Source organism: Fuscovulum ytuae (assembly GCF_029953595.1).
Taxonomy (GTDB): Bacteria; Pseudomonadota; Alphaproteobacteria; order Rhodobacterales; family Rhodobacteraceae; genus Paragemmobacter; species Paragemmobacter ytuae.
The window spans coordinates 1,011,935-1,068,281 of the sequence record NZ_CP124535.1 but is presented as its reverse complement, the minus strand read 5'-3'; the positions used below and the strand labels follow the sequence as shown (position 1 = coordinate 1,068,281).

The 56,347-nt window shown below is 64.3% G+C and carries 50 protein-coding genes and 1 tRNA gene (2 of these 51 cut by a window edge); 29 read left to right on the top strand and 22 right to left on the bottom strand.

Annotation, left to right across the window (positions count from 1 at the left end; genetic code table 11):
• Positions 1-429 carry the final stretch of a flavin-containing monooxygenase gene (locus QF092_RS05235; protein WP_281468292.1) on the top strand. 810 nt of this gene lie to the left of the window's left edge, so 429 of the gene's 1,239 nt are visible here — the last part of the coding sequence; its start codon lies off the left edge, out of view; it ends in the stop codon at positions 427-429.
• A gap of 42 nt (positions 430-471) precedes the next feature.
• On the opposite strand, the gene QF092_RS05230 is transcribed toward QF092_RS05235, so the two are convergent.
• The 4 genes from QF092_RS05230 to QF092_RS05215 form a co-directional block, all read right to left on the bottom strand.
• A complete protein-coding gene (locus tag QF092_RS05230; protein ID WP_281468290.1) occupies positions 472-933 on the bottom strand; it encodes a hypothetical protein in 462 nt (153 codons plus the stop codon).
• Positions 934-1,199: 266 nt separating this feature from the next.
• Positions 1,200-2,033, bottom strand: a complete 834-nt coding sequence (locus QF092_RS05225) for a class II fructose-bisphosphate aldolase (protein WP_281468288.1) — start codon at positions 2,031-2,033, stop codon at positions 1,200-1,202.
• A complete protein-coding gene (locus tag QF092_RS05220) occupies positions 2,030-2,872 on the bottom strand; it encodes a 5-deoxy-glucuronate isomerase (RefSeq protein ID WP_281468286.1) in 843 nt (280 codons plus the stop codon). Before QF092_RS05220 ends, QF092_RS05225 begins: the two co-directional genes overlap by 4 nt.
• A 3-nt stretch (positions 2,873-2,875) precedes the next feature.
• A complete protein-coding gene (locus tag QF092_RS05215; protein ID WP_281468285.1) occupies positions 2,876-3,826 on the bottom strand; it encodes a PfkB family carbohydrate kinase in 951 nt (316 codons plus the stop codon).
• A gap of 138 nt (positions 3,827-3,964) precedes the next feature.
• On the opposite strand from QF092_RS05215, the gene QF092_RS05210 reads away from it, so the two are divergent.
• The 3 genes from QF092_RS05210 to QF092_RS05200 are packed head-to-tail and all read left to right on the top strand — an operon-like array spanning position 3,965 to position 7,129.
• Positions 3,965-5,065, top strand: a complete 1,101-nt coding sequence (locus QF092_RS05210) for a Gfo/Idh/MocA family protein (protein ID WP_281468283.1) — start codon at positions 3,965-3,967, stop codon at positions 5,063-5,065.
• Positions 5,066-5,074: 9 nt separating this feature from the next.
• Positions 5,075-5,959 (top strand): TIM barrel protein, encoded by an 885-nt coding sequence (locus QF092_RS05205; RefSeq protein ID WP_281468281.1) that lies wholly within the window; start codon positions 5,075-5,077, stop codon positions 5,957-5,959.
• 12 nt (positions 5,960-5,971) lie between these two features.
• On the top strand, positions 5,972-7,129 hold the full coding sequence (locus QF092_RS05200) for a Gfo/Idh/MocA family protein (protein ID WP_281468278.1): 1,158 nt from the start codon (positions 5,972-5,974) through the stop codon (positions 7,127-7,129).
• On the opposite strand, the gene QF092_RS05195 is transcribed toward QF092_RS05200, so the two are convergent.
• The gene (locus tag QF092_RS05195) at positions 7,126-8,121 is read right to left on the bottom strand and encodes a LacI family DNA-binding transcriptional regulator (RefSeq protein ID WP_281468276.1); all 996 of its coding nucleotides are present in this window, start codon (positions 8,119-8,121) and stop codon (positions 7,126-7,128) included. The genes QF092_RS05200 and QF092_RS05195 overlap by 4 nt on opposite strands.
• Before the next feature lie 176 nt (positions 8,122-8,297).
• Between QF092_RS05195 and QF092_RS05190 the strand changes: the two genes are divergently transcribed.
• Entirely contained in the window at positions 8,298-8,552 is a 255-nt protein-coding gene (locus tag QF092_RS05190) for a hypothetical protein (protein ID WP_281468274.1), read from the top strand.
• 6 nt (positions 8,553-8,558) lie between these two features.
• Here the strand turns inward: QF092_RS05190 and QF092_RS05185 are convergent, their stop codons facing one another.
• Both QF092_RS05185 and QF092_RS05180 read right to left on the bottom strand, forming a co-directional pair.
• Positions 8,559-9,224 (bottom strand): L,D-transpeptidase, encoded by a 666-nt coding sequence (locus QF092_RS05185; RefSeq protein ID WP_281468272.1) that lies wholly within the window; start codon positions 9,222-9,224, stop codon positions 8,559-8,561.
• 102 nt (positions 9,225-9,326) lie between these two features.
• On the bottom strand, positions 9,327-11,180 hold the full coding sequence (locus QF092_RS05180) for an ABC-F family ATP-binding cassette domain-containing protein (protein WP_281468271.1): 1,854 nt from the start codon (positions 11,178-11,180) through the stop codon (positions 9,327-9,329).
• Between the two features lie 253 nt (positions 11,181-11,433).
• Between QF092_RS05180 and ndk the strand changes: the two genes are divergently transcribed.
• Complete coding sequence (gene ndk / locus QF092_RS05175; RefSeq protein WP_281468269.1) at positions 11,434-11,856, top strand: nucleoside-diphosphate kinase; 423 nt, start codon at positions 11,434-11,436, stop codon at positions 11,854-11,856.
• A gap of 28 nt (positions 11,857-11,884) precedes the next feature.
• Here ndk and QF092_RS05170 read toward each other — a convergent pair whose 3' ends face one another.
• Together QF092_RS05170 and QF092_RS05165 are read right to left on the bottom strand one after the other, a co-directional pair.
• Entirely contained in the window at positions 11,885-12,214 is a 330-nt protein-coding gene (locus QF092_RS05170; RefSeq protein ID WP_281468268.1) for a TfoX/Sxy family protein, read from the bottom strand.
• A gap of 363 nt (positions 12,215-12,577) precedes the next feature.
• Positions 12,578-12,778 (bottom strand): heavy-metal-associated domain-containing protein, encoded by a 201-nt coding sequence (locus tag QF092_RS05165; protein ID WP_281468266.1) that lies wholly within the window; start codon positions 12,776-12,778, stop codon positions 12,578-12,580.
• Between the two features lie 179 nt (positions 12,779-12,957).
• Here QF092_RS05165 and QF092_RS05160 point away from each other — a divergent pair, with 179 nt between their 5' ends.
• The 3 genes from QF092_RS05160 (at position 12,958) to QF092_RS05150 (ending at position 16,955) form a co-directional block, all read left to right on the top strand.
• Positions 12,958-15,399, top strand: a complete 2,442-nt coding sequence (locus QF092_RS05160; protein WP_281468264.1) for a heavy metal translocating P-type ATPase — start codon at positions 12,958-12,960, stop codon at positions 15,397-15,399.
• Entirely contained in the window at positions 15,396-15,806 is a 411-nt protein-coding gene (gene cueR / locus QF092_RS05155) for a Cu(I)-responsive transcriptional regulator (RefSeq protein ID WP_281468262.1), read from the top strand. The genes QF092_RS05160 and cueR overlap by 4 nt, the downstream gene beginning before the upstream one ends.
• An 81-nt stretch (positions 15,807-15,887) precedes the next feature.
• Positions 15,888-16,955, top strand: a complete 1,068-nt coding sequence (locus QF092_RS05150) for a dipeptidase (protein WP_281468260.1) — start codon at positions 15,888-15,890, stop codon at positions 16,953-16,955.
• A gap of 151 nt (positions 16,956-17,106) precedes the next feature.
• On the opposite strand, the gene QF092_RS05145 is transcribed toward QF092_RS05150, so the two are convergent.
• Positions 17,107-17,541: an RrF2 family transcriptional regulator gene (locus QF092_RS05145; RefSeq protein ID WP_281468258.1), complete on the bottom strand. Its 435-nt coding sequence runs from the start codon at positions 17,539-17,541 to the stop codon at positions 17,107-17,109.
• A 335-nt stretch (positions 17,542-17,876) separates the two neighbouring features.
• On the opposite strand from QF092_RS05145, the gene QF092_RS05140 reads away from it, so the two are divergent.
• The 7 genes from QF092_RS05140 (at position 17,877) to QF092_RS05110 (ending at position 30,883) form a co-directional block, all read left to right on the top strand.
• Positions 17,877-20,297, top strand: a complete 2,421-nt coding sequence (locus tag QF092_RS05140; RefSeq protein WP_281468256.1) for a glycogen/starch/alpha-glucan phosphorylase — start codon at positions 17,877-17,879, stop codon at positions 20,295-20,297.
• 36 nt (positions 20,298-20,333) lie between these two features.
• Positions 20,334-22,517, top strand: coding sequence for a 1,4-alpha-glucan branching protein GlgB (gene glgB / locus QF092_RS05135; protein WP_281468254.1), 2,184 nt, complete (start codon positions 20,334-20,336; stop codon positions 22,515-22,517).
• 40 nt (positions 22,518-22,557) lie between these two features.
• A complete protein-coding gene (gene glgC, locus QF092_RS05130; RefSeq protein ID WP_420026500.1) occupies positions 22,558-23,832 on the top strand; it encodes a glucose-1-phosphate adenylyltransferase in 1,275 nt (424 codons plus the stop codon).
• A gap of 90 nt (positions 23,833-23,922) precedes the next feature.
• Positions 23,923-25,356 carry a glycogen synthase GlgA gene (gene glgA, locus QF092_RS05125; protein WP_281468250.1) on the top strand — a complete coding sequence of 478 codons (1,434 nt, stop codon included), beginning with the start codon at positions 23,923-23,925 and terminating at the stop codon, positions 25,354-25,356.
• A complete protein-coding gene (glgX, locus tag QF092_RS05120; protein ID WP_420026499.1) occupies positions 25,353-27,491 on the top strand; it encodes a glycogen debranching protein GlgX in 2,139 nt (712 codons plus the stop codon). The genes glgA and glgX overlap by 4 nt, the downstream gene beginning before the upstream one ends.
• Positions 27,488-29,116, top strand: a complete 1,629-nt coding sequence (locus tag QF092_RS05115) for an alpha-D-glucose phosphate-specific phosphoglucomutase (protein ID WP_281468248.1) — start codon at positions 27,488-27,490, stop codon at positions 29,114-29,116. Before glgX ends, QF092_RS05115 begins: the two co-directional genes overlap by 4 nt.
• Before the next feature lie 231 nt (positions 29,117-29,347).
• Positions 29,348-30,883 (top strand): trimethylamine methyltransferase family protein, encoded by a 1,536-nt coding sequence (locus QF092_RS05110; protein WP_281468246.1) that lies wholly within the window; start codon positions 29,348-29,350, stop codon positions 30,881-30,883.
• On the opposite strand, the gene QF092_RS05105 is transcribed toward QF092_RS05110, so the two are convergent.
• Positions 30,880-31,338: a lytic transglycosylase domain-containing protein gene (locus QF092_RS05105; RefSeq protein WP_281468244.1), complete on the bottom strand. Its 459-nt coding sequence runs from the start codon at positions 31,336-31,338 to the stop codon at positions 30,880-30,882. The two genes, QF092_RS05110 and QF092_RS05105, sit on opposite strands and share 4 nt — an antisense overlap.
• 181 nt (positions 31,339-31,519) lie before the next feature.
• Here QF092_RS05105 and QF092_RS05100 point away from each other — a divergent pair, with 181 nt between their 5' ends.
• From QF092_RS05100 to pgi, 11 genes are all read left to right on the top strand, one after another.
• Entirely contained in the window at positions 31,520-32,203 is a 684-nt protein-coding gene (locus QF092_RS05100; protein ID WP_281468242.1) for a response regulator, read from the top strand.
• Between the two features lie 152 nt (positions 32,204-32,355).
• The gene (locus QF092_RS05095) at positions 32,356-33,546 is read left to right on the top strand and encodes an FIST N-terminal domain-containing protein (RefSeq protein ID WP_281468240.1); all 1,191 of its coding nucleotides are present in this window, start codon (positions 32,356-32,358) and stop codon (positions 33,544-33,546) included.
• The gene (locus QF092_RS05090; protein WP_281468238.1) at positions 33,543-35,747 is read left to right on the top strand and encodes a hybrid sensor histidine kinase/response regulator; all 2,205 of its coding nucleotides are present in this window, start codon (positions 33,543-33,545) and stop codon (positions 35,745-35,747) included. The genes QF092_RS05095 and QF092_RS05090 overlap by 4 nt, the downstream gene beginning before the upstream one ends.
• Positions 35,748-35,830: 83 nt before the next feature.
• The gene (locus tag QF092_RS05085; RefSeq protein ID WP_281468236.1) at positions 35,831-36,352 is read left to right on the top strand and encodes an SRPBCC family protein; all 522 of its coding nucleotides are present in this window, start codon (positions 35,831-35,833) and stop codon (positions 36,350-36,352) included.
• 43 nt (positions 36,353-36,395) lie between these two features.
• Entirely contained in the window at positions 36,396-36,881 is a 486-nt protein-coding gene (locus tag QF092_RS05080) for a (2Fe-2S)-binding protein (RefSeq protein ID WP_281468234.1), read from the top strand.
• A gap of 24 nt (positions 36,882-36,905) precedes the next feature.
• Positions 36,906-39,284, top strand: a complete 2,379-nt coding sequence (locus QF092_RS05075; RefSeq protein WP_281468232.1) for a xanthine dehydrogenase family protein molybdopterin-binding subunit — start codon at positions 36,906-36,908, stop codon at positions 39,282-39,284.
• Between the two features lie 13 nt (positions 39,285-39,297).
• Positions 39,298-40,086, top strand: coding sequence for an FAD binding domain-containing protein (locus tag QF092_RS05070; RefSeq protein WP_281468230.1), 789 nt, complete (start codon positions 39,298-39,300; stop codon positions 40,084-40,086).
• A gap of 340 nt (positions 40,087-40,426) precedes the next feature.
• On the top strand, positions 40,427-41,011 hold the full coding sequence (locus tag QF092_RS05065; protein WP_281468228.1) for an HNH endonuclease: 585 nt from the start codon (positions 40,427-40,429) through the stop codon (positions 41,009-41,011).
• 184 nt (positions 41,012-41,195) lie between these two features.
• Complete coding sequence (gene zwf, locus QF092_RS05060; protein WP_281468226.1) at positions 41,196-42,650, top strand: glucose-6-phosphate dehydrogenase; 1,455 nt, start codon at positions 41,196-41,198, stop codon at positions 42,648-42,650.
• A complete protein-coding gene (pgl, locus tag QF092_RS05055) occupies positions 42,647-43,318 on the top strand; it encodes a 6-phosphogluconolactonase (protein ID WP_281468224.1) in 672 nt (223 codons plus the stop codon). Before zwf ends, pgl begins: the two co-directional genes overlap by 4 nt.
• A gap of 3 nt (positions 43,319-43,321) precedes the next feature.
• Positions 43,322-44,923, top strand: a complete 1,602-nt coding sequence (gene pgi / locus QF092_RS05050; RefSeq protein WP_281468222.1) for a glucose-6-phosphate isomerase — start codon at positions 43,322-43,324, stop codon at positions 44,921-44,923.
• 51 nt (positions 44,924-44,974) lie between these two features.
• Here pgi and QF092_RS05045 read toward each other — a convergent pair whose 3' ends face one another.
• Positions 44,975-45,325: a RidA family protein gene (locus QF092_RS05045; protein ID WP_281468220.1), complete on the bottom strand. Its 351-nt coding sequence runs from the start codon at positions 45,323-45,325 to the stop codon at positions 44,975-44,977.
• A gap of 186 nt (positions 45,326-45,511) precedes the next feature.
• Between QF092_RS05045 and QF092_RS05040 the strand changes: the two genes are divergently transcribed.
• Entirely contained in the window at positions 45,512-46,066 is a 555-nt protein-coding gene (locus QF092_RS05040; RefSeq protein ID WP_281468218.1) for a CHAP domain-containing protein, read from the top strand.
• A 13-nt stretch (positions 46,067-46,079) separates the two neighbouring features.
• Here QF092_RS05040 and QF092_RS05035 read toward each other — a convergent pair.
• The 10 genes from QF092_RS05035 to tyrS all read right to left on the bottom strand — a co-directional run bounded on the left by QF092_RS05035 (position 46,080) and on the right by tyrS (position 55,603).
• Positions 46,080-46,153 (bottom strand) — tRNA-Gly (locus QF092_RS05035).
• 58 nt (positions 46,154-46,211) lie between these two features.
• Positions 46,212-47,846 (bottom strand): vWA domain-containing protein, encoded by a 1,635-nt coding sequence (locus QF092_RS05030; RefSeq protein WP_281468217.1) that lies wholly within the window; start codon positions 47,844-47,846, stop codon positions 46,212-46,214.
• A 77-nt stretch (positions 47,847-47,923) separates the two neighbouring features.
• The gene (locus QF092_RS05025; RefSeq protein WP_281468214.1) at positions 47,924-48,469 is read right to left on the bottom strand and encodes an NAD(P)H-dependent oxidoreductase; all 546 of its coding nucleotides are present in this window, start codon (positions 48,467-48,469) and stop codon (positions 47,924-47,926) included.
• Positions 48,470-48,652: 183 nt separating this feature from the next.
• Positions 48,653-49,210, bottom strand: coding sequence for a fasciclin domain-containing protein (locus QF092_RS05020; RefSeq protein WP_420026498.1), 558 nt, complete (start codon positions 49,208-49,210; stop codon positions 48,653-48,655).
• A 94-nt stretch (positions 49,211-49,304) separates the two neighbouring features.
• Positions 49,305-49,979: an anti-sigma factor gene (locus QF092_RS05015; protein ID WP_281468213.1), complete on the bottom strand. Its 675-nt coding sequence runs from the start codon at positions 49,977-49,979 to the stop codon at positions 49,305-49,307.
• Positions 49,976-50,530: a sigma-70 family RNA polymerase sigma factor gene (locus QF092_RS05010; RefSeq protein ID WP_281468211.1), complete on the bottom strand. Its 555-nt coding sequence runs from the start codon at positions 50,528-50,530 to the stop codon at positions 49,976-49,978. The genes QF092_RS05015 and QF092_RS05010 overlap by 4 nt, the downstream gene beginning before the upstream one ends.
• A gap of 54 nt (positions 50,531-50,584) precedes the next feature.
• Positions 50,585-52,621 carry an ASKHA domain-containing protein gene (locus QF092_RS05005; RefSeq protein ID WP_281468209.1) on the bottom strand — a complete coding sequence of 679 codons (2,037 nt, stop codon included), beginning with the start codon at positions 52,619-52,621 and terminating at the stop codon, positions 50,585-50,587.
• Positions 52,618-53,016 (bottom strand): cupin domain-containing protein, encoded by a 399-nt coding sequence (locus QF092_RS05000; RefSeq protein ID WP_281468207.1) that lies wholly within the window; start codon positions 53,014-53,016, stop codon positions 52,618-52,620. The genes QF092_RS05005 and QF092_RS05000 overlap by 4 nt, the downstream gene beginning before the upstream one ends.
• A 70-nt stretch (positions 53,017-53,086) precedes the next feature.
• Entirely contained in the window at positions 53,087-54,247 is a 1,161-nt protein-coding gene (locus QF092_RS04995) for a CaiB/BaiF CoA transferase family protein (RefSeq protein ID WP_281468205.1), read from the bottom strand.
• A gap of 105 nt (positions 54,248-54,352) precedes the next feature.
• Positions 54,353-55,603, bottom strand: a complete 1,251-nt coding sequence (gene tyrS / locus QF092_RS04990; RefSeq protein ID WP_281468203.1) for a tyrosine--tRNA ligase — start codon at positions 55,601-55,603, stop codon at positions 54,353-54,355.
• Between the two features lie 62 nt (positions 55,604-55,665).
• Here tyrS and QF092_RS04985 point away from each other — a divergent pair, with 62 nt between their 5' ends.
• Positions 55,666-56,347, top strand: the 5' portion of a protein-coding gene (locus QF092_RS04985; protein WP_281468201.1) for an anhydro-N-acetylmuramic acid kinase. The gene runs 413 nt beyond the window's last position; only the first 682 of its 1,095 coding nucleotides appear in the window; its start codon is at positions 55,666-55,668; its stop codon lies off the right edge, out of view.

The window sequence follows — 56,347 nt, the reverse complement described above, 5'->3', positions numbered from 1 at the left end:
TTTGCGCCCGATCTTGCCGAAACCATCGCGCGGGGGGATGCCAATTACCTGTCGGTGCTGGACGAGGCCGATGCCCATGCGGCGCGCGAGGGACTTGACCTGCCAGAAGAGCCGGAGGCGCGGGTGATGGAGCCGATGCCCGCCTGCGTGACCGATCCGGTGTTGTTCTTGGACCTGAAGGCTGCGGGGATTTCGGCGGTGATCTGGGCGACGGGGTATCAGCTGGATTTCGGCTGGATCGGGTTCGACATCTTTGATGCGCAGGGGCGGCCCCGGCATGACAAGGGGATCACCGAAGTGCCGGGCCTGTGTTTCCTTGGTCTGCCTTGGCTGACGCGGCGGGCGTCACCCTTCATCTGGGGTGTTTGGCATGATGCGGCGCATCTGGCGGCGCATCTCGGGGCGCGGCGGGTGGCAGAAACGGTCTAAGGCCGGGGGCGCGCTGCGCCCTCCGGCCTTATTGGGCTGAGGTCAGGCTTCCGGGGCCGTTTCAAAATCGACGGTCGTCGGACCATCGCATACCGGGTCGGGGCAACGTTCTTCCGGGGGTTCCGGGTCGGGATCGGGGGGCAGGTCGGGTTCTTCTTCGACAGGGGGGGTAACAATGATCGTCGGCGGCACTGTCGGCGCATTGCTTGGACCACCGGTATCATTGTTCGGCGCGCTGCGGGTTGGGATTGACGCGGTGGCACCGACAAGCGTGCCTGCAAGTTCCGGGCAGTTGTTTTCCGCCAGAAGCAGGATATCGGCATAATCGCCCCGACGCTGCAGGATCGCGGCAACATTGGCGTCGAACGGGCCGTTCGACAGGACGAGGCAGATTTCATCGGGCAGGACGGCGGGGCGAAGTTCGGCCTGCGCGGCCATCGGCAGCATGGCCAGCACGGCCAGAGCGGCAAGGCGGCCGCCTGTGGTGCATTGGGCGAAAGACATCGAAGAACTCCATCAAATGAAAGCGCGGATGGCGCGGAGGGGATCACGTTCTTAAGAATGGTTAATACCCAATGGTCGGTCAAATTTCCGCCATCGGAATGCAGTTTTTTCGCCGCATTTTGGCCTTGATCACGGTTTTGCCCGTTAAGTGTTGCGCCAAGGCACAGGCGACGACGCAGGGGGTTCAATCTTGGGTTGTGGATTGTTCCCGCTTTGGCGGCGCGGCGTTTCCTATGCGCGACGATTCGCGGCGCGTAGGCCTGCCGTCAGGCGGGGCAAAGGCTGCTGATGGCATCCCGCGCGGCCTGTTCCAGCGGGCCGATGGTGGCGCGCAGGATGGCGTTGCGGTCAAAGACAGCCGGATCGGCGGCCAGCGCAGAGCGCAGGGATTGCCCGAAGGCCATGCGCAATTCGGTGCCGATATTCACCTTGGCCACAGTCGTGTCGCGGGCCAGAGCATGGCGCAGCGGCAGGGGCAGGCCGGAACCCCCATGCAGGACCAGGGGCAGGGTCGGCGCGGCGGCCATGATGGCGGTGAGGCGGGGCATATCGACCTCTGCCCGCGCCTCGGTCATCAGATGGGTGTTGCCGATGGAGATGGCGAGGGCATCGACCCCCGTTTCCTGCGCGAAGCGGGCAACCTGATCGGGATCGGTGCCGTGGGAGGCCGCACCTTGAGCATAGCCGACATAGCCCAATTCCGCCTCGATCGACACACCTGCCGCATGGGCCAGCGCCGCGACTTCGGCGGTGCGGGCGATGTTTTCAGCCAAAGGAAGGGCCGAGCCGTCATACATGACAGAGGTGAAGCCGCAGTCGATGGCGCGGGCGCAGGTGGCAAGGTCTTCGCCATGGTCGAGATGGGCGACGACGGGGACGGATGCCCCTTCGGCCAGCGTGCGGAACATGGCCCCCAGCACGGGCAGAGGCGTATGGGCGCGGCAACCGGGGCCGGCCTGAAGGATGACGGGGCGACCCAGTGCCTCGGCCGCGCGGGTGAAGGCGACCGCATCCTCCCACCCAAGCACGACAAGGCCCGCGACGGCGGTGCCATCGGTCAAGCAGGGGGTCAGGACGTCCTTCAGCGTGGCAAGGGTCATTTGAACTTGGCGATCATGTCCTTGATGCCGGGGATTTTCTCGATCTGGTCGGCATGGCTGGGCTGGAAATATTGTACAAGGGACCGCTGCGTTTCACCGGCGAGGATGGTGAAATAATACATCTCATATCCCGGCAGGACGCAGCAGGGGTGATAGCCCTTGTCGATGGCGATCGTGGAGCCGTCGACGATGTGATAGGCGTCGCCCGGTTCCCCATCCTGCCGTTGCAGCATCTGCAGGCCTGATCCGTGGGGCGGGTTGAAGCGGAAGTTATAGACCTCGTCATGACGGGTTTCGATCGGCAGGCGCGTCGTGTCATGCTTGTGGCTGGGAAAGCCGGACCAGCCGCCCGCGCCGACGGTGTAAAGTTCGGACACCAGCAGGCGGCCGACGCGGCCATGGTATTTGGTGCCAAGGATATGCTTGATCTTGCGGTGGGTCTTGGTGTCGTCCGATCCGTATTGCACCGGGTCGATATCGGCGGCACGGATGGCGAAGGGGGGAAAGACCTCGTCGCAGCGGGCGCCGGCCACGAAAACCTCGGCCCGGTCTGTGGTGCAAGTCATCGTGGCGGGGATGCCCGTCGGGACATAGACGCCTTCGGGTTCGCCGTCCCAGACGTTTTCGCGGCGCAGGCCGATGGCGGGGAAGGTTTCGCCGCCCACGACGATATCGACCGTGCCGGTGGCGGGAACGATGCAGGTCTCATAACCCGGCACATGCGAAGTCACGCTTTGCCCGCGCGTAAGGCGCAGGATGTTGAAATAGCACAGCGGCACAAGCGGGTGGTCGGCCCCGATGATCGGTTGGTTCTGATTGTCATGCGGGGCGATATGCATTTCTTATCCCTGATGGCGAAGGAGGAAGGCGTCGAGCGTGGCGCGGTCGGGCGAGGCGGGGGCACAGCCAACCCCCGACACGATGATCGCGGCGGTCGCCGCGCCGCGCTGGACGGCGGTTTCAAGAGGCGCGCCCTGTGCGAGGGCGGCAAGGAGGCCCCCCATGAACCCATCCCCCGCGCCGGTTGGTTTCAGGGCGGTGACGGGGAAGATGGGGGTGTCGAAGCTGTGATCGGCGGTGTGGGTCGTACTGCCAAGGGGGCCGCGCTTGTAGATCGTGAAAAGCGCGCCTTGCGTGGCAAGGTGATGGGCGAGGGTGGGGCCCTCGGCATCGCTTCCGGCCATGAGGCCCCATTCATCATCATTGCCGATGGTGATGTGGCAAGCCTGCGCGGCCATCAGGCAGGTGGCCGCAGCCTCTTGCCGCGAGGGCCAGCTATAGGCGCGCCAATCCACATCAAGGACCGTCAGCGCGCCTGAAGCCCGCGCCCGGGCGATGGCGGCGAAGGTTGCACTGCGCGATGGGTCGCGCGCCAGCGCGGTGCCGGTGATGACAAGGGCGGCGAAGGGGGTAAAGTCGATCCGGTCGATGTCTTCGGGCGCGAGCGCGAAATCAGCGGCGCCATTCCGATAAAGGACGGTCTGGCATCCGGTCGCCCGCGTTTCGGTGAGCGCGAGGGAATTGCGTGCCTCACCGCTTACGGGCCGCAGCTGGGTGGTGTCGACGCCATAGCGGGCCAGGTCGGCCGCACAGAACCGGCCCACTGCATCGTCCGATATGCAGGAGATCAAGGCCGCCTCTGCCCCCTGACGGGCCAGCGCCACGGCGATATTGCCCGCCGATCCGCCAATTGCGGTGGTGAAGGCGCGGGCCTCTTCGATCGAAGTGCCGGGAGGATCGGCCATCAGGTCCATCCCCACCCGGCCAAGCACCGCAAATCGGTTGAGCGTCATGCGCTGCAAGGGGGCGTGCATTGGCGGGCTTTCTGCTACTCTGGATCGGGAATGCGATTGACGCAGGTTCGGGGTTCAGGATACGCATTTTGCAACCGGTTGCAATTTATTCCAGCACGGGCCGGGAAGGGGGGCGCGATGCGCGAGATCGGCATCGGGATCATCGGCGGCGGCTATATGGGCAAGGCCCATGCGGTGGCGATGGCGGCGGTGGGCGCGGTCTTTGGCACGACCCTTCGGCCACGGCTTGAGATGGTCTGTGCGACCTCGGACGCGTCTGCCGAACGCTATCGCGCGGCCTATGGATTTGCGCGTGGAACGGCGGATTGGCGGGTGCTGGTGGCCGATCCAGCGGTGGAGGCGGTGGTGATCGCCTCGCCGCAGGAAACCCATCGCGCGATTGCCGAGGCCGCCTTTGCGGCGGGAAAGCCCGTCTTTTGTGAAAAACCGCTGGGGGCGGACCTTGCCGACAGCCGCGCCATGGTGGCGGCGGCCGAGGCGGCGGGTGTGGCGAATATGGTGGGGTTCAACTATATCCGGACGCCTGCCTCGCAATTCGCCCGTGCCTTGGTCGCGGGGGGCGAGATCGGGGATGTGACCTGGTTTCGCGGCGAGCATACCGAGGATTTCGATGCCGACGGCGCACGCCCCGCGACATGGCGGAATTTTGGCGCAGCGAATGGCACGATGGGGGACCTAGCACCCCATATGATCAACGCGGCGTTGGCGCTTATTGGGCCGATTGCGCGGCTTTCGGCGGATGTGGGGACGGTTTACCCCAACAGGCCGGGGGCAGAGGGGCGCGTTATCAACGATGATATCGGGCAGTTCATGTGCCGTTTCGCGAATGGCGCTATGGGGCATCTGTCCTTTTCGCGCGTCGCGCAGGGGCGGAAGATGGGCTATGCCTATGAAATCGTGGGAACAAAGGGCGCGATCCGGTTCGATCAGGAAGATCAGAATGCGCTTTGGCTGTATAAGGCCGAGGGGCCGGAAGCCTTGCGCGGGTTCCGCAAGATCCTGACGGGGCCGGAGCATCCCGATTACCGCGCCTTCTGCCTAGGTCCGGGTCATGGGACCGGCTATCAGGACCAGATCATCATCGAGGCGCGGGATTTCCTTTCGGCCATCGCGACTGGGCAGGCCATCTGGCCCACCTTCCGCGACGGGATGGAGGTGAACCGTGTGATCGCGGCGGCGTGGGACTCGGCTTCGTCGGGTGCTTGGGTAGAACTCTAGGGGGATGGAATGATCCGCATCGGCAATGCGCCCTGTTCTTGGGGCGTGGAATTCGCAGACGACCCGCGGAACCCGCCATGGCGGCGTGTTCTGGCCGAGGCGGCGGCGGCGGGCTATCGGGGGATCGAGCTTGGCCCCATCGGATTCATGCCCGAGGACCCGATGGAACTGGGCGAGGGGCTGGCAGAACATGGGCTGACACTGATCGGGGGGGTGGTGTTCCGGCCCTTCCATGATGCGGCGGCATGGGAGGAGGTTTGGGATGCATCCCAACGCACCTGCAAGGCGCTGGTGGCGCATGGGGCGCGGCATCTGGTTCTGATCGACTCCATCTCTCCGCGCCGTGCGCCGACAGCGGGGCGGGCGGCAGAGGCCGAGCAGATGGGGCCAGAGGAATGGGCGGGGTTCGTGGACCGTTTCCGCCGCGTGGCGCAGCTCGGGGCGGATCATGGGCTGACGGTGGGCATCCATGCCCATGCGGCGGGCTTCATCGATTTCGAGCCGGAATTGGAGAGGTTGCTGGACGAGATCGACGAAAGCCTTCTGAAGATCTGTTTCGACACGGGCCACCATTCCTATGCAGGCTACGACCCCGTGGCTTTCATGAAGCGGCATGTGGGACGGATTTCCTATATGCATTTCAAGGATATCGACCCGGTGGTGAAGGCGCGCGCCGTGGCGGCGCGGACGGGGTTCTATGATGCCTGCGCGGAAGGCATCTTCTGCAATCTGGGCAAGGGGGATGTCGATTTCCGTGCCGTGCGGCAGATCCTGCTGGATGCCGGTTTCGAAGGCTGGTGCACGGTCGAGCAGGATTGTGATCCGGCGGGGCCGACATCGCCGGTCGATGATGCGCGGGCCAACCGCGAATATCTTTCATCCATAGGGTTTTAGGGAGCGAAGCGGATGAAACGCTTGAACTGGGGGATGATCGGCGGCGGCAAGGGCAGCCAGATCGGGCCCGCGCATCGGATTGCGGCGGGTCTGGACGGGCATTTCGCGTTCGTCGCCGGGGCCTTGGACGCCGATCCTGCGGCGGGGCGTGCCTTTGCGCAGGAATTGGGGGTGGCAGCCGACCGCGCCTATGGTGACTGGCGCGAGATGCTGGAAGGCGAACGGGGACGCGCGGACAAGATCGATCTTGTGACCGTCGCCACGCCAAACGCCACGCATTACGAGATTTCGAAGGCCTTCCTTGAGGCGGGCATCCATGTGCTGTGCGAAAAGCCCATGACGGTGACCGAGGCCGAGGCAGAGGACCTTGTCCTGACGGCGCGGCGGATGGGGTGCATCTGCGCGGTGAATTACGGCTATACGGGCTATGCGCTGGTGCGCCACATGCGGGCAATGGTGGCGCGGGGCGATATCGGCAAGGTGCGTCTGGTGGTGGCAGAGTTTGCCCATGGCCACCATGCCAATGCCGCCGATGCCGACAATCCGCGCGTGCGCTGGCGCTATGACCCGGCGCAGGCAGGGGTTTCGGCACAATTTGCCGATTGCGGCATCCACGCGCTGCACATGGCATCCTTCGTGACGGGGCAAGACGTGGCGCGGCTGTCTTCCGACTTTGCCTCGTGCCTGCCGAGCCGTGTGCTGGAGGATGACGCGATGGTCAACTTCCGCATGGATGGCGGCGCGGTGGGGCGGCTTTGGACATCGTCTGTCGCCATCGGGCGGCAGCACGGGCTGACGATTCAGGTCTTTGGCGAGACGGGGGGGCTGCGCTGGGCGCAGGAGCAGCCGAACCAATTATATTACATGCCCTTGGGCCAGCGGTTGCAGGTGATCGAGCGGGGCGAGGGCAACCTGTCGCCGGAAGCGGATCGGGCCAGCCGGGTGACGGTGGGCCATGCCGAGGGGATGCCCTTGGCGTTTGGCAATATCTACCGCGATCTGGCCGAAAGCCTGCTGGCGCGGGGCGCGGGGCGGCAACCGGACCCGGCGGTGACGCTGTTCCCTACGGCGGAGGATGGGTTGCGGTCCATCGCGGCGATCCATGCGGCCGTCGCCTCGGCCAAGGCCGAAGGGGCATGGGTGGACGCGCGGCCGGCGCTGTTCCGCTAACGTGGCGGGCGCAGGGTCGCCCGTTCCACGATATGGCAGGGGAAAAGACGCAGGTCGGGCGCGCGGTCGGCCTGCGTGAAACGGTCGACGATGAGGTCGACCGAGGCGGTCACGATATCGGCAAAGGGTTGATGGACGGTGGTCAGGGCGATATTCGCCCAAGCTGACATTTCCATGTCGTTCAGGCCGATCAGGCCAATGTCTTCGGGGATGGCAAGCCCTGCATCGCGCAGGGCCGACATCGCCCCGATAGAGAGGACATCATCAGCGCAGAACCACGCCTCGGGCCTTGTGTCGGGCAGGAGGGACTGCATCGCCGCGCGGCCTGCGTCAAAGCTGTAGGCACCCGCGAAATGGGCGGTGACATGCGCCCCTCCGGCTTGGGCGGCCGTTGTAAATCCGTGAAGGCGGTCTTCCGTGGTCGAGGCTTGCGAAGGCCCGCCCAGAAAGCCAAGGCTGCGATAGCCGCGCGACATCAGGGTTTCGGCCACCATCCGGCCCGCGGCGATATTGTCGATGGCCACGACATCGACGGATGGTGTCGCTGTGGCGCGGCCAAAGGCATGGACAACCGGGATGCCCGCAGCCCGAAAGCCCGTGGCGAAACCATCCGGCAGGTGGGATGAGGCGACGATGACCCCATCCACGGAATATTGTCGCAAGAGTTGCACCGAACGGTCGGGATCGGTTTCATCCGACAGGTTCACGAGCAGCGGGCGCAGGCCGCGATCCTGAAGCGCGCGGGTGAAAAGATCGAAGATTTGCAAGAAGGCGGGGTTGTGGAAGTTGTTTGACACCAGCCCCACCAATTGCGTGCGCCGTGTCGTCAGGCTGCGGGCCAGCATATTGGGGGAATAGCCCAGTTCGGTGGCGGCCTGCATCACCTTGGCGCGGGTCTTGGCCGAGACAGAGGCCCCTTCGGTGAAGCTGCGCGACACGGCCGCGCGCGAGACGCCCGCGCGTTCTGCGACCTCTTTCAAGGTGATGGCCATCGGGATGCCTGCGCTTTCTTCTTCCGCTTCTGGACCTTAGGCGAAACGGTCCGGCATGTCATCTGTCGGTGGACTTGGTCGATCACGGGGCCGTGTGCCGGGGTTTCGGGTGATTGAACCGGCGGCGAAGGGTTGCCAATGTGCATCTGACCGTCGTTCCCTAGAAGAGAGCCGTGATGAAGCCGATCCTCTGCCTGCCTGCCATCCTTGCCCTATCGGCCTGTGTGTCCACGTCGGGGGCCGAGGGGGAATTGCCGCCCCTGCCGGAACAGGTGGTGGCGGTGGCGGCCCCTTGGCAGAACCTTGCCACGGCGCGGTTGGTGCCCGAGGACAATTGCTATTGGTACGAGCATGACGGGCAGGTGGAGCGCACGCTTCTGCCGCTTCGGACGCCGGAGGGGCGGCCGATCTGTGCGGCAAGCGAAGGGTGAGACCGGTCAGGTGGCGGCGGTGATGCTGTCTTCCGCCGGGTAAAGCCAAGCGTTCACGCCCGTATCGACCTGATCGTAAAGTCCGATGATATGGGCCATGACCATGCGCACGCAGCCCGATGAGGCGCGCCAGCCGATGGAGCGGGGCAGGGGCGTGCCATGGATGCGCAGCATCGTGTCGCGCCCGCCCTTATAGAGGTACAGCGCCCGCGCCCCCAGCGCATTGCCGGGGCCGGGGGGCATGCCGTCGGCATATTGGGCGTAAATTTCGGGTTCGCGGGCGATCATGTTCGCCGTGGGCGTCCAGCGCGGCCATTTCGCCTTGCGCTGGATGGTGAAAAGGCCGGGCTCATAAAGCCCGCCGCGCCCGATGGCCACGCCATAGCGCATCGCGGTGCCGTCGGGCTGGATGTGGTAAAGGTAGCGGGCGATGGCATCAACATGGATATCGCCGGGGCGCAGGCCATCCTTCGCCTCGACCCGCGTGGGCAGAAGGCGGGGATGCAGACCCCATGGGTTTGACGTTGCAGGATCGTAATTCGGGGGCGTCACCTCGGCATCCCATGCCGCCCATTGCGCGGATTGGGCGCTGGCGGGGCTGGCGAAGGGTGCGGTGATCGCGGGCGAGAAAAGCGCCGCAGAAGTCAGGATGAAATGGCGTCTGGTGAGCATCTTTTCGTTCCGCCAACGGGATTTGTCGGGCGGCCTTTCGATCATCGAATACCGTTTCAGACGGCGGAAGGCAGTTCACAATCTGTTTAGGAATGGACGGTTTCAACCCGCCTCGGCCATGTCGAGCCGTTCCTGCGCGTCGATCCAGAGCGACTCGGCCCGTGCCATCGCCTCTTCGCATTCGGCGAATTTGCGGTTCCAGCTTTCCAGTTCGTGAATCTTCGCATCATCGTAAAGGGCAGGGTCGGCGAGTTTGGCCGAAAGCTTTTGATGCATCTCTTCCAGCTTGGCGATGCGATCTTCGCATTTGCGCACCTCGGCGCGCAGGGCAAGGATTTCGTCTCGGCTGGCTTTCTTTGGTTTTTCAATGGGTTTTGGGGAGTTCTTCACCTCTTCCTCGCCCGAAAGAAGCAGCTTGCGATAGGCTTCCAGATCTTCGGTGAAAGGGGTCACAGCCCCGCCTTTGACCAGCCAAAGGCGATCTGCCACCAGCGACAGAAGATGCATGTCATGGCTGACAAGGATGACGGCGCCGGAATATTCGGTCAGCGCCTCGACCAGCGCTTCGCGGCTTTCGATATCAAGGTGGTTGGTCGGTTCGTCGAGGATCAGAAGATGGGGGGCGTCGATGGTGGCGAGGAGAAGCGACAGCCGCGCCTTCTGCCCGCCGGACAGGCGACCCACCACGGTTTCGGCCTGTTCGGCCATCAGGCCGAATCCCGCCAGACGCGCGCGGTTCTTGGCCTGCCCCTCTTCTGGGCGCAAGCGTTGCACGTGTTGAAGGGGCGTTTCGTCGATATGCAGTTCATCGACCTGATGCTGGGCGAAATAGCCGATGCGCAGTTTGGAAGACCGCTGGATGCGTCCCTCCTGCGCGGTCAGCTTGCCTGCCAGCAGTTTCGAAAGCGTCGATTTCCCTTCGCCATTGCGGCCCAGAAGGGCGATGCGGTCGTCCTGATCGATGCGGAGCGAAAGCTTCCGCAGGATGGGCGGGCCGCCATAGCCCACGGCGGCCCCGTCGAGGTTTATGATGGGGGGGGCAAGCTCTTCGGGCGCGGGGAAGGTGAAGGCCACGCGCTTTGCCTCTTCCGGGGCGGTGATGGGCGTCATCTTTTCCAGCATCTTCACCCGGCTTTGCGCCTGCGTGGCCTTGGATGCTTTTGCCTTGAAGCGGTCAACGAAGGATTGCAGATGCGCGCGCCGCGCCTCTTGCTTTTTCGCCTCGGCCGCTTGAACGGCGCGGCGTTCGGCCATCTGGCGGGCGAATTGGTCGTAAGGGCCTGACCAATAAGTAAGTTTCCGGTTGTCCAGATGCAGGATGCCACCCACCGCGCGGTTCAGAAGGCCGCGGTCATGGCTGATGATCAGGACGGTATGGGGGTATTTTTGCAGATAGCTTTCCAGCCAGAGCGCGCCTTCCAGATCAAGGTAGTTGGTCGGTTCGTCCAGAAGCAGCAGATCGGGCTGCGAAAAGAGGACGCCCGCCAGCGCCACGCGCATCCGCCAGCCGCCGGAAAAGGCAGAGCAAGGCATGGCCTGCTGGGCGGTGTCGAAGCCTAAGCCCTTGAGAATGCTGGAGGCGCGGCCTTCGGCCGACCAGGCGTCGATGTCTGTCAGGCGGGATTGGATATCGGCGATGCGGGTGGGGTCGGTGGCGGTGGTGGATTCGGCCAGAAGGGCGGTGCGTTCCTCATCAGCCTGAAGGACGGTGTCGAGGAGCGAGGTTTCCGACGACGGCACCTCTTGCGCCACGCCCCCGATGCGGGCGCGGGAGGGCAGCGAGATGGTTCCGCCCTCAAGCGCAAGTTCGCCGCGTATCAGTCTGAAAAGCGTGGTTTTTCCGGCGCCGTTGCGGCCCACGAGGCCGACCTTGTGGCCGGTGGGAATGGTGGCGGAGGCGCCTTCGAAAAGGGGGCGGCCTTCAACGGAATAGGTGATGTCTTCGATCTTCAGCATGATGCGACAGGGCTTGCCCGAAGGGGGGCGGGGCGTCAACGGGGGAGTGGGGAGGGACAGCAACCTCTGTGCCCTGTTTTGTGCCGCCTTTTGTGCCGCAAACTGTGGGCACGCAGCGCACGGTGGTGGCGCCCTTCGCGCAACGGTCGGTCGTGGCGACTTTCCTTCGTCATAGACGCGTGCTAGGAGCGCCGCGCATGAGAATTCCGGCGCGGCGGGCAGTCCGCGCGCCCCAGATACGGAGACGCCTGACATGGCCATCGAACGCACCCTGTCGATCATCAAGCCCGATGCGACGAAGCGCAACCTGACCGGCAAGATCGTTGCCAAATTCGAAGAGGCGGGGCTGCGCGTCGTCGCCTCGAAGCGCATCCACCTGACGCCCGCGCAAGCCGGTGCCTTCTATGCCGAGCATAAGGAGCGCGGGTTCTATGGCGAACTGTGCGCCTTCATGGCGTCGGAGCCGGTGGTGGTGCAGGTTCTGGAAGGCGAAGGTGCCATTGCGAAGAACCGCGAAGTGATGGGCGCGACCGATCCGGCCGCTGCTGCTGATGGCACGATCCGCAAGGAGTTTGCGCTGTCGAAGGGCGAAAACTCGGTCCACGGGTCGGACAGCGAGGCCTCGGCCGCGCGCGAGATCGCCTTCTTCTTCTCGGGCCTCGAACTGGTCGGCTGAGGACCAAATTTCTTCGAAGAAATCTGGTTCAGCGGCGTTCGATGACGCCAAGCATATCGAGGGCCGCTTCCAATTCGGAGCGGCCCTTTTGCGTTGTGCTGGCCTTGATCGCGTCGAAGCGGGCGCGGAGGGCCTTTTTCTCATCCCCCTGACAATCGTTCCATGGGCGGCCTTGCAGGCCCATGACGAGGACGTAATAGCCGATGAAATGCGGCGCGGTGCCGGATTGGATCAGGCGGCGATAGGCCTCATCAGGGCCAAGGGCCTGCACCTCTTCTGCGGAATGGATGCCTGCCTTGGCGAAGGCGGCCTCGGTCGCGGGGCCGAGATTGCGGATGGAGGAGACGGGTGTGGGCATGGGGGACCGCCGGAAATGGAAACGGGGCCAGCCTAACGGCTGACCCCGTATAAAGAGAAGGCCTTCGGTCCGTCTTGGGTCAGATCGAGGCCCAGTCTTTGAAGATCGGGGCGGACCCTTGCTGCTGGGTTGTGCCCTGCGTCTGGTCCTGTTGCTGCTGCGGGGCAGCGGTGCCCCCTTGCTGCTGCGTGGGGGTGGGTTTCTTGGCCATGATCCTGTTTGCGTCCTGTTATGCCCGGTTTTCGCCCTTTCCTTTACTTGAGCGCTGAAATCGGCTGCGGCAAGTCTGGGATATGACGAATTTACGACGAGTTATCCACAGTGTGCGACGGATGCAACAGGTGGTGGGGGGTGGAAAAGGGCCTAACCGATCACGGTTGCGGGAAATCCCACCTCATCCAGCGCCTTTAGCAGGCGCGCGGACGTGGCGGGGCCGGTGGCGGTGGCTGTCTTGGCGGCAAGGTCCACGCTGACCGTGCCTGCATCGCCCAAGGCGGCAAGGGCCGATTCGACCGAGGCCTTGCAATGGCCGCAGGTCATGTCGGGGATCGAAAGCGTGGTCATGATGCGGGTTCCTATATGCGGCCAAAGATGATGCAGGGGATATGAGGCTTCCAGTTGCGGGAAGGTCAAGAGGAGGCTGGGCCGCGGGGGCGGGTCTTCCTGTCGCAGTTTTCGTTTTGAGAGGGCCTTGACCTTCCCGTGACGGGAAGGATTACCTTGGCTGAGGCAAGGAGATATCCATGACCGATGCCGCGCTTTCCCTTTCCGCTGCCCCGAACCCTGCCGCCCCCGTTGCGGATCGCAGCCTGCGCCTGCGGCTGGAGGGGATGACCTGCGCCTCATGCGTTTTGCGCGCCGAGCGGGTGCTGATGGCGCAGCCGGGGGTGGCGCGGGCCACGGTGAACCTTTCGACCGAGACGGCGGATATCGCCTATGCGGCCCCGGCGAAACCGGCCGATCTGGCGGCGGCCTTGGCCAAGGCGGGCTATCCGGCGCGTGAAGTCACGGTGGTTCTGGGGGTGGAGGGGATGACCTGCGCCGCCTGCACGGGCCGGGTGGAGCGGGTATTGCGCGCGCAACCCGGTGTGAAAGAGGCGGTGGCCAATCTGGCGCTGCGCCGCGCGACGGTGACGCTGTTCGAAGGCGGCGCGGATGCCGAAGCGCTGGCCGCGGCTGTGACCAAGGCTGGCTATGCGGCATCGCCCATCGAACAGGCCGCGCCACATGATCCGGTGGCCGAACAGCAGCGTTTGGCGCGGGACACGCTGATCGCGGCAGTGCTGACGGCCCCGGTCTTTGTGGTGGAAATGGGGGGGCATCTGGTGCCTGCCTTCCATCATTGGGTGATGGGCCTGATCCCCATGCAGGCGCTGTGGGGGGCGCAGTTCCTGTTGGTGGCGGCGGTTCTGATCGGGCCGGGGCGGCGGTTCTTTGCAAAGGGCATTCCCGCGCTTTTGCGGGGCAGCCCCGACATGAACGCGCTGGTGGCGGTGGGGACCGGCGCGGCCTTTGCCTATTCGACGGTCGTGACCTTTGCGCCTGCTTTGGTGCCAGAGGCGTCGCGCGCGGTCTATTTCGAGGCGGCGGCGGTGATCGTGGTGTTGATCCTGCTGGGCCGGTTCCTTGAGGCGCGGGCGCGTGGGCGGGCGGGGGCGGCCATCGCGCGGTTGGTGGGGATGCAGCCGCGTCAGGCGCGGCTGGAGGACGGGACCGAGGTTCCGGTCGCCGCCCTTGTGCCGGGGATGCGGGTTCTGGTGCGACCCGGCGAGCGGGTGGCGGTGGATGGCGTGGTGGTTTCAGGCGCTTCGGCGGTGGATGAGGCAATGTTGACCGGAGAGCCGGTGCCGGTGGCCAAAGGGACGGGCGATGCGGTGACCGGGGGCACAGTGAACGGGACCGGGGCCTTGGTCGTGGAGGTGCGGGCCGTGGGGGCGGCGACCGTGCTGTCGCGGATCGTCGCCATGGTGGAAGAGGCGCAGGGCACCAAGCTGCCGGTGCAGGCGGTGGTGGACCGGGTGACGCTGTGGTTCGTGCCGGTGGTGATGGGGATTGCGGTTCTGGCCTTTGCAGGCTGGATGATCGCGGGGCAGGGGGTGGCAGCGGCGCTGGTGGCGGGGGTGTCGGTCCTGATCATCGCCTGCCCCTGCGCGATGGGGTTGGCGACGCCGGTCTCTATTCTTGTGGGCACCGGGCGCGGTGCGGAACTGGGCGTGCTGTTTCGTCGGGGCGAGGCGCTGCAACGTCTGGCATCGGTGCGCGTGGTGGCCTTCGACAAGACGGGGACCTTGACCGCCGGGCGGCCTGTGGTCAGCGATATCCTCGGCGCGGACCTATTGGCCGAGGCGGCGGCGGTGGAGGCGGGGTCGGAGCATCCCTTGGCGGGGGCCGTGCTGGCCGAGGCAGCGGCGCGAGGGCTGGCGGTTCCGGTGGCCGAGGGGTTTGAGGCGGTGCCGGGCTATGGCGCAAGGGCGCAGGTCGGCGGGCGCATGGTGGCGGTCGGGTCGCAGCGGATGTTTGCCGATGTGCCGGGCGATCTTGCGGTGGATGCGGCGCGGCTGGCGGCTGAGGGGAAGGGTATCCTCTTCGTGGGCGAGGGGCAGGCGGCGCGCAGTCTGATCGCGGTGGCCGATCCGGTGAAGCCCGGATCGGTGGCGGCCCTGCGGGCCTTGCGCGAGATGGGCCTGCGCGTTGCCATGGTGACGGGCGACAATACGGTGACGGCGGGGGCCATCGCGGCGGCGCTTGGGGTGGATGATGTGCAGGCCGGCATCCTGCCTGCAGGCAAGGGCGATGCCGTGCGCGCCATGGGCGACGGCGTGGCCTTTGTGGGCGACGGGATCAATGACGCGCCCGCGCTGGCGGCGGCTGAGGTAGGGCTCGCGATGGGAACCGGCACGGATGTGGCGATCGAGGCGGGGGATGTGGTGCTGATGGCGGGCGATCCGCTGGCGGTGGTGGATGCGATCCGCATAAGCCGCGCCACGATGCGCAACATCCGGCAGAACCTGACTTGGGCCTTTGGCTATAATGCGGCGTTGATCCCGGTGGCGGCAGGGCTTCTGGTGCCCTTCGGCGGGCCACAGCTTTCGCCGATGCTGGCAGCGGGGGCGATGGCGCTGTCTTCGGTCTTTGTTTTGGGCAATGCCTTGCGCTTGCGTTCTGTGCGGGGGGTACGGGGATGAATATCAGTCAGGTGGCCGAGCGCGCGGGCCTTCCGGCCAAGACCATCCGCTATTACGAAGAGATCGGGCTGATCCGGCCCTTGCGGGGCGCGAATGGCTATCGTGCCTTCCGCGAAAGCGACCTGCACAAGTTGTCCTTCCTGGGGCGGGCGCGGGGGTTGGGGTTCACCATCGAAGAGTGCCGCAAGCTCTTGGCGCTGTATGAGGATCGCGAAAGGGCCAGTGCGGATGTCAAAGCCTTGGCCGAGGCGCATCTGCGCGACATGGAGGGCAAGATCGCCGAATTGCGCGCAATGCAGGCCACCTTGCGCGATCTGGTGGACAGTTGTGCAGGCGACCACAGGCCGGATTGCCCGATTTTGACGGGGCTGGCAGAAGGGCGCAGCGAGGGCGGCTGTTGCGATTAAGCGGGGTGTGAGGCCGACCTTGCGGGGGCTTCAAGCCGTCTGCGCGGCGTGCCAATCTGGCCGCGTTGAAGGGAGCCCGCCATGACCGACCCGATTGCCGTTTTCGACGGCCATAACGACATCCTTTACCGCATCCTGATGCAACCCGAAGCGCGCGAGGCGATCTGGCTATTGGGCGAGGGGAAGGGGCATCTTGATCTGCCGCGTATGAAGGCGGGTGGTTTTGCGGGGGGGATGTTCGCGATTTATATCCCGTCGCCCATGGAGGAGGACGATCTGGGGGTGGAGGCCTTGATGGACCGTCCGCCCTATGCGCTGCCTTTGCCTGCGGCGCTTCCCCTGCGCGACAGTCAGGCGGTGGCTTTGGATCTTGCGGCGCAGCTGATGTGGATGGAGCGGGCGTCGGAGGGGGCGTTCCGGCTGTGTCGCACAGCAGCAGAGATCGAGGCGGCGCGGGCGGCGGGCGCGATCGCGGGCGTGATGCATATGGAAGGGGCCGAGGCCATCGATCCGGGCTGCGACGCGCTCTATGCCTTTCATGCGATGGGGCTGCGGTCGCTTGGCCCGGTATGGAGCAGGCCAACCGCCTTTGGCCATGGCGTCCCCTTCGCCTTTCCCTCTTCGCCCGATACTGGGCCGGGCTTGACCGATGCGGGCAAGCGGCTGGTGAAGGAATGCAACGGTTTGGGCATCCTGATCGATCTGAGCCATCTGAACGAAAAGGGTTTTGACGATGTGGCGCGGCTGTCGGATGCGCCGCTGGTCGCCACCCATTCCAATGCCCATGCCATCACGCCCTCGTCGCGCAATCTGACGGATCGGCAGTTGGACATGATCCGCGACAGCGGGGGGATGGTGGGGCTGAACTTTGCCACTGTCTTTCTGCGGCCCGATGGGCGGCGTGACCCGGCGATGGGATGGGAAGCAGTGCTGCGCCATCTGGACCATCTGATCGCGCGGCTGGGCGAGGATCATGTGGGCTTCGGGTCGGATTTCGACGGGGCGACCGTGCCCGATGGGATCACCGACGCGGCGGGCCTGCCGCGCCTGATCGCGGCGCTGCGGGCGCATGGCTATGACGAGGCGCTGATCGGCAAGCTTGCTTGGGGCAACTGGCTTTCGGTGCTGCGCCGGACCTGGGGAGCGTGAGCGAAGCCGAAAATTTTTCCGCGAAAAATTTTCGGCTGGCAAAGGGCGGAAAATTTTTCGTACGAAAAATTTTCGCGGCGCCTGGAAGGCGCCGGGGGGGAAAAATTTTCGGGAAAATTTTTCGGCCCCCGCTTTTCGACCCTCGGTCAGGTTAGGCGACGTGAAGCAGGGCTTGCAGGTCGTCATTGCCTGCCACGAGATCGGCCACGGTGACGCGGTCGAGTTCGGCGTAGAAGGCCTTGAGCGCGTCGGCCAGCACACATTTCAAGCGGCAAGCCCCGGCGAGGGGGCAGTTGTTTTCATGGCCTGCGAAACATTCGGTGAAGGGCAGAACGGCCTCGAAATCGCGAAAAACCTCGCCCACGGTGATCTTGTCGGCGGCGCGGCCCAGCATCAGGCCGCCCGATCTGCCACGGATCGTGCGCAGGAAACCTTTCTGCGCCAAGAGATGGATCACCTGCGCGAGGTGGTTTTCGGATGCGGCGCAGGCTTCGGCCACTTCGTGCTTGCGGACGATCCGCTCCGGGTTGACGGCACAGAACATCAGGGTGCGCATGGCGAGGTTGGTGCGGGTGGTGAGTCTCATGGGGCGATCTCCGGTTTCCCGACGGGCTGCGGCGGGTTTCTCTCGCCAAAGATTTATGCAGGGCAGAGGTTCTGCGACATGATCCAGATCAGATTGCGAAAGAACCGGCGGGGAAGTGCGGGATTGGCCCTGTCTCGATTTCGGGTCGGGGCTTAGGTTGGTACATACTATATTCAAAGCGTTTTGACTGTTTGGAAAAGGTAAAATATTCTGCATGGGCATAAGAAACTTGCGAATGTTTGCGGTAACATTTAAAGCGGTTTGAAAGGGGCTTTCGTCGGGAGTTTCCCGGTGGATGGCCTTGACCCGCCGCGCGAGGGGCATAGGGTTGCGGCATGGTGCCAAGAAGTGGATGCGTCGACGTGAACGATCTGAGCCTGACCCCCAATCTATTGCAAGCCGATATCGCGCGGCATCTGACCTTTACGCTGGGCAAGGATGCGCCCAATGCCAGCGTCTATGACTGGCGGATGGCGCTGTCCTTTGCCATCCGTGACCGGATCGTGGAGCCGTGGTTCGCCTCGACCCGCCGCACTTGGGCCGAGGATCGCAAGCGCGTCTATTACCTGTCGATGGAGTTCTTGATCGGGCGGCTTTTGGAAGATGCCACCATTAACCTTGGCTTGCGGGACATCGCGGAAGAGGCGATGGCGGGCTTTGGGCAGGATTTCCGTGCGATTGTCGAGAATGAACCCGATGCCGCGCTGGGCAATGGTGGGCTTGGCCGTCTTGCCGCCTGTTTCATGGAAAGCATGGCGACGCTGGGCTGCCCTGCCTATGGCTATGGTATCCGGTATGAACATGGGCTGTTCCGTCAGCGGTTCGAAGGTGGCCAGCAGGTGGAAACACCGGAGGATTGGCTGACGCAGGCCCATCCTTGGGAATTCGCGCGGCCCGAAAGCGCCTATACGATCCCCTTTAAGGGCCATGTGGAAACGCAGGGCGGCCGTGATGTCTGGGTGCCGGGGGAAACCGTGCTGGCCGAGGCGCATGACACGCCGGTGATCGGTTGGCAGGGGAAATGGGCCAATACGCTGCGGCTTTGGGCGGCAAAGCCCACGACGCTGTTTGATCTGGATCGCTTCAACCGGGGGGATTACGCGGCGGCGGCAGAGCCAGAGGCGCTGGCGCGCACGCTGAGCCGGGTGCTTTACCCCGATGACACGACCTATCAGGGCAAGGAATTGCGGCTGAAGCAGGAGTTTTTCCTGACCTCGGCCGCCTTGCAGGATATTTTGCGCCGCTATCTGGCGCGGCATCAGGATCTGAAGGCGCTGCCGAAACATGTGGCGATTCAGATGAATGACACCCACCCTGCCATCGCGGGGCCGGAACTGATCCGCCTTTTGATGGACGATCACGGGATGGCATTCGACGATGCGCTGGAAACGGCGCGGGGCTGTCTGGGTTACACCAACCACACCTTGCTGCCCGAGGCGTTGGAACGTTGGGCGACCTTCACCTTCGGCAATGTCCTGCCGCGCCATATGCAAATCGTCGAACGGATCGACAGTTGGCACCGCCGCACCTATCCAAGCCGCCCGCATTACGTCGGCGTCGTGAAGCATCACGAGGTGCGGATGGGGGAATTGGCCTTCATCATGGCGCATAAGGTGAACGGGGTGTCGGCGCTGCATTCCGATCTGGTGAAGAAGAACCTGTTTCCTGAGTTGGACCGTCTGCATCCGGGGCGGATCATCAACCAGACCAATGGCGTGACGCCGCGCCGCTGGTTGAAGATGGCGAACCGTCCGCTGGCCAAGTTGATCACCGACACGATCGGGGATGGCTGGGAGGACGATCTGGATCGTCTGCGGGGGCTGGAGCCGCATGTGAAGGGCAAGGTCTTCCGCGAGGCCTTTGGCGCGGCCAAGCGGGCCAACAAGGCGGCGCTGTCGGATTGGATCGCCGCCGAATGCGGGGTGAAGGTCAATCCCGACGCGCTGTTCGATGTGCAGATCAAGCGCATCCATGAATATAAGCGCCAGCTTTTGAACATTCTGGAAACCATCGCGCATTGGCACAAAATCCGGTCGAACCCGAAGGGCGACTGGGTGCCCAGGGTGAAGATCTTCGGCGGCAAATCCGCCCCTGGCTATGCGGTGGCGAAAGAGATCATCCATCTGATCAATGACGTGGCGCAGGTTGTGAACAATGACCCCGTCACGGGCGACCTTTTGAAGATCGTCTATCCGGCCAATTACAATGTCAGCATGGCGGAACGGCTGATCCCTGCCGCCGATCTGTCGGAACAGATTTCCACCGCCGGCAAGGAGGCCAGCGGCACCGGCAACATGAAGTTCATGATGAACGGTGCGCCGACCATCGGCACGCTGGACGGGGCGAATGTGGAGATTTTGGAAGAGGTGGGGGCAGAGAACTTCTTCCTCTTTGGTCTGACGGCGGAAGAGGTGATGCGCCGCCGCGAAGACCCGGACCATGCCAAGAAGGCCATCGAGGCGAGCCAGCCCTTGCAGGACGTGCTTCAGATGATCGCGGAAGGCCGGTTCAGCCCGGATCACACCGACCGCTATCACGGGCTGGTGCATCGGGTCTGGCATCATGACTATTTCCTCGTCGCTTCTGATTTCGACGCCTATCATGCGGCGCAGGCCGAGGTGGACCGGGCCTATAAGGACCGGGATCGCTGGATTTCCATGGCGGCGATGAACACGGCGCGGAGCGGGTTCTTTTCATCGGATCGCACGATCCGCAGCTATATGGACCAGATTTGGGGGGTCACTTCGGCCCTGTAACGGGCCGGGGTGACGCCTTTTGGGAGAGGGGCGGCCATGGGCGGAAACCTGATCGATCACGGGGCCGCAAAGGCCATCGTCGAAGGGCGGAATGGCGATCCCTTTTCCGTGCTGGGACTGCATCAGCGGGAGGGTGCTTGGATCGTCACGGCCTTTGTTCCGGGCGCGGAACGGCTTTGGGTTCTGACGGGCAAGGCAGGCAAGGCGGCGGAGGCCGAGGCCATCCCCGGCTGCGAGGGGCTGTTCTGTGTCCGACTGGCGCGGAAGGCGGCCTATCGGCTGCGCGCCGAAGGGCATGGGGCAAGGTGGGAGTTTGATGATCCCTTCCGCTTTGGCCCCGTGCTGGGCGAGATGGACGAATATCTTCTGGGCGAGGGCACGCATAAGCGGCTGTGGCAGGTGCTGGGCGCGCATGTGATTGCGCATGAAGGGGTGGAAGGCACGCATTTCGCCGTCTGGGCCCCGAATGCCGAGCGCGTCTCGGTCGTGGGGGATTTCAACATATGGGACGGGCGGCGCCATCCGATGCGGCGGCGTGGGGCGACGGGGGTGTGGGAGACCTTCATCCCCGGTCTGGGCGAGGGCGCGACCTATAAATACGAAATCCGGGGTCAGCATGGGGCGTTGGGTCCGCTGAAGGCCGATCCGGTGGGGTTCGGGTCGGAACATCCGCCCGCCAATGCGTCCGTCGTGCGGCGGATCGACGGGGCCTTTCAGGATGGCGATTGGATGGAGAGCCGCGCGGCGCGGCATTCCATCGACGCGCCCATTTCCGTCTATGAGGTGCATCTGGGATCGTGGCGGCGCGCGCCGGGAGATAGGATGCTGTCCTATCTGGAACTGGCCGAGCAACTGGTCGATTACGTGGCGGATATGGGGTTCACCCATATCGAGCTGATGCCGATCAGCGAATATCCCTTTGACGGAAGCTGGGGCTATCAGCCGGTGGGGATGTTTGCCCCCACCATCCGCCATGGCACGCCGGGGGAGTTTCGGGCGCTGGTCGATGCGGCGCATAGGAAGGGACTGGGCGTTCTCTTGGACTGGGTGCCGGGGCATTTCCCGACCGATCCGCACGGGCTTGGCCGGTTCGACGGCACGGCGCTTTATGAACATGCCGATCCGCGCGAGGGGTTCCATCAGGATTGGAACACGCTCATCTATAATTACGGTCGGGTGGAGGTGGCGAATTACCTTGTGTCCAACGCGCTTTATTGGCTGGAGGAATACCATGTCGACGGGCTGCGGGTGGATGCGGTGGCGTCGATGCTTTATCGCGATTACTCGCGCAAGGACGGCGAGTGGATTCCCAACAAGGATGGGGGGCGTGAGAATTACGAGGCGGCGGCACTGCTGCGGCGGATGAATGTCACCGTCTATGGCGAGGTGCCGGGGGTGATGACGGTGGCCGAGGAAAGCACGGCCTTCCCCGGCGTGTCGCGGCCTGTTGATCACGGGGGCCTTGGCTTCGGGTTCAAGTGGAACATGGGGTGGATGAACGACACCCTGTCCTACATGCAGAAGGACCCGATCTATCGGCAATATCACCACCACCAGATGACCTTTGGCCTGCATTATGCGTGGTCGGAGAATTACATCCTGCCGATCAGCCATGATGAGGTGGTGCATGGCAAAGGGTCGATGCTGGAAAAGATGCCGGGGGATGGGCCGGAGAAATTCGCCAATCTTCGCGCCTATTACGGGTTCATGTGGGCGCATCCGGGCAAGAAACTGCTGTTCATGGGCTGCGAATTTGCCCAAGGGCGGGAATGGAACCACAACCAGAGCCTTGACTGGCACCAGTTGGACATTCCCGAACATCGCGGCGTGCAGGCCTTGGTGCGCGACCTGAACCGCGCCTATCGCGACAATCCCGCGCTGCATGTGAACGACACGCGGCCCGAAGGGTTTCAGTGGATCGAGTCCAATGATGCAGGTGCGTCGGTCTATGCCTGGGTCCGCAAGGGGCGGGCGGGCGATCCGATGGTCGTTTGTGCGGTGAACATGACGCCGGTCGAACGGTCCTATCGGCTGGGCCTGCCTGCGGGCGGCCATTGGGACGAGATCCTGAATACGGATGCCGCGCTTTATGGCGGGGGAAACCGGGGAAACCTTGGCGGGGTGACGGCGGAAGCGGTGGCATGGCACGGGCAGGCGCAATCGGCGCTTGTCACCCTGCCGCCCTTGTCGGCAGTCTGGTTCCGTCAGGCCAAGGGATGACGACATAAGCGGCAAAGCCGCGATAGGGAGGGGAAGGACGATGTTGCAGCCAAGACCGAATGCGCGCCTGTCATCACAGGCGATGGCTTTCGTCCTTGCCGGGGGGCGGGGCAGCCGATTGAAGGAATTGACCGACCGCCGCGCCAAACCCGCCGTCTATTTCGGCGGCAAGACGCGGATCATCGACTTTGCGCTGTCGAACGCGTTGAATTCCGGCATCCGCAAGATGGCGATTGCCACGCAATACAAGGCGCATAGCCTGATCCGGCATTGCCAGCGGGGATGGAACTTCTTCCGCGCCGAACGGAACGAATATCTGGACATCCTGCCCGCCTCGCAGCGCGTGGACGAGACGAAGTGGTATCTGGGGACGGCGGATGCCGTGGCGCAGAATATCGACATCGTCGACAGCTATGGCATCAAATATGTCATCATCCTTGCGGGCGATCACATCTACAAGATGGATTACGAGATCATGCTGCGCCAGCATGTCGAAACGGGGGCCGATGTGACCATCGGCTGCCTGACCGTCCCGCGGATGGAGGCGACGGCCTTTGGCGTGATGGCGGTGGATGCGGGGATGCGCATTTCCTCCTTCCTTGAAAAGCCCGCCGATCCGCCGGGGATTCCGGGCGACCCGGACCATGCGCTGGCCTCGATGGGTATCTATGTCTTTGACTGGGCCTTCCTGCGCGACCTCTTGCTGCGGGATATGGCGGATGCCAATTCCTCCCACGATTTCGGCAATGACCTGATCCCGGCCATTGTGAAGGGTGGCAAGGCGATGGCGCATAAATTTGCGGATTCTTGCGTGAAATCAGGGTTGGAGGATGAACCCTATTGGCGCGATGTGGGGACGATCGACGCCTTTTGGCAGGCCAATATCGACCTGACGGATTTCGTGCCGAAGCTGGATATCTATGACAACAGCTGGCCGATCTGGACCTATTCCGAGATCGTGCCACCCGCGAAGTTCATCCATGACGAGGATGGGCGGCGGGGGATGGCTATTTCCTCGCTGGTGTCGGGGGATTGCATCGTATCAGGGTCCGAGGTGCGGAATTCGCTGCTGTTCACCGGGGTCAGAACGCATTCCTATTCATCCCTTGAATATGTGGTGGCCCTGCCGCGCGTGGTGGTGAACCGCAAGGCGGAACTGACGAATTGCGTGATCGACAGTGGCGTGGTGATCCCCGAAGGTCTTGTCGTGGGGCAAGACCCGGAAGAGGATGCGAAATGGTTCCGCAGGAGCGAGGGGGGCATTGTCTTGATCACGCAGGACATGCTTGACGCGCGGGCGCGGAAGTTGTCCTGAGGGGGCGCGGGCTGGCAGGCCCCGGAGGGACTTTGCGTCCCCCCGGACCCCCCTTGCCCGGATATTTGACGACAGAAAATGGGGGCTGTCATGCAGATCAAGGGGCGGGTTCTGTCGGTGGCCTCGGAATGCGTGCCTCTGATCAAGACCGGGGGGCTGGCCGATGTGGTGGGCGCGCTGCCCGCCGCGCTGCGCCCGATGGGTTGGGAGATGCGGGTCCTGCTGCCTGCCTATCGTCGGCTGCGCGGCCATCTGGGCGGAATGCGCGAGGTCTGGCGCGAGCCGGGGCTCTGGGGGGGCGAGGGCGTGGTCTTCGCGGGCGAGGTGGAGGGGGTGGATGTCCTCCTTCTCGACGCGCCGCATTTGTATGACCGCGAGGGGGGACCCTACAATTCTGCCGCAGGCGATTGGCCGGACAATCCGCAGCGCTTTGCCGCGCTGTCATGGGTCGCGGCGCGGATGGCGCGTGAAGGGGTGGATGGCTGGAAAGCGGATGTGCTGCATGCGCATGACTGGCAGGCCGGGCTGGCGCCTGCCTATCTGGCCTATGGCGGGACAGGGGGCGTGGGGTCGGTGATCACCGTCCATAACATCGCCTTTCAGGGCTGGGCCGATGCCGGGATGATCGACACGCTGCGCCTGCCGCGGGAGGCGTTCCATCCGGGGCAGTTGGAATATTACGGGGGCCTGAGCAGCCTGAAGGCGGGGCTGGTGACGGCGGATCGGATCACGACGGTGTCGCCGTCCTATGCCGCCGAATTGATGCGGCCCGAATTCGGGATGGGGCTGCAAGGGGTGATCACGGCGCGGGGGGCGGTGGTGTCGGGCATCCTGAACGGGGTGGATACCGCGGTCTGGTCACCGGAGGCAGAGCCCGTGCCCTATACGGCGAAGGCGATGAAGGGCAAGGCCGCGAACCGCGCCGCCCTTTGCGCGGAATTCGGTCTGGCGGAACCTGCGGGGCCGTTGGCCATCGTCGTCAGCCGCCTGACCGATCAGAAGGGGATCGACCTGTTGCCTGCCGTCATCCCCGATTTCGTGGCGGCAGGGGGCGCGCTGATCGTGCTGGGATCGGGGGATCCCGCGCTGGAAGCCGCGATGCGGGGGCTGGAGCAACGCTTCCCCGGCAAGGTGGCGGTCCGGATCGGTTATGACGAGGCGCTGTCGCATCGGCTGTTTGCGGGCGCGGATGCCGTGCTGGTGCCGTCGCGGTTCGAACCTTGCGGGCTGACGCAGATGTATGGGCTGCGCTATGGCACGATCCCGGTCGTGGCGGCGGTGGGCGGGTTGGCCGATACGGTGATCCATGCGTCGCCTGCCGCGCTGGCGACCGGGGTGGCGACGGGGGTGCAGTTCCACCCGACAGATGCGGTGGCCTTTGGGCAGGCGCTGCGGCAGTTGGTGGCGTTGCATGCGGATGCAAAGCTTTGGGCGCGGGTCCAGAAGAATGCGATGGCCCATCCCGTCGGCTGGGAAACGAGCGCGGCGGCCTATGCCGCGCTTTATGCGGGTCTGGCCAAGTGACACCGCAGCGCGCGCCCTTGCCGCCGCGTCTTGTGGGGCATTCGGTCACGCCGGGTCGGCCATGGCCGATGGGGGCGAGTTATGACGGCGAAGGGGTGAATTTCGCCGTCTTTTCCGCCCATGCCGAGAAGGTGGAACTGTGCCTTTTCTCATCCGATGGGCGCAAGGAACTGGCGCGGATCGCGCTGCCGGAACGGGATGGCGATATCTGGCATGGGCATGTCGGCGGTCTGGTGCCCGGCACGCTTTATGGGTTCCGTGTGCATGGGCCTTATGCGCCGGAACAGGGGCATCGCTTCAATCCCCACAAGCTGTTGATCGACCCCTATGCCCGCGCACTGGAAGGGCGGTTGAAATGGTCGGATGCGCTGATGGGCTACAAGGTGGGCAGCCCGCGCGCCGACATGTCTTATGACACAAGGGATAGCGCCTTTGCCGTGCCGAAATCGGTGGTGGCGGATACCTCCTTTACATGGGGCGAGGATGCGCCGCCGCGCATCCCCCTGACCGAGACGGTGATCTACGAGGCGCATGTGCGCGGCCTGACCATGCTGCATCCCGGCGTGGAAAAGGGGGTGCGGGGGTCGTTCCTCGGCCTCGCCTCGGACGCCGTGATCGACCATCTGGTGAAGCTGGGGGTGACGAGTGTCGAACTGCTTCCCGTGCAGGCTTTTGCCGATGAACGCTTTTTGGTGGCCAAGGGTCTGCGCAACTATTGGGGCTATCAGACCATCGCCTTCTTCGCGCCCGAGCCGCGCTATTTGACCAAGGGGCAGGTCTGGGAATTCCAGTCCATGGTGCGGCGGTTCCATGCGGCGGGGATCGAGGTGATTTTGGACGTCGTCTACAACCATTCGGGCGAAGGCGATGAGTTCGGGCCGACGCTTTCGTTCCGTGGCCTCGACAATGCCAGCTATTACCGCCTGATGCATGGCGGGCGGCATTATGTGAACGATACGGGCACGGGCAATACGCTGAACCTGACCCATCCGATGGTGCTGCGCATGGTGATGGACAGTTTGCGCTATTGGGTGGAGGTCATGCATGTGGATGGCTTCCGCTTTGACCTTGCCACGGTTCTGGGGCGCGAGGCGCATGGGTTTGATCCGCAGGGCGGGTTCTTCGATGCGATCCGGCAGGACCCGGTTCTGGCGCGGGTGAAGCTGATTGCCGAGCCATGGGATATCGGGCCGGGGGGGTATCAGCTGGGCGGCTATCCGCATCCCTTTCTGGAATGGAATGACCGTTTCCGCGATGGCGTCCGGCGTTGGTGGAAAGGCGATCCGGGGATGGCGGCGGACCTTGCCAGCCGCATCCTTGGCAGTGCCGAGCGGTTTGACCATCACGGGCGGTCGGCGACATCTTCGGTCAATTTCGTAACCGCGCATGACGGGTTCAATCTGGAGGACGTTGTGTCCTTCACGGTGAAGCGGAACTGGGCCAATGGTGAGGAAAACCGCGATGGCCACCACGAGAACCATTCCGACAATCTGGGATTGGAGGGGCCGTCGGATGACCCCGCCATCCGGGCCGCGCGCGATCTGAGAAAGCGCAATCTTCTGGCGACGCTGATGCTGGCGCAGGGGGTGCCGATGCTGCTTGCAGGGGATGAGGTCGGCCATAGTCAGGGCGGCAACAACAATGCCTATGCGCAGGATAATGAAACGACATGGATCGACTGGGCGCACGGCGATGCGGGCCTTTCGGCCTTTGTCGCGCGGCTGGTGGCCTTGCGCCGCGCGCATCCGGTGCTGCGGCAGCGGCGGTTCCTGCATGCCAAGCCGCGACCGGGCGATGGAGTGCCAGATGTGATCTGGCGCCGGGCGGATGGGCAGAAGCCCACGCCCACCGATTGGCATGATCCGGGCTTCCGCTGTTTGGGGGTGGAGATGCGGATGGCCGCCGAAGGGGCCGATCCGGGGCATTGTGCAATTTACGCGGTGTTCAACACGGGTGCGGAATGCGTGCTGCGCCTGCCCGATACCGCGCCGGGGTGGGAGCTGATCCTCGACACCACGCGGCCCGCGCTTGAGGCCGCCCCCGGCGGGCCGGGGACGCGCGCGCCCGCGCAATCGGTTCTTGTGTTCCGGTCGCTTGCGGCCAAGTCCAAGGGTTCCACGGGAGGAAAGTCATGACCATCCGCACCATCGCAACAACGCCTATTGCGGGGCAGAAACCCGGCACGTCCGGCCTGCGGAAAAAGACCCCGGTCTTCATGGGGCATCACTATCTGGAGAATTTCGTCCAGAGCATTTTCGATGTGGTGGGGGCGGCGGGAAAGACCTTCGTCCTTGGGGGGGATGGGCGCTATTTCAATGACCGCGCCGCGCAGGTCATCTTGCGGATGGCGGCGGCGAATGGGGCAGCGCGGGTGATCGTCGGGCAGGGGGCGATCCTGTCGACGCCTGCGGCAAGCCACCTGATCCGGCTGAACAAGACGGATGGCGGGATCATCATGTCGGCAAGCCACAATCCCGGCGGGCCGGAGGAGGATTTCGGGGTCAAGTTCAACATGCCCAATGGCGGCCCCGCGCCCGAGGGCGTGACCGAAGCCATGTATCGCCGCACGACCGAGATCACCGCCTACAAGATTGTCGAGGCGCAGGATGTGGACCTTGGCCGCATCGGGCGCACCTCGCTGGCGGGCATGGTGGTGGATGTGGTGGACCCCGTGGCCGATTACGCCGCGCTGATGGAACGCCTGTTCGATTTCGACGCGATCCGGGCGATGTTTGCAGGCGGGTTCCGCATGCGGATGGATTCGATGTGCGCCGTCACCGGGCCTTATGCGGTGGAGATCTTGGAGCGGCGTCTGGGCGCGCCCGCCGGGACATGTGTCAACGCGACCCCGCTGCCGGATTTCGGAGGGATGCATCCCGACCCGAACCCAACATGGGCCAAGGCCCTGATGGATGAGATGTTCGGAGAGGACGCGCCGGATTTCGGCGCGGCTTCGGATGGGGATGGGGATCGCAACATGGTGGTGGGGCGGGGCATCTATGTCTCGCCTTCCGACAGCCTTGCGGTGCTGGCCGCGAATGCGCATCTGGCACCGGGCTATGCCAAGGGGGTGAAGGGGGTGGCGCGGTCCATGCCCACCTCGGCGGCGGCGGATCGGGTGGCAGAGGCGCTGGGTATCGGGTCCTATGAGACGCCGACGGGGTGGAAATTCTTCGGCAACCTTCTGGACGCGGGCCGCGCCACGATCTGCGGTGAGGAAAGCTTCGGCACCGGGTCCGACCATGTGCGTGAAAAGGACGGGCTTTGGGCGGTGCTTCTGTGGCTGAATATCTTGGCCGTGCGGAAAGAGACGGTGGCCGAGATTTTGGCGCAGCATTGGGCGCGCTTCGGGCGGAACTATTACAGCCGCCACGATTTTGAGGCGATTGCCGCCGACAAGGCCGAGGCGATGATGAGCGCGCTGCGTGGTGCCTTGCCGGGTCTGAAGGGGCGGGAGGTGGAGGGGATGACCATCGCCGCCGCAGATGATTTTGCCTATACCGATCCGGTGGATGGGTCGGTCAGCAGCAAGCAGGGCCTGCGGGTGATGTTCGAGGACGGGTCGCGCTTCGTGCTGCGCCTGTCGGGGACAGGCACAGAAGGCGCGACGCTGCGGATGTATCTGGAGCGCACGGCGCCGGGGCCTGCGGGGTTGGACCTTGATCCGCAAGAGGCGCTGGCCCCGGTGATCCGGGCCGCGCATGGGCTGGCGCGGATTGCCGATTTCACGGGGCGCAAATCGCCCGACGTGGTGACCTGAGGCATCGGTTTTCATGCGGAGCGCCGCGCGCAGGGCGCGGCGCGCGCCTTTTGTATTGCCCGCGCGGCCTGCGCCGCGCGAGCAGGGCCGGGGGTTTCACACCCCCGGACCCCCGTGGAGTATTTTTCCCAAGATGAAGGGGCGGAATCCGTCCTTTTCCGGTCGCCTTTCGCGATGCAAAGCGCGGCATCGGGGCGTCTGCTGTGGAGACGGGGCAGAGGAGGCGGGTCGATGGATGAGGTGCGGCATCAAAGGGCGGGGCGGGCGGCGCGGGCGGCGGAACGGTCGCGCAAGGGCGCGCGGGTCGGGCGGCCCTATATTCTGCGCAACATCCCCACTTATGACGTTCTCTCGGAAGAGAGCCTGATCCGCATCGAGCGGGCGGCGGACCGCATCCTTGCCGAGACGGGGATCGAGTTTCGCGATGACCCCGTGGCCTTGGAGCATTGGCGGCGCGCGGGGGCGGAGGTGGAGGGGCTTTTGGTGAAGTTCCCGCCGGGTATGCTGCGCGAGGTGTTGCAATCGGCCCCGGCGGAGTTCGTGCAGCATGCGCGGAACCCCGCAAAATCGGTGGTGATCGGGGGGAAATCGGTCGTCTTTGCACCTGCCTATGGCAGCCCTTTCGTGATGGACCTTGATAAGGGGCGACGCTTCGGGACGCTGGAGGATTTCCAGAATTTCATCAAGCTGGCCCAGGCATCCCCCAATTTCCATCATTCGGGCGGCACGATCTGCGAGCCCACCGATATTGCGGTGAACAAGCGGCATCTTGATATGGTGATGGCGCATCTGACGCTGTCGGATCGGCCCTTCATGGGGTCGGTCACGGCCGAGGAGCGGGCGGAAGACAGTATCGACATGGCGCGGATCGTCTTTGGCCGCGATTTTGTGGATGCCAATTGCGTGATCCTTGGCAATGTGAACGTCAATTCGCCGCTGGTCTGGGACGGCACGATGACCCGGTCCCTGCGGGCCTATGCGCGGGCAAATCAGGCGGCTGTGGTGGTGCCCTTCATCCTTGGCGGCGCGATGGGGCCAGTGACCAATGCCGGGGCCATCGCGCAATCCTTGGCCGAAACGATGGCGGGCTGTGCGCTGACGCAGTTGGAGCGGAAGGGCGCGCCGGTCATCTTTGGCAACTTCTTGTCGTCGATGTCCTTGCGGTCTGGCAGCCCGACCTTCGGCACGCCGGAACCGGCCATCGGGTCCATGGTGATCGGGCAGCTGTGCCGCCGTCTGAACTTGCCTTTGCGCTGTTCGGGGAACTTCACCACGTCAAAGCTGCCCGATGCGCAGGCGATGATGGAAGGGACGATGTCCATGCTGGCCGCCGTGCAATGCGGGGCGAATTTCATCCTGCATTCGGCGGGTTTCCTCGATGGGCTTTTGTCGATGTCCTATGAGAAGTTCATGCTGGATGCCGACCTGTGCGGTAGCCTGCATTCCTATCTGGACGGGGTGAAGATCGACGACGACCAATTGGCGGTGGAGGCCTTTGCCGAAGTGGGACCGGGCAACCATTTCTTTGGCTGCTCGCACACCATGGCGCATTACGAAACCGCCTTCTGGGACAGCGAATTGTCCGACAATGAGCCCTTTGAAAAATGGGAGGCGGCGGGGTCTGTAGATGCCGCCACGCGCGCCAATCGGGCCTGGAAGCAGCGGCTGGCGGAGTATGAGGCCCCGCCGATGGAGGCAGGGACACGCGCGGCGCTGGAGGATTTCGTGGCGCGGAAGAAGGCCGAGATGGCCGATATGTGGTATTAGGATCTGAGGCCCGTTTCCTCCAGAAGGCCCATGCGTTTGGCTTCGTAATAATAGCCGCGGCGATACCACATATGGGCGCGGTCATGGTTGCCGCGCGCCACGAGCCATGCGCCGCGCAGGTATTTTCCGGCGTAGATCATGTTGGTTTCGGCATCCAGAAGCTGGGACGGGTCGCCCCTGAACCCCATGGTCTGCGCGGTCTGGGGGTGGATCTGCATCAGCCCGTAATAGGGTCCGTTGCGGGCAGCGGGGTTATAGCCGCTTTCGCGGCGGACGGTTTCGTGGATCAGGCTTTCGGGGATGTCATAGACGCGGGCATATTTGCGGATCAGTCGGTTGATCTCTTCCGGGCCCTGTGCGCTGCGGCTGGGCGGGGTGTCGCGGCGGCCACCGCCACAGGCGGCGAGGGCGAGGGGCAGGGCGAGGAAAAGGACATCGCGGCGCTGGATGGGCATGGTGGCAACCCCTGAATGCACGGTTTGGCACGGTGATAGCGGGCGGGGGCGCAGGGGGAAAGGGTGGGATCAGGACGGGGCCGGGCGCGGGCGGAACTTTGCGTGGCGGCTAAGACCTTTGGCGCAGTTGGCGCGGGGCGCATGCGCTGTTAGCCTGCATCATGTGGGACAGGAGGTTCCGATGGACGGATCGCAGCGCAGGCTTGCCACGGCCTTGATCGTGGATGACCATCCGCTGTTCTGCGACGCCCTGTCGATGACATTGCGCGCAGTGGCAGGGATCGAGGGGATCGAGACGGCGGACAGGCTGGAAACGGCGCTGGCGCGGCTGGAGATTTCGCCTTTGCCGGATGTGGTGGTGCTGGATCTGAACCTGCCGGATGTGAACGGGCTGGATGGGTTGATCCGGCTGCGCGCCACGGCGGGGGATGTGCCGGTGGTGGTGGTGTCCTCCTTGGCCGACAATCGAGTGATCGGCGCGGCGCTGCGGGCCGGTGCCGTGGGCTTTGTTCCCAAACATTCGCGGCGCGAGGTGTTCAAGGCGGCCTTCGATGCCATTCGCGCGGGTGAGGGGTTTGTGCCCGAAGGGTTTGTGCCGCAGGCCGATCCCAATGCACCTGCAAGCCAGCGTGAGGAGGCCATTTCGCGGCTTTCCCTTTTGACGCGGCAGCAGGCGAAGATCTTGCAACTGATCTGCGAGGGGATGCTGAACAAGCAGATCGCCTATGAGTTGACCATCGCCGAGACCACGGTGAAGGCGCATGTGACGGCGATCATGCGCAAGCTGGGCGTGCAAAGCCGGACGCAGGCCGTGTTGATTGCGCAAGAGGCGAGTTTCGATCGTTTGATGCCCGAAAACGGGTAGGGCGGTCCGTTCCGCAAAAGGCCCGCTGTTCTGTAAGGGGCGGCGTTCTGGGCTGGGTGCCATGCTTGGTGATGTCCTGACAATCCGGGGCTTGCGGGGGCGGGGGGGTGAATTGTAGCCTTTCCGCAGGACGGCGCGTTTGGGAGGACGCGATGAACCAGCGGAGGGAGGCATTTTCTGCGTCGCAGGACGCGGGGCTGGCACTGGTCGCGCGGGCGTCTGTGCCGGTGGACGTGCCGCATCCGCTGCGTCAATTGGAAGAGGCGCTGGGGCCGGGGCCTTTCGCCCTTGTCATTCTGTTCGTGTCGCCGGATGCCGATCTGGATGCGCTGGCGCTGCGCCTGCCGGGGCGGTTCGGGGGGGCGCGTGTCGTCGGCTGTTCCACGGCGGGCGAGATTTCCGGGGCGGGCTATACCGAGGGCGAGATCGTCGCCGTGGGCCTGCCTGCATCGCATTTCGCGGCGGACCTGCTGTTGATTCCCGACCTTTCGGCGATGGAGCGGGAGGGGCTGATCGGGCAATTGATCCGGTCGCGGCAATCGCTGTCCCGTGCGCATCCCGATTGGGAGGGGGAGTTCGCCTTCCTTCTTGTCGATGGCCTGTCGGTGCGCGAGGACGAGCTTGCCGGGGCGCTGGCATCGGGGCTGGGGCCGGTGCCCCTTTTCGGGGGATCGGCGGGGGATGGGACGCGGTTTCGCGCGACCTTCGTTCTGCACGAAGGCCATGCCTTGCAAAATGCCGCCGTCTTGGCCTTGGTGCGGACCGATTGCCGGGTGAAGGTCTTCAGCCTTGACCATCTGACGCCAACCGAAGCGCGCATGGTGGTGACCGGGGCCGATCCGGCGCGACGCATCGTCCATAAGATCAATGCCGAACCTGCTGCACAGGAATATGCGCGGCTTCTGGGCAAAGACCCCGCGCAGCTGACCACCTTTACCTTTGCAGCCCATCCCGTGGTCGTGCGTGTCGGGGGCAAGCACCATGTGCGCGCGATCCGCGAGGTGGCAGAGGGCGGCGATCTGATCTTCTTTTCCGCCATCGACGAAGGCGTTGTGCTGACGCTGGCCGATCCGCAGGACATGGTGACCCATCTGGCGGGCCGCATGGCCGAACTGGCCGCCGAGGGCGCGCCTGTGGCCATCCTTGCCTGCGATTGCATCCTGCGCCGGATGGAGGCGCAGGAGAAACAGAAGTCGGGGGCCGTGTCGGCCATCCTGCGTGAAAACCGGGTGGTGGGTTTTTCCACCTATGGTGAACAGTTCAATGCGCTGCATGTGAACCAGACGATGACAGGGGTGGCCATCTATCCGCCTGACGATAGGGCCGCCGAGGCGGCGGAATGATCGAGACGCTGATCAACCCCGCCGATCCGCCTGAACGGCAAACCGAAAAGCTGCTGGCCATCGCGCAGGTCTTGATGCGCCGGGTGGAACAGATCACCGATGACAGCGGCGCGGCCTATGCGCAATTCCAGCGCGCGGCGATGCTGGAGGATCAGGTGCGCGAACGCACCCGCGATCTGGAACGCGCGCTGGACCTTTTGAATGACAGCAATGCAAGGCTGGCCGAGGCGAACCGCGCCACCGAAGCCGCGCGGCAGAACCTTGCAAATGCGATCGAGACGATTCAGGAGGGATTCGCCCTTTTCGATGCGCAGGATGTGCTGGTGATGTGCAATTCCCGGTTCGGGATGCACATGCTTGACCTGCGGGAACATCTGAAGCCAGGGCTGCGCTTTGGCGATTATATCGAACGGGTCAGCCAGTCGCGCTTTTTGGAACTGCCGCCGGGGGAAAGCGCCGAGGATTGGGCCGTCGCGCGCCGTCGTCGCCACCAGGACCGGCATGTGATCTTTAACGTCCGCATGGTCTGGGACCGTTGGGTTCAGGTCAGCGAACACCGCACCGCAGATGGCGGGACGGTGATCCTGCAAACCGATGTGACCGAGATCATCCGTCTGGAACGGTCGGAACGCGGCAAGATGCTGGACGATCAGGCCCGCGTGATCCGCGCCACGCTGGACCATATCAGCCAAGGTGTCTGCATCTTTGATGCCGAGGCGCGGCTGGTGGGGTGGAATCAGCGTCTGGGCCAGCTTTTGACCGTCCCCATGGCGCGGTTCCGCATGGGTGTGAGTTTCGACGCCATCCTTGACCGTTTCCGCACCGACCTGACCTTTGGCGAAGGCATCACCGAGGCGCGGCTGGGCGATTGGGTCGCGGGGCGCGAGGGGCGGGGGGCGATCCGCTTTGAGTTGCGGCGCGGGCCGGACATGATCATGGATGTCTTTGCCCAAGGCATGCCCAATGGCGGTTTCGTGATGTCTTTCACCGATGTCACCGCCGAGCGCGCGGCAATCGAGGCGCTGAGCCGCGCCAATGAAACGCTTGAGGCGCGGGTGATGGAACGCACGCTGGAACTGGAGGATGCGCTGGCGCATGCCGAACGCGCCAATGCCAGCAGGTCACGTTTCGTGGCGGCGGCCAGCCATGACCTGTTGCAGCCGCTGAGCGCGGCGAAACTTTTCATCTCATCCGTTCCTGAAGAGGGGCTGGGGGCCGAGACCCGGGCCGCGCTGGACAAGGCGCAGAACGCGCTTTTGTCGGTGGAAGGGATTTTGGGCGCGCTTCTGGATATCTCGAAACTTGAAAGCGGGCGGGCGGCGGTATCGGTGGGGCCTGTGCGGCTGGAACGGCTTTTGGAACAGTTCCACGACGAATTCGGGGCCATTGCGGCGGCCAAGGGGTTGCGGCTGTCGGTGGTGCCGTCGCGGGTGACAGTCACGTCGGATGCGGCCTATCTGCGGCGCATCCTGCAAAACCTGATCGGCAATGCCATCCGCTATACCGACCGGGGGCGCATTCTGGTGGGCGTGCGGCGCCGTGGTGGCATGGTTCGGATCGAGGTGCGCGACACGGGGCCGGGGATACCCGAAACCGAACAGGACAACATCTTCAAGGAATTCCACCGCCTGAATGCCCGCGCTTCGGCCAGCGAAGGGATGGGGCTTGGCCTTGCCATCGTGGAGCGGGCCTGCGCCCTTTTGGGCCATCCCCTTGGCCTGTCGTCAGAGATCGGGCGGGGCACCTGTTTCATGGTGCAGGTGCCTTTGGCCGATGGGGTGGCGCATCCCGAAGGACCGCGCCCCGCGCCAAGCCCCCGCCCGTCGATGCAGAATCGCATCGTCTTTTTGGTGGAAAACGACGGCGATCTGCGCCGCGCGATGGCGCTTTTGCTTGAGAAATGGGGTGTCAGCGTCCTTGATGCCGCCTCGGGTGAAGAGGCGCTGGAATTGATCGAAGAACTGGGCATCCTGCCCGACTGCTTTATCGTCGATTTCAATCTAGGGGCGGGGATGGACGGGGTGAAATTCCTGTCCATGGTTCAGGCGCGGCATGGCGCGGTGCCTGCGCGGATCGTCACCGCCGACCACCGCCCCGAATTGCGCGCCCATTGCGCGGCGGCGGGGGTGGGCTTGATGATGAAGCCGCTGGATGCCCGCGCTCTCGAATCTTTCATCGCGGGATTGCCGCAGGCGGGATAGCCTGAACCCTGCGCCTACGACCAATGTTCCATATCGGGCGGCGCAAGGGCCGCTTAATCTTCCGGACAAGTGAGGTGACCAACATGAAGCTGACCGATTTTCGCGAGATCAAGGCCGACCCGGCCACTGTCTGGGCGGCGATCCTGAATCCCGATGTCCTGAAGGAATGCGTGCCGGGATGCGAAAGCATGTCGGGCAGCGTGGCCGATGGGTTCGAGGCCGTGGTGACCCAGAAGGTCGGCCCGGTGAAGGCCACCTTCAAGGGGGCCGTGTCCTTTTCCGATATCGTCGAAGGCCGTAGCCTAAAGATATCGGGCGAAGGCAAGGGTGGCCCTGCCGGTTTCGCCAAAGGCGGTGCGGCAGTGACCTTGGAACCTATGGAGGGCGGCACTCGCCTTTCCTACGATGTCGAGGCGGCGGTGGGCGGCAAGATCGCTCAATTGGGCAGCCGGATCATCGACGGTTTCGCCAAGAAGATGGCGGATGAATTCTTCACCCGATTCCAGGCTGCGGTCGAAGGTCCGGCTGAAGAAGAAATGGCCGAAGAGGCCACAGCGGGCGAAGGCGAAAAGAAGAAGGGTTGGTTCAAGCGCCTGATGGGCTGAACCGAAAAGCAATTACCTAGGAAGAGTCCAAGGGAGGACGACCATGACGAAAGTCACGATGACGGTGAACGGCAAGACCGTCTCGGGCGAGGTGGAGGGGCGCACGCTTCTGTCCACCTTCCTGCGCGAGGGGTTGGGGCTGACCGGCACGCATGTCGGCTGCGACACCAGCCAATGTGGCGCCTGCGTGGTGCATGTGGATGGCAAGGCGGTGAAATCCTGCACCACCTTTGCCGCCGATGTGGCGGGCGCAAGCGTCAAGACGATCGAGGGGATGAACAATCCCGATGGGTCGCTATCGGTGATCCAGCAGGCGTTCCAAGACCATCACGGCCTGCAATGCGGCTTCTGCACGCCCGGCATGGTGATGTCTTCCGCCGCGCTTCTGGCCGACAACCCCAAGCCGTCCGAGGCCGAGATCCGGCATTACCTTGAGGGGAATATCTGCCGCTGCACGGGCTATCATAACATCGTCAAGGCGGTGCTGGCCGCATCCGGGCAGGATGCAGCTGCGCAGGCCGCCGAATAAGCACGATTTCAGGGAGGAATTGGGATGCCGAAGGACACAGGGATCGGCGCCAGCAGCAAGCGGCGCGAGGACGTGCGCTTTCTGTCGGGGCGCGGGGTCTATACCGATGACATGGCGATTGCCGCGCAGACCTATGCGGTCTTCGTACGGTCGAACGTCGCGCATGGGCGGATCAAGTCGATCAACACGGCCAATGCCGCCGCGATGCCCGGCGTGCTGGCCATCTTCACGGGCGAGGATTTCAAGGATGTGGGCGGCAACCCGGCGGGCTGGCTGATCAACAGCCGCGATGGCACGCCGATGCGCGAACCCAAGCGCCCGGTGCTGGCCCATGGCAAAGTCCGCCATGTGGGCGACGCCTATGCCGCCGTGATCGCGGAAACCTACAATCAGGCCAAGGACGCGGCCCAGCAACTGGCCGATGATAGCGAGATCGAGGAACTGCCCGCCATCGTCGACATGAAGAAGGCCGTGGCCGATGCGTCGAACCGCGTGCATGACGAGATCCCCGACAACCTCTGCTTCGACTGGGGCTGGATCGAGGATAACCGCGCGGCGGTGGATGAGGCGTTCAAGAACGCGCCCCACATCACCACGCTGGAACTGGTGAACAACCGTCTGGTGCCGAACGCGATGGAACCGCGCGCCAGCATCGGGGAATATTTCCCCGGCACGGGCGACTACAAGCTGACCACCACCTCGCAGAACCCGCACCTGACGCGGCTTCTGGTGGCGGCCTTCGTTCTGGGCATCCCGGAAAACAAGCTGACGGTCGTGGCCCCTGATGTGGGCGGCGGCTTCGGGTCGAAGATCTATCACTATGGCGAAGAGGCGCTGGTTCTGGCGGCGGCACGCAAGCTGGGCCGTCCGGTGCGCTGGACGGCAGAGCGGACGGAAAGCTTCCTCACCGATGCGCATGGCCGCGACCATGTGACGAAGATCGAGATGGCATCGACCAAGGATGGTGAGATTCTTGCGATCCGCACGGAAACGCTGGCCAATGTGGGGGCTTACCTTTCGAACTTCTCCACCGCGACGCCGACCTTCCTGCATGGCACGCTGATGGCGGGCCCCTATAAGGTGCCGCATGTCTATGTGAACGTGAAAACGGTCTTCACCAATACCGCCCCCGTCGATGCCTATCGCGGCGCGGGTCGGCCCGAGGCCACGTTCTCGATCGAACGTATCGTCGATAAGATGTGCCGCGAGCTGAACCTTGATCCGTTCGAGGTGCGCCGCAAGAACCTGATCCAGCCGGATCAGTTCCCCTACACCACCCCGGTCGGGCTGGTCTATGACACGGGCAACTATCAGGCGACGTTGGACAAGCTGATCGAACTGGCAGACGTAGCCGGCTTCGACAAGCGGGCAGCGGCGTCCAAGGCAAAGGGCAAGCTGCGCGGCATGGGCCTTTCGACCTGGATCGAGGCTTGCGGCATCGCGCCGTCGAACCTTGTGGGCGTGCTTGGGTCGCGCGTCGGCCTTTATGACGCCGCAACCGTGCGGGTGAACGCCACCGGCAATATCAGCGTGATGACCGGGGCGCATAGCCACGGGCAGGGCCATGAGACGGTCTTTGCCCAGATCGTGGCCGAAAAGCTGGGCATCCCGGAAAGCTCGATCGAGATCGTGCATGGCGACACGTCGAAGATTCCCTTCGGCATGGGGTCATACGGGTCCCGCTCTCTGGCGGTCTGCGGCGCGGCGATGACCAAGGCGGTGGACAAGATCATCGCCAAGGGCAAGAAGATTGCGGCCCATATGCTGGAAGCGTCCGAGAACGACATTGTCTTTGCCGATGGCAAGTTCAGTGTCGCAGGCACCGACAAGGCGAAAAGCTTCGGCGAGATTGCCTTCTCGGCTTACGTCCCGCACAACTACCCGCTGGAAACGCTGGAACCGGGGCTGGAAGAAACGGCCTTCTACGATCCGGCAAACTTCACCTATCCCGCAGGTGCCTATCTTTGCGAGGTGGAGGTGGACCCCGAAACCGGCAAGGTTGATATCGCGTCCTTCACCTGCGCCGATGACTTTGGCCATGTGATGAACCCGATGATCGTCGAGGGGCAGGTGCATGGCGGCGTGGGGCAGGGGATCGGTCAGGCCCTCTTGGAAAACACGTCCTATGACGAAAACGGCCAGCTCTTGACGGCGTCCTATATGGATTACGCCATGCCGCGCGCCGATGACGTGCCCTTCTATACGGTGGACCATTCCTGCGTCACGCCCTGCACCCATAACCCCCTCGGGGTGAAGGGCTGCGGCGAGGCCGGGGCCATCGGGTCGCCCCCGGCGGTGGTCAATGCGGTGATCGACGCGCTTCATCGCGGCGGCCATACGCATGTGAAACATATCGACATGCCCGTCTCGCCGTCGCGAGTCTGGGCGGCGATCAACGGCTGAGGGGGGTTGGACCATGCATAACTTTGATTTCGTGAAACCTTCCAGCATTGCCGAAGCGGTCAAGGCGCTGTCGTCGGATGGGGCGCAGGCCCTTTCCGGTGGGCAGACCCTGACCCCCACGCTGAAGCAGCGGCTGGCAGCGCCCTCTGTTCTCGTGTCCCTCACCGGGATTGCCGAGATGCAGGGCGTCTGCATGGGGTCTGATGGCCTGTCGATCGGGGCGGCCACCACCCATGCGACCGTCGCCAAGGAGGCCGCCGCCCATTATCCGGCGCTGGCCGCGCTGGCGGGGGGGATTGGCGATCCGGCGGTCCGCAATCGTGGCACCATCGGCGGGTCCATCGCCAATAACGACCCGGCGGCCTGCTATCCGGCAGGAGTGCTGGGATCGGGCGCAACGGTGGTGACGAACCGCCGCAAGATCGCCGCTGATGACTACTTCCAAGGCATGTTCACCACGGCGCTGGAGGAAGGCGAGATCGTGACCGGTGTCACCTTCCCGGTGCCGCAGAAAGCCGCCTATGTGAAGTTCAACCAGCCTGCCAGCCGCTTTGCCCTGACCGGGGTCTTTGTGGCGAAATTCGCGGATGGGGTGCGCGTGGCCGTGACGGGGGCGTCAAACAACGGCGTCTTCCGTTGGTCTGATGCCGAAAAGGCGCTTTCGGCCAACTTCGCGGCTTCGGCAGTGGAGGGGCTGACCGTGTCCTCGGATGACATGATCGGCGACCTGCACGGCACGCCCGCCTATCGGGCGAACCTTGTGAAAGTGCTGACCAAGCGCGCGGTCGCCGCCGCGCATTAAGCGGCAGAGCAAGAAGAAAAGGGGGCGGTCCTGCCACGGGCCGCCCCTTTGTCATTGCGCAACCCCGCTTTGGGCGTGATCCGGGGCCCTTGACGGGCGTTGGGGGAGGTCCCGGGTCGGGCCCGGGACGGGGGGGCGCGGGTTCTGCCCGTAAAACAGGCGGAAACGTCACTTCCCCGTCACCTAAGGCCTGTATCCCGATCCTCAGGCGGATGTGACGGGACACCACAGCCTCTTGGGCTTGCCAGTCAGGAAACGCCAGATATAGTGGGCCTGTCGGGGCGGGGCTCCCCGCCCTGGGTCGGATGGGCCGCAGGACGAAGGCGGAGTCTCGGAAAGCATGGACGGCGATTTCAGGACACAGTTTGTACGCGATCCGGCAGCGTTGAAGCATTACCCTGCTTTGGTGCTGAATGCCGATTATCGGCCGCTGAGTTATTACCCCCTCAGCCTTTGGCCGTGGCAAGAGGCGATCAAGGCCGCCGTGCTGGACCGGGTGCAGATCGTGGCGGAATATGACCACACCGTCCGCAGTCAGAGGCAAGAGTTCCGCATACCTTCGGTCGTGGTCCTGAAAGAATATGTCAAACCCCAGAAGCGCGTGGCATTCACGCGCTTCAATCTTTTTCTAAGGGACGAATTTTCCTGCCAATATTGCGGCGCGAAGGGCGATCTGACCTTTGATCATGTCCTGCCCCGGTCGCGCGGCGGCATTACCTCATGGGAAAATGTGGTCGCCGCCTGTTCGCCCTGCAACCTGCGCAAAGGGTCGAAAACCCTGAAACAGGTGGGGATGCATCTGATGCGCCCGCCGCGCCAGCCCACGGCGGAAGAGATGCAGACGCATGGCCGCAAATTCCCGCCCAACCATCTGCATGAAAGCTGGATGGATTTCCTGTATTGGGATGCGGAACTGGAAGACTAAGGCACCGCATCATCGGCCGCGCGCGGGCCTTTGCGCGTTTTCCGGGCATTGCCACGCCAGATGGTTGCCCAACCGCGCCTCGGTGCTAGACTCGCGCGGTCTCTGGGGATAGAAGCGGCAGCGTTAGCGCTAACAGCGGTGGCTGGAAAAAAGCGCGACCCGGGACAGTAAACGAGGGACAGATATGGTTTCGCGCGTCATTCCGGTCGAGCCGTTCGACCTTGTGATCTTTGGTGGCACAGGCGATCTGGCCCGGCGCAAGATCCTGCCGGGGCTTTACCGCCGTTTCCTGGCCGGGCAGATGCCCGTCGAAAGCCGCATCATCGGGGCGGCGCGCGGCGATCTGACGGATGAGGCCTTCCGCCAGATGGTGGCCGAGGCGATTGCGGAATTCGTGCCCGGCGATCGCCGCGACGACAAGATGATCGCGGCCTTTCTGGAACGCGTGGGCTTTGTCTCGATCGATGCCAAGGGCACGGGGGGCTGGGATCAGTTGGCGGCCCGGATGCGGCCCGGCGTGGTGCGGGCCTTCTATTTCTCGGTCGCGCCCGCGCTCTTTGGTGATCTGGCCGAACGGCTGCACGCCCATGGCATCGCGGATGCGCAGGCCCGGATCGTGGTGGAAAAACCCTTCGGGCGCGACCTTGCTTCGGCGCGCGCGCTGAATGCCGTGCTGGCCGCGCATTTCGACGAACATCAGATTTACCGGATCGACCATTATCTGGGCAAGGAAACCGTCCAGAACCTGATGGCGGTGCGGTTTGCCAATATCCTGTTCGAGCCGCTGTGGAAGGCCGAATATATCGACCATGTCCAGATCACGGTGGCCGAAACCGTGGGGGTCGAAGGGCGCGGGGCTTATTACGATAAATCGGGTGCCATGCGGGACATGGTGCAGAACCATCTGATGCAGCTTCTCTGCCTGATCGCGATGGAACCGCCCTATCACTTTGACCCCGATGCCGTGCGGGATGAAAAGCTTAAGGTCATCCGTGCGCTGGACGCGCCTTTGCCCGAAGATATCGTGCGCGGGCAGTATCTGCCGGGGGGCGGGCAGGGCGGCTATGTGGAACATTCGGAAAATCCGCAAAGCCGGACGGAAAGCTATATCGCGCTGAAATGCCATATCTCCAACTGGCGCTGGAAGGGCACCCCCTTCTATTTGCGCACTGGCAAACGGCTGCGCGCGCGGGCCTCTGAGATTGCGATCACCTTCAAGGAACCGCCGCATTCCATCTTTGACGATGCAAAGGGCTGGCGCGAAAATGTCCTTGTGATCCGGTTGCAGCCGAATGAAGGCATGAACCTGATGATGATGATCAAGGAACCCGGTCCGGGGGGGATGCGCCTGATGCAGGTGCCGCTGGACATGTCTTTCGCCGATGCGCTTGGCGCGGATGCCGAGGATATCCCCGATGCTTATGAACGGCTGATCATGGATGTGATCCGGGGCAACCAGACACTCTTCATGCGCGGGGATGAGGTCGAGGCCGCCTGGGCCTGGGCCGACCCCATCATCGCGGGGTGGGAGGCGCGGGGGGATCGCCCGCAAGGATACGATCCGGGGTCAAGCGGGCCGGAGGATGCGCTGATGCTGATGCATCGTGATGGTCGCCGCTGGCGGGAGATCAAGGGATGAAGTTCGAAACCTATCCCGACCGGGAATTTCTGATGCTGGGGCTGGCGAATGTGATTGCCGGCCAATTGGCGGATTTCCTGCGGCGGGAAGGGCGGGCCTCGCTCTCAGTGCCGGGGGGCACGACGCCGGGGCCGATCTTTGACACGCTGTCAGGCGTCGATCTGGATTGGTCGCGGGTGGCGGTCTTTTTGAACGACGAACGCTGGGTGGGCGAGGATAGCCCCCGGTCGAACACGCGCCTTCTGCGCGAAAGGCTGTTGCGCGGCAAGGCGGCGGGGGCGGCCCTCGTGCCGCTTTATGCGCCCGCCGAGACGCCCGAAGAGCGGCTGGCCGAGTTGGAGGAATGCCTGCGCCCGCATTTGCCGATTTCGGTCCTGCTCTTGGGGATGGGGGCGGATATGCATACGGCCAGCCTCTTCCCCGGTGCGGATAAACTGGCCGAGGCGCTGGCCCCCGATGCGCCCCTCCTGATGCCGATGCGGGCTGAGGCGGCGGGGGAGCCCCGCATCACCTTGACCGCGCCCGTGCTGAAGGGCGCGATGAACATCCATATCCTGATCACCGGGGCGGAAAAGCGTGCGGCGCTGGAACGCGCGCTGACCCTGCCCCCGGAAGAGGCGCCGGTGCGCGCCCTCCTTGACAACGCAACCGTGCATTGGGCGGAGTAAGACATGCGTGACGCTTGGGCCGCGCTGACGGCGCATCATGAGGCGGTCAAGGACCGTCGCATCCTTGATCTGTTCGACGATCCTTCCCGCGCCGATGCCTTCACGGCCGAGGCCGACGGAATGCGCCTTGACTGGTCCAAGACCAATATCGACGCCGAAGGGCGGCGCTTGCTGGTGGCGCTGGCCGAAGGGGCGGGGGTGGCCGACAAGCGCGCGGCGATGTTCTCGGGCGCAAAGATCAATGAAACGGAAGGCCGGGCCGTCTTGCACACCGCGCTGCGCGATCTGGCCGGGTCGGTGAAGGTGGATGGCAAGGACGTGATCCCCGCCATCGTCGAAACCCTGCAGCGGATGGAGGGTTTTGCCCGTGACGTGCGCGAAGGGCGGTTCACGGGGCAGGGGGGCCGCATCACCGATGTGGTCAATATCGGGATCGGCGGGTCGGACCTTGGGCCTGCCATGGCCACGCTTGCGCTTGCCCCTTATCACGACGGGCCGCGCTGCCATTACGTGTCGAATGTGGATGGCGCGCATATCGCCGACACGCTGAAAGGGTTGAACCCGGAAACGACGCTGGTGATCGTCGCCTCCAAGACCTTCACCACGATTGAGACGATGACCAACGCCCAGACGGCGCGCGACTGGATGGGGACAGCGGTTGCCAACCCGGCCGCGCAATTCGCCGCCGTCTCGACCGCCGCCGACAAGACGGCGGCCTTTGGGATTGATCCGTCCCGCGTCTTTGGTTTCGAAGATTGGGTGGGCGGGCGCTATTCCATGTGGGGGCCGATCGGCCTTGCCCTGATGATCGCCGTCGGGCCCGACGATTTCCGCGCGTTCCTTGCGGGCGGCCATGCGATGGATACGCATTTCCAGACCGCGCCCTTCGATGCCAATCTGCCCGTGCTGCTGGCGCTCGTGGGCCTCTGGCACAACCAGTTCTGCGGACACGCCACCCGCGCCGTGCTGCCCTATGACCAGCGCCTTAGCCGCCTTCCTGCCTATCTTCAGCAATTGGAGATGGAGAGCAATGGCAAGCGCGTCGCAATGGATGGGTCAGACCTGCCCTTCCATTCCGGCCCCGTCGTCTGGGGCGAACCCGGGACCAATGGCCAGCACGCCTTTTATCAGCTGATCCATCAGGGCACGCGGGTGATCCCTTGCGAATTTCTGATCGCACGGCAGGGGCATGAGGCGCATCTCGCGCATCAGCATGTCCTTCTCGTATCAAACTGCCTGGCGCAATCCGAGGCGCTGCTGCGGGGCCGCAGCCTGGACGAGGCCCGCGCCATCATGGCCAAGAAAGGCCTGTCGGGGGCCGAGCTTGACCGTCAGGCCCGCCACCGGGTGTTCCCCGGCAACCGTCCGTCGGTAACGCTGGCCTATGACAAGCTGACGCCGTTCGTGCTGGGCCAGATCATCGCGCTTTATGAACACCGGGTCTTTGTCGAAGGGGTGATCCTTGGGATCAACTCTTACGATCAATGGGGCGTGGAACTGGGCAAGGAACTGGCGCTGGCGCTGCAACCCGTGCTGGAGGGGCGGCAGGGAACAGAGGGCAAGGACGGATCGACGGCGGCCTTGGCGGCGTGGTTCCGGGGATAAAAAAACCCCGGCGCATCGCGCCGGGGTGCAAAAATCTTCGAAGATTTTTGGTTACTTCAGCGCCGCGGTGACGATCACCTCGACCTTATATTCCGGCGCGGCGAGTTTCGCCTCGCCCGTCGCCCGTGCGGGCGTGTGGCCCTGCGGGACCCAGGCATCCCAGACGGCGTTCATCTCGGCAAAGGTGCCGATATCGGCCAGCCAGATCTGCGCCGACAGGATGCGGGTCTTGTCGGTGCCTGCCTCGGCGAGGATGCGGTCCACCTCGGCCAGACAGGTGCGGGTCTGATCCGCCACGCTGTCGCCGGGATTGCCGACCTGACCCGCCAGCCAGACGATTCCATTGTAGCAGACCGCCTCCGACATGCGGGGGCCGGTGCCGATGCGTTTGATATCCGACATGGTGAAATCCTTTCCCTGATCTGCGCCGCTGGTTAGCGCAGCCCTGCGGGAAAGAAAAGCGGCGGCGGCTTGCCCAAGATCATGCTGCACTGCGGCGGAAACCCGCCGCAGCACCGCCCGTATGGGTTGGCAGCCGGGCAAGCGCATGGCACGGGGCGCGACAGTTCAACAACCTCACGGTTCCCGATGCAGACCTTTCTTCGCCCGATCCTTCTGTCGCTTGCTCTTCTTGCGCCCCTTGCCGCCCCGGCACAGGCCGAACGCGCCCAGCAGGGGCTGCTTGCCCTTTTTGCACCCGCGCAAAAGGCGGGGCCGGACCGGGCCGCGCGGGCGGAGCTCAAGGCGGCGGTAAAGGTGGCGCTGGCCAATCCGCCACGTGGGCGCATCTGGTGCGTGCCCTTCGCCCGTGCCGTCACGGGGGTGGAGATTCGCGGCAATGCCAAGACATGGTGGGACCAGGCCAAGGGCCGCTATCCCCGCGGGGCCGAGCCGCGCGTGGGCGCAGTCATGGCCTTCGCCGCAAGCCGCGCCATGCCCAAGGGCCATGTGGCCGTTGTCTCTAAGGTGATTGACGACCGCACTGTGCTGGTCGATCAGGCGAATTGGGAGCGCAACCGCATCACGCAAGATACGCTGGTGATCGATGTTTCCGCCAAGGGCGACTGGTCGCAGGTGCGCGTGGCGAATGCTGGCGGCACTTTGGGCCGCGTGAACCCGGTGAAGGGCTTCATCTACAACTGATCTGGTCGGGGGATGGAGCGGGTGAAGGGAATCGAACCCTCGTCTTCAGCTTGGGAAGCTGCGGCTCTACCATTGAGCTACACCCGCATCTGCGCGTTGAGGTAAGCGATGCGCCGCAGCGCGTCAAGCGGCAACCGCGCCTGCCTCAGGGCGTGTTGGTGACTTCGGTCCTTTCTCCGGCGCGGACGGTGAAGGGGGTTTCGGAGCGGGCTTCACCCCGGCGTACCACTGCGATGTAATCGCCTGCGGGCAGCGTGGTCTGGTAGGTTTCGCCGAAGGTGTATCCCATTTCCTTGCGCTTGCCGTTGATGTCGGTTTTCGCCGTTTCATAGGTGATGCCATCCGCGCCGGGGGCGGTGATTGCGGCCACCCCGGCCTGCAGCATCACCACAACGTCGCTACGTTCGCCCGCAGTGATGGTGAAGGGGCTTTCGGCCCTGGCCTCGCCCAGCGTCGCGCGGGCGATGTAATCGCCGGGGGGCAGATCGAAATCCGCGCCTGCGCCATAGGTATAGGCGATGTCGTTGCGGCTGCCGTCGATATTCGTCTTGGCCGGGAAGATCTGCACGAAGTGATCGCCGCCTTCGACCTGCACCCCTTCGGCATAGAAGGCCTCGACCACGGCCAGACCCGTGCCGAGGATGATGTCGCGCGCGACCTGTTCCCCGGCTGCAAGGGTCAGGGGTTCGGAAAATTCCGCAGCCCCCAGTTTGGCGCCGATCGTGTAGTCGCCGGCAGGCAGGATGAAGGTGCCGCCGCCATAGCCGTAGTCCACCGACTCGCCTGCCGCTGTCTTGAATTCGAAATAGGCGTCCGACGTGGGCTCGCCTTCCTTGATGAAAAGCTGCAAGCGCACGATCCCCGCATTCAGCACCATAACCGGTTGCGCCAGAGCATCCGCCGTCAGGGTGACATCTGCCGTGGCGGTGGCTTTGCCCAGACGCGCCTCGACCCGATAGGGGCCGGGGGGCCAGAAATCGGTCGAGGTGCCATAGGTGGTGCCTGCAACCTCTCCGGTGCTGCCATCCGCCGCGAGGGGGCGCAGGTCGAAATAGGCGTCCTTCACCTGTTCGATTTCGTCCTGCCCTTCGGCGAGCAGCAGGATCGGGTCGAAGTTCTTTTCAACCGCCGGTTCAGGTGCGGGTTCGGGCGCGGGTTCCGGTTCCGCCACCGCGACGGTGGTCTTGATCGCTTCGGACAGGCTGGCGGCATCCTTCGCCTCGATGTAGCGACCGCCGGTGTTTTCCGCGAGACAGGCCACCGTCTTGCCCTCTTCCTCGGTCAGACCGAAGCCCACGACATGGGCGGTGAAATCGATGCCCGACGTTTCCAGTTCCGTTCCCAGCGCGCAGGGATCGGCGTCGCAGGTTTCGATTCCGTCGGTGATCAGGATGACAGTTGCCGCCTCTTCGGTGGAGCGCAGCGCCTGGGCCGCCTGACGCACCGCTTCGGAAAGCGGGGTCTTGCCCAGAAACTTCATCCCAGAGGCGGCCTCGGTGATCTGTGCGGCGGTGCCGGGGGCGGGCGGCACGATCAGTTCGATATCAGAACAGGCCCCTTTTTCCCGATGCCCATAGGCCATGAAGCCCAGTTCGGTGGCCGGATCGACACCGGCCAGCACCTCTCCCAGCGCCTCGCGCGCGATTTCAAGTTTCGCGCGCCCGTCGATCTGGCCCCACATGGAACCGGACCCGTCCAGAACGATGATGGTCTTTTCCGCGCAGGCCGGGCTGGCAAGACCAAGCGCGGCAGCGGCGAACAGGGCAGGGGCAAGGCGCATGGCAACCCTCGCAGATGTGCGGATATACGAAAGCGTAGGTCCTTGCGGGCTTGGCTGGCAAGCGAAACCTGCGGCTGTCAGATATTGTTGCCGATCAGGAAACGATCTGCCGCCGCCATCGCAGCCGTGTCCTGCCGCACGTCGCCGGGCGCGTCGCCGATGCCGTGCAGTGCGCCGCCCCAGACCATGCCCAGCCACTCGGCCGAGCGGCGCAGCATCGCCTCGGGCAGATCGGCGACGGTCGGGTCGGGATCGCCGCGCGCGGTGATCAGCCAGACCCGCTTGCTACGGGCCCAATCGGTGAAGCCCGTCTCGGGCGCGTCGATCCAGCCCGACCAATGGTCGAGCAGCAGCTTGGCGGGGGCGGGCAGCGCGTACCAATAGACCGGGGCAACCATCACGATATCGGTCGCAGCACGCATCGCCTGCATCACCTGGGCCACCGGGCCGTCGGGGAAGGCAAAGCCGGGGCGGAGGTCGGCAAAGGGGGGCAGGGGCGGGTCGCAGAGGTCGATCCAGACCTGCCGATCCGCCGGGATCGGCTGGGCCGCCGCTTGCGCCAGAATCTGCGCATTGCCGCCCTTGCGGGCCGAGGAGAGGAGAAAGAGAAACCGCCGTTCCATGCCGCAATGAAAGCGGGGCAGGGGCGCAAAAGACAAGAGGGTTCCGCGGGGGGACACCTGCGGAACCCTCTCGCCCGTCCATGCGGCCGGTCTTGGGGACAGGATATCAGGGCGCGCCGGGACGAAGGGATGGCGCGGGCATAGGGGAGTGACGGCCCCCGCCCGCGCCCCGCCACCCGCGCCTTACATGGCGGGCAGCAGCACGGTGTCGATGACGTGGATCACGCCGTTCGACTGTTTCACATCCGCGATGGTGACGGTGGCGATATTGCCCATGCCATCCTTGATCTTGATCGCGTCGCCTTCGGCCATCACGGTGAAATCGCAACCGCCCACGGTGGAAACCGTATGCATACCGCCATCATCGGCGATCATCTTGCCGATATCGGCCGCCATCGCATTGGCCGCGACCACATGGCAGGTCAGGATCTTTACCAGTTGATCCTTATTCTCTGGCTTCAAAAGCGTTTCCACCGTGCCCGCGGGCAGCTTGGCGAAGGCGGCATTGGTCGGCGCGAATACGGTAAAGGGGCCTGCGCCTTGCAACGTATCCACCAACCCCGCCGCCTGCACAGCGGCGACCAGCGTCGTGTGATCGGCCGAATTCACCGCATTCTCGACGATGTTCTTATCCGCAAACATTGGGGCACCCCCCACCATCGGGTTTTCGCTGCCATCGCTGGCCGCGAAGGCCATGCCCGACGCAAGGATCAGGGCCGAAAAGGCGTAACCGAGCTTCATGCTGTCTCTCCCGTTTCAAAGGCGTCCATCGCCTTTCATGCCGGGAGTTACGCGGGAAGCAGGGCAGAGTTTCAGGCCGCGAAGAAAAGCCTTATCACAGGTCCGTGATGATACCCGCTGCCAGAACCGGCCCCGTGGGCGCGCCAGTGGGTGATCCGCCCGCCGGTTCCAGCGAAACGGCCAGCGTCCAACCGACAGGGGCCGCAGGATAGGGAACCGCCAGCCGATCCCCCGGCAAGAGGCCCAAGGACACAGGTGCGGCATCCGGCGCGATCAGCCAGACCTCTTGCACCTGCCCTTCGGGGGCCGCGACGCCCGCAACGCGGATCACGGTCAACGCAGCGCCGTCAAAACGCGCTTCAAAGCGCAGACTGGCCTCCGCCTCGCCCAGAACGGCGACCAGCGTTCCCGCCGAAGGCGGCACCAGCAGCGCCATCCCCACCAGAATCAGCGCCACCGCCGTTGTCGCGCCCAAAACGCCGCTGACAAGCCAGCCAAACAGCGACCGCCGCGCGGGTCGCGCAGGCGTGGGGAAGAGCCGCGCCTCGATCTTGGGCATCAGGTCGGGGGCAGGCACCTCGGCAAAGTCGTCGTTCAAGGGGGCAAGCCGCGCCTCCCACGCTGCCACGCGCAGAGCAAAGACAGAATCCGTCTTCATCTGTGCCTCGACCGCCAGGCGTTCGGACAGGGGCAGCACGCCCAGCACATATTCAGCGGCCAGCAGGTCGGCGCGGTCTTCGGGCGTCTGGGGCAGGTCGTCGGTCGTCATGCGTCCAGACACTCCCTCAGTTTCAAAAGGCTGCGGCGCAGCCATGTGCGCATCGTATTCAAAGGCACCGCATAGCGATCGGCCAGATCCTGATAGGATAGGCCCTCCAGATAGGCGCCACGCACCGCCGCCGCGCGATCCGCCTCAAGCGTGGCAAAGCAATCGGCGATGCGCCCCGCCTCGCCTTGCGCGATCATTCGCGTTTCGGCCGTTGGGGCGCTGTCGCGGAGGCGGTCCACCGCATCTTCGGCCTCGTCGCGCAAAAGCGCGGTGGGCCGCGCCCGCAGACGATCGATGGCGTGATTGCGCGCGATGGCGATAAGCCAGGTCATGCCGCGCCCCTTCGTCGCGTCAAAGCGCCCGGCACGCAGCCAGACGCGGGTGAAAACCTCTTGAAGCGCCTCTTCCGCTTCGGCCCGATTGCCGAGGATACGCAAAAGAACGCCCATGAGTTTCGCCGCGCATTGCGAATAAAGCAGGCGGAAGGCCGCGCGGTCCTGCGCGGCCACCCGGGAAATAAGATCGGCTACCGGGTCTTCGGTCATCGTCATCCTGTCGCGCCTGACGCGATCATAGCCCGGATGGGGGGGAAGAAAACCCCCCGATCAGCCGCGCCGCCGCCTGCGCCCTTCGGATCCGGCCCCGCCTGCGTTGAAGCTGACATCGGGCAGGGTGACCACGGCGTTCAGTTCGGGGAAGGGGTCGGTCGCATGTGGGATGGCATTCGCATTGACGAAATGCTCTTGGAATTTCGGCTCGATGGCGGTTTCCACCTTGTGGATTTGATGCACCGTCGCCTCGATCTGATCGCGCGCCGCCACATTGCACAGCGCGATGCGAGCGCCCGTTCCGGCGGCATTGCCCGCGCTCGTCACCCTGTCCAGCGGCACATCGGGGATCATACCCAGCACCATCGCGTGCTTGGCGCTGATATGCGCGCCAAAGGCCCCGGCCAGTGTGACGCGGTCGACCTTGTCGACGCCCATCTCATCCATCAGAAGCCGCGCGCCCGCATAGAGCGCGGATTTCGCAAGCTGGATCGCCCGGATATCGCCTTGTGTCACCATGATGCGCGGCCCGCCCTCGGCGCTGCCATCATGCAGGAGATAGCTATGGGTGCGTCCTTCGGGCACGCAGCGGGGGGTGCCGGTCTGATCCGGCCCGCCGATCAACCCGCCGGGGTCCAGAAGGCCCGCCATGCGCAATTCGGCCACCGCCTCGATGATCCCCGATCCACAGATGCCCGTGATCCCCGTCTGTTTCGTCGCCTCGGCAAAGCCGGGGTCGTCGGACCAGATGTCCGAGCCGATCACGCGGAAACGGGGTTCCTTTGTTGCCGGGTCAATCTCCACCCGCTCAATCGCGCCGGGGGCGGCGCGCTGGCCGCTCGAAATCTGTGCGCCTTCAAAGGCAGGCCCGGTGGGCGAAGAACAGGCCAGAACGCGGGTTTCGTTGCCCAACAGGATTTCGGCATTGGTGCCGACATCCACGATCAGGACCATGTCCTTCGATTTGTTCGGTTCTTCCGAAAGCGCCACGGCGGCGGCATCGGCCCCCACATGGCCCGCGATGCAAGGCAGCACATAGACCCGCGCGGCACGGTTCAGGTTCGTCAGATCCAGATCGCGGGCATCAAGGCTCAGGGAGCCCGAGGTCGCCAGCGCGAAGGGCGCCTGACCCAGTTCCACAGGATCGATGCCCAAAAGCAGATGGTGCATCACCGGGTTGCAGACAAAGACCACCTCATAGATGGCCGTCGCCTCGACCCCCGCCTCGGCGGCGATAGAGGCGGCAAGGGCATTGATCGCCTCGCGCACCGCCCGCGTCATTTCCACATCCCCGCCGGGATTCATCATGGCATAGGAGACGCGGCTCATCAGATCTTCGCCAAAGCGGATCTGCGGGTTCATGAGGCCAGAGGAGGCAAGAACCGCCCCATCCTTCAGATCGCAGATATGCGCCGCGATGGTGGTGGACCCAAGGTCGATGGCCAGTCCGTAAAGCCCGCCCTCATGGAAGCCCGGCCACAGGTCAAGAATGCGGGGCGTGGCGTCATGGTTGCCCTTGTGCAGCGCGACCGTGACCTTCCATTCCCCCTTGCGCAGTACCGGTTGCAGGCGGCGCATCAGGGACAGGTCGGCCACCACATCCTCTACCTGCCACTGGTCGCGCAGCGCGATGGCAAGGCGTTCGAAATCACCCGTGGGTTCGTGCATGTCGGGCTCGGCCACCTCGACGTACAAAAGGCGGGTGGCCGGGTCCATTACGATGTCGCGCTGGGTGGCCGACTTGCGGATGACCTGCTTGTGGACTTGGGATTCGGGCGGCACGTCGATGACCACATCGCCCATCACCTTGGCCTGACAACCAAGACGACGCCCGTCGATCATCCCGCGCTTGGACTTATACCGTTCCTCGACCGCGTTCCATTCGGTCAGCGCGCCATCGGCCACCGTCACCCCATGCTTGGGGAAATCGCCATAGCTGGGCGTGATCTGGCATTTCGAACAGATACCACGCCCGCCGCAGACGGAATCGAGGTCCACCCCCAATTGCCGCGCCGCCGTCAGGACGGGCGTGCCCAAGGGGAACCGCCCCCGCTTGCCGGAAGGGGTGAAAATGACGAGCGCGTCTTCGGTCATGTCACAGGGTCCGTTTCGTGAAGAAAACTATAGCGAACATCGGCAAAGCTGTCGGTGCCAAAGCAATAGAACCAGCGCAAGGGCGCTTGGGCCACCGGTACGCCATGCACAGCCCCGCCGGGGATGTAAAGCGCAATGCCGGGGGCAAGGCGATGGGGCGTCCCATCAATCATCACCTCTCCCTCACCCTCTAGCCCGAAATAGACCTCGGCCTGTGGGTGGGAATGCAGGGCGAAGGTTTCGCCCGCAGCCATCATCGCCACGCCGCAGGTGATTTCATCGCTGTCCGTATCCGGTGCGGAAAACAGGGTGCGAAAACGGATGGTTCCGCGCGCCGGGTCATCCCAGCGTTCCACGGGCAGGGTGGATTCGTCCACGGCAAGGGCGGTTGGCAAGGGCTGTCTCCTCTACGCGCCCCCTGTTCTAGGGCGTGGGCACGCGGGGTCCATGTCGGATAGCGTCAGATCAGGGTTTGCCCGCGTCATCCGCCAGCCAAGCAAGGATCGCCGCACGGTCGCCATCCAGTGCAGGCGCAGGCGCGCGGGCGGCCTTTTCCGGCAAACCCGTCATCTTGATCGGGTTTCCTGCCGACGTGAAAACAGGCCCTTTGCCCTGCGCCGCCACGGGCAGCACCATGTTCCGCGCCAAGACCTGCGGGTCGCGCATGGCGGCCGCCATGTCCTGTACGCGCCCCGTCGGCACCCCTGCCGCCTCCAGCACACCGATCCAATGCGCCACAGTTTCGCCCAGCGTCACCGCCTCGATCAGCCGTTTCAGAAGATGCACATTCTCGCATCGCGCGGCATTGGTCACAAAGCGCGGGTCACCGCTAAGCGGCAGCGCAAGGGCCTCGCACAGCCGCGCAAATATCGCGTCATTTCCCGCCGCAATGACAAAGAACCCATCCGCCGCGCGATAGGTGGAAAACGGCGTGATCGTCGGATGCCGCGCCCCCGTCGGCCCCGGTGGCACCCCGGTCGCCGCCGTGATGGCAAGGCTATGCTCCTGTATCGCGATCTGGGCATCCAGCATCGCCACATCGACCATCCGCCCCTTGCCCGTGCGTTCCCGGTCGTAAAGCGCCGCCAGCACGCCCTGCGCCAGATACATCCCCGCCACGATATCGCCGATCGAAGCGCCCACGCGCACCGGCGGCCCGCCTTCCTCGCCCGTGATCGACATCACGCCGCCGCGCGCCTGCACCACCATGTCATAGGCGGGCTTGCCCGCCTCTGGCCCCGTCTGGCCAAAGCCCGACACCGCGCCATAGATCAGGCGCGGGTGGCGGGCCTGCAGCACATCCCAGCCATAGCCCAGCCGCGCCATCACACCGGGGCGGTAGTTTTCCAACAGCACATCCGCCCGCGCCAGCAATCGGTCAAAGATCGCCCGATCCCCCTCGGCCTTCAGGTCCAGCGCGATGGATTGCTTGCCCGCATTCAGCGCCGCGAAATAGCCGGACTGACCTTCGACAAAGGGCGGGAATTCCCGTGTGTCATCGCCCATGCCGGGGCGTTCCACCTTGATCACCTGCGCCCCCAGATCGCCAAGGATGCCCGCGCAGAAGGGGCCCGCCAGAACATGGGTCAGATCAAGGATGGTGATCCCGGCAAGAGGCGCTGTCATGGCAAGGGTCCTTTCGCGGTTGGTCACAGCAAAGCAAAGGCCGCCCCATCTTGGCAAGGGGCGGCCACAAAAGGATGACAAGGCCCGCAAAAAGCGGTGGCTGGATCAGCCCAGCGTCACCAAGGCATGCCGCTTTTTCCCGGCGGTCAGTTTCACCGGCTCTGCCAGATCCCCCGCCCCAAGGCGCAAGGCCGCATCGGTGACGATCTCGTCATTCAGCTTTGCGCCGCCTTCGGAAATCAGCCGTTTGGCATCCTTGCCCGATGCCGCCAGCCCCGCACGCACGAAGAGCTGCACGATCCCCACGCCCTCGGCCACCTCCGCAGGGGACAGCGCGACGGTGGGCAGGTCGTCGCCGATCCCGCCCTTTTCAAACACCTCGCGCGCCGTGGCCTCGGCCGCCGCCGCAGCCTCGGCCCCGTGCAGAAGGGTCGTCACCTCATTGGCAAGGATGATCTTGGCGGCATTGATCTCGGACCCCGCCAGCGCGCCAAGCCGATCACATTCCTCCACCGGCAATTCGGAATAAAGCTTCAGGAACCGCCCCACATCGGCATCGGTCGTATTCCGCCAGAACTGCCAGAATTCATAAGCGCTCAGCAAATCGCCATTCAGCCAGACCGCGCCCGAGGCCGACTTGCCCATCTTCTTGCCATCGCTGGTGGTCAAAAGCGGAGAGGTCAGGCCGAACACCTCGCCATTCACGATGCGGCGCGTGAGGTCCACACCGTTGACGATATTGCCCCATTGATCGCTGCCGCCCATCTGCAACAAACACCCATAGCGGCGATGCAGTTCCAGAAAGTCATAGGCCTGCAAGATCATGTAGTTGAATTCAAGGAAGGACAGCGATTGTTCCCGGTCCAGCCGCGACTTGACGCTTTCGAAAGACAGCATCCGATTGACGGAAAAATGCCGCCCGATATCGCGCAGAAAGCCGATATAGTTCAGCTTGTCCAACCATTCGGCATTGTTCACCATGATTGCATCATGGCTGCCATCGCCAAAGGTGACATAGGGCGAAAAGGCCCGCTTGATCCCGGCGATGTTGTCTTCGATCTGCGCATCCGTCAGCAAGGGGCGTTCGTCGGCGCGGAAGGACGGATCCCCGATCTTCGTCGTGCCGCCCCCCATCAAGACGATGGGCTTGCCGCCGCATTTCTGCAACCAGCGCAGCATCATGATCTGGATCAACGATCCGACATGCAGCGACTTTGCCGTCGCGTCAAACCCGATATAGCCCGGCACCACGCCCTTGAGAAACGCCTCGTCCAGCGCCTGATAATCGGTGCAATCGGCCAGATAGCCGCGCTCCATCATCACGCGCAGAAATTCGGATTTCGGATGGTAGGTCATGGGACACCCGTGCTTTAACAGTGGCAGGGCGCGGTATAGCGGCGGCGGGGGGTGAAAGGAAGATGCGATCCGGCGGGGCGGTTTGGGCGCTGGGGGCCATGTCGGGCACCTCGCTTGACGGGGTGGATGCGGCCATGGTCATGACCGATGGCGAACGCATCCTTGAATTCGGCCCCTCTGCCTTCCGCCCCTATAGCGCGGCGGAACAGGCGGTCTTGCGCGCAGGCCTTGGCAGATGGCCGGGCGAAGATGGGGTGGCCGAGGCCGCCGAAGTGGTGGAAACCGCCCATGCCGATCTTCTGTCGCGCTTCTCCGGGGCCGAGGTGGTGGGCTTTCACGGCCAGACCCTTGCGCATGATCCAAAAGGGCGCGGCACGCATCAGGCGGGGGATGGGTCCCTTCTGGCCCATGCGCTGGGTCTGCCGGTGGTTTGGGATTTCCGCACGGCGGATGTGGCCATGGGCGGGCAGGGCGCGCCGCTTGCGCCGTTTTTCCACTTTGCCTGCGCGCGCTGGATGGCGGCGGCACAGCCCTTGGCGATGCTGAACCTTGGTGGCGTGGGCAATGTCACTTGGATCGACCCGCGCCAGCCCGCCCCGGAAAGCTATGGCGCGCTTCTGGCCTTTGACACCGGGCCTGCCAATGCGCCGCTGAATGACCTGATGCTGGCGCGCACGGGCCAACCGCTTGATCCCGACGGCGCAACGGGACTGCGGGGCGCGGTGGACGAGGGGCGCATCGCGG

What these genes read in the sequence shown, in the direction of transcription:
- QF092_RS05215 (WP_281468285.1), bottom strand. Translation starts at nt 3,826, where the DNA reads ATGACGCTCAACCGATTTGCGGTGCTTGGCCGGGTGGGGATGGACCTG.
- QF092_RS05090 (WP_281468238.1), top strand. Translation starts at nt 33,543, where the DNA reads ATGATCGAGACGCTGATCAACCCCGCCGATCCGCCTGAACGGCAAACC.
- QF092_RS05015 (WP_281468213.1), bottom strand. Translation starts at nt 49,979, where the DNA reads ATGACGACCGACGACCTGCCCCAGACGCCCGAAGACCGCGCCGACCTG.
- QF092_RS04995 (WP_281468205.1), bottom strand. Translation starts at nt 54,247, where the DNA reads ATGACAGCGCCTCTTGCCGGGATCACCATCCTTGATCTGACCCATGTT.
- QF092_RS05145 (WP_281468258.1), bottom strand. Translation starts at nt 17,541, where the DNA reads ATGAGACTCACCACCCGCACCAACCTCGCCATGCGCACCCTGATGTTC.
- QF092_RS05225 (WP_281468288.1), bottom strand. Translation starts at nt 2,033, where the DNA reads ATGACCCTTGCCACGCTGAAGGACGTCCTGACCCCCTGCTTGACCGAT.
- QF092_RS05205 (WP_281468281.1), top strand. Translation starts at nt 5,075, where the DNA reads ATGATCCGCATCGGCAATGCGCCCTGTTCTTGGGGCGTGGAATTCGCA.
- QF092_RS05020 (WP_420026498.1), bottom strand. Translation starts at nt 49,210, where the DNA reads ATGAAGCTCGGTTACGCCTTTTCGGCCCTGATCCTTGCGTCGGGCATG.
- QF092_RS05180 (WP_281468271.1), bottom strand. Translation starts at nt 11,180, where the DNA reads ATGCTGAAGATCGAAGACATCACCTATTCCGTTGAAGGCCGCCCCCTT.
- QF092_RS05025 (WP_281468214.1), bottom strand. Translation starts at nt 48,469, where the DNA reads ATGGAACGGCGGTTTCTCTTTCTCCTCTCCTCGGCCCGCAAGGGCGGC.
- pgl (WP_281468224.1), top strand. Translation starts at nt 42,647, where the DNA reads ATGAAGTTCGAAACCTATCCCGACCGGGAATTTCTGATGCTGGGGCTG.
- QF092_RS05105 (WP_281468244.1), bottom strand. Translation starts at nt 31,338, where the DNA reads ATGCCCATCCAGCGCCGCGATGTCCTTTTCCTCGCCCTGCCCCTCGCC.
- QF092_RS05010 (WP_281468211.1), bottom strand. Translation starts at nt 50,530, where the DNA reads ATGACGATGACCGAAGACCCGGTAGCCGATCTTATTTCCCGGGTGGCC.
- QF092_RS05115 (WP_281468248.1), top strand. Translation starts at nt 27,488, where the DNA reads ATGACCATCCGCACCATCGCAACAACGCCTATTGCGGGGCAGAAACCC.
- QF092_RS05190 (WP_281468274.1), top strand. Translation starts at nt 8,298, where the DNA reads ATGAAGCCGATCCTCTGCCTGCCTGCCATCCTTGCCCTATCGGCCTGT.
- zwf (WP_281468226.1), top strand. Translation starts at nt 41,196, where the DNA reads ATGGTTTCGCGCGTCATTCCGGTCGAGCCGTTCGACCTTGTGATCTTT.
- QF092_RS05065 (WP_281468228.1), top strand. Translation starts at nt 40,427, where the DNA reads ATGGACGGCGATTTCAGGACACAGTTTGTACGCGATCCGGCAGCGTTG.
- QF092_RS05165 (WP_281468266.1), bottom strand. Translation starts at nt 12,778, where the DNA reads ATGACCACGCTTTCGATCCCCGACATGACCTGCGGCCATTGCAAGGCC.
- QF092_RS05200 (WP_281468278.1), top strand. Translation starts at nt 5,972, where the DNA reads ATGAAACGCTTGAACTGGGGGATGATCGGCGGCGGCAAGGGCAGCCAG.
- QF092_RS05210 (WP_281468283.1), top strand. Translation starts at nt 3,965, where the DNA reads ATGCGCGAGATCGGCATCGGGATCATCGGCGGCGGCTATATGGGCAAG.
- QF092_RS05080 (WP_281468234.1), top strand. Translation starts at nt 36,396, where the DNA reads ATGACGAAAGTCACGATGACGGTGAACGGCAAGACCGTCTCGGGCGAG.
- QF092_RS05030 (WP_281468217.1), bottom strand. Translation starts at nt 47,846, where the DNA reads ATGCGCCTTGCCCCTGCCCTGTTCGCCGCTGCCGCGCTTGGTCTTGCC.
- QF092_RS05110 (WP_281468246.1), top strand. Translation starts at nt 29,348, where the DNA reads ATGGATGAGGTGCGGCATCAAAGGGCGGGGCGGGCGGCGCGGGCGGCG.
- glgC (WP_420026500.1), top strand. Translation starts at nt 22,558, where the DNA reads ATGTTGCAGCCAAGACCGAATGCGCGCCTGTCATCACAGGCGATGGCT.
- QF092_RS05070 (WP_281468230.1), top strand. Translation starts at nt 39,298, where the DNA reads ATGCATAACTTTGATTTCGTGAAACCTTCCAGCATTGCCGAAGCGGTC.
- pgi (WP_281468222.1), top strand. Translation starts at nt 43,322, where the DNA reads ATGCGTGACGCTTGGGCCGCGCTGACGGCGCATCATGAGGCGGTCAAG.
- QF092_RS05100 (WP_281468242.1), top strand. Translation starts at nt 31,520, where the DNA reads ATGGACGGATCGCAGCGCAGGCTTGCCACGGCCTTGATCGTGGATGAC.
- glgB (WP_281468254.1), top strand. Translation starts at nt 20,334, where the DNA reads ATGGGCGGAAACCTGATCGATCACGGGGCCGCAAAGGCCATCGTCGAA.
- tyrS (WP_281468203.1), bottom strand. Translation starts at nt 55,603, where the DNA reads ATGACCTACCATCCGAAATCCGAATTTCTGCGCGTGATGATGGAGCGC.
- QF092_RS05160 (WP_281468264.1), top strand. Translation starts at nt 12,958, where the DNA reads ATGACCGATGCCGCGCTTTCCCTTTCCGCTGCCCCGAACCCTGCCGCC.
- QF092_RS05075 (WP_281468232.1), top strand. Translation starts at nt 36,906, where the DNA reads ATGCCGAAGGACACAGGGATCGGCGCCAGCAGCAAGCGGCGCGAGGAC.
- QF092_RS05005 (WP_281468209.1), bottom strand. Translation starts at nt 52,621, where the DNA reads ATGACCGAAGACGCGCTCGTCATTTTCACCCCTTCCGGCAAGCGGGGG.
- cueR (WP_281468262.1), top strand. Translation starts at nt 15,396, where the DNA reads ATGAATATCAGTCAGGTGGCCGAGCGCGCGGGCCTTCCGGCCAAGACC.
- ndk (WP_281468269.1), top strand. Translation starts at nt 11,434, where the DNA reads ATGGCCATCGAACGCACCCTGTCGATCATCAAGCCCGATGCGACGAAG.
- QF092_RS05150 (WP_281468260.1), top strand. Translation starts at nt 15,888, where the DNA reads ATGACCGACCCGATTGCCGTTTTCGACGGCCATAACGACATCCTTTAC.
- QF092_RS05195 (WP_281468276.1), bottom strand. Translation starts at nt 8,121, where the DNA reads ATGGCCATCACCTTGAAAGAGGTCGCAGAACGCGCGGGCGTCTCGCGC.
- QF092_RS05185 (WP_281468272.1), bottom strand. Translation starts at nt 9,224, where the DNA reads ATGCTCACCAGACGCCATTTCATCCTGACTTCTGCGGCGCTTTTCTCG.
- QF092_RS05045 (WP_281468220.1), bottom strand. Translation starts at nt 45,325, where the DNA reads ATGTCGGATATCAAACGCATCGGCACCGGCCCCCGCATGTCGGAGGCG.
- QF092_RS05040 (WP_281468218.1), top strand. Translation starts at nt 45,512, where the DNA reads ATGCAGACCTTTCTTCGCCCGATCCTTCTGTCGCTTGCTCTTCTTGCG.
- glgA (WP_281468250.1), top strand. Translation starts at nt 23,923, where the DNA reads ATGCAGATCAAGGGGCGGGTTCTGTCGGTGGCCTCGGAATGCGTGCCT.
- QF092_RS05230 (WP_281468290.1), bottom strand. Translation starts at nt 933, where the DNA reads ATGTCTTTCGCCCAATGCACCACAGGCGGCCGCCTTGCCGCTCTGGCC.
- QF092_RS05220 (WP_281468286.1), bottom strand. Translation starts at nt 2,872, where the DNA reads ATGCATATCGCCCCGCATGACAATCAGAACCAACCGATCATCGGGGCC.
- QF092_RS05095 (WP_281468240.1), top strand. Translation starts at nt 32,356, where the DNA reads ATGAACCAGCGGAGGGAGGCATTTTCTGCGTCGCAGGACGCGGGGCTG.
- QF092_RS05085 (WP_281468236.1), top strand. Translation starts at nt 35,831, where the DNA reads ATGAAGCTGACCGATTTTCGCGAGATCAAGGCCGACCCGGCCACTGTC.
- QF092_RS05140 (WP_281468256.1), top strand. Translation starts at nt 17,877, where the DNA reads ATGGTGCCAAGAAGTGGATGCGTCGACGTGAACGATCTGAGCCTGACC.
- QF092_RS05170 (WP_281468268.1), bottom strand. Translation starts at nt 12,214, where the DNA reads ATGCCCACACCCGTCTCCTCCATCCGCAATCTCGGCCCCGCGACCGAG.